50 protein-coding genes (2 of these 50 only partly in view) are annotated in these 57,671 nt (G+C 43.7%); 34 read left to right on the forward strand and 16 right to left on the reverse strand.

Going from position 1 to position 57,671, the window contains the following annotated elements; genetic code table 11:
* The 4 genes in view from ACYX4N_RS08850 to ACYX4N_RS08865 are tightly spaced (at most 6 nt apart) and all read left to right on the forward strand, a layout consistent with a single transcriptional unit that may run on beyond the window.
* Window positions 1–105, forward strand: the 3' portion of a protein-coding gene (locus ACYX4N_RS08850; RefSeq protein ID WP_474857122.1) for a YcgL domain-containing protein. The gene continues 192 nt to the left of window position 1, outside the view; only the last 105 of its 297 coding nucleotides appear in the window; its start codon lies beyond the left edge, outside the window; the stop codon is at window positions 103–105.
* A gap of 6 nt (window positions 106–111) precedes the next feature.
* A complete protein-coding gene (locus tag ACYX4N_RS08855; protein WP_476056288.1) occupies window positions 112–1,209 on the forward strand; it encodes a lytic murein transglycosylase in 1,098 nt (365 codons plus the stop codon).
* A complete protein-coding gene (locus ACYX4N_RS08860; protein ID WP_476056289.1) occupies window positions 1,209–1,877 on the forward strand; it encodes a fumarylacetoacetate hydrolase family protein in 669 nt (222 codons plus the stop codon). Before ACYX4N_RS08855 ends, ACYX4N_RS08860 begins: the two co-directional genes overlap by 1 nt.
* A complete protein-coding gene (locus tag ACYX4N_RS08865) occupies window positions 1,874–2,368 on the forward strand; it encodes a YcgN family cysteine cluster protein (protein ID WP_476056290.1) in 495 nt (164 codons plus the stop codon). The genes ACYX4N_RS08860 and ACYX4N_RS08865 overlap by 4 nt, the downstream gene beginning before the upstream one ends.
* A 73-nt stretch (window positions 2,369–2,441) precedes the next feature.
* Here ACYX4N_RS08865 and ACYX4N_RS08870 read toward each other — a convergent pair whose 3' ends face one another.
* Entirely contained in the window at window positions 2,442–4,088 is a 1,647-nt protein-coding gene (locus ACYX4N_RS08870) for a methyl-accepting chemotaxis protein (RefSeq protein WP_474805946.1), read from the reverse strand.
* Between the two features lie 267 nt (window positions 4,089–4,355).
* On the opposite strand from ACYX4N_RS08870, the gene ACYX4N_RS08875 reads away from it, so the two are divergent.
* Window positions 4,356–5,642, forward strand: coding sequence for an alginate export family protein (locus tag ACYX4N_RS08875; RefSeq protein WP_476056291.1), 1,287 nt, complete (start codon window positions 4,356–4,358; stop codon window positions 5,640–5,642).
* A gap of 56 nt (window positions 5,643–5,698) precedes the next feature.
* Here ACYX4N_RS08875 and ACYX4N_RS08880 read toward each other — a convergent pair whose 3' ends face one another.
* The 3 genes from ACYX4N_RS08880 to nhaB are packed head-to-tail and all read right to left on the reverse strand — an operon-like array spanning window position 5,699 to window position 8,349.
* Window positions 5,699–6,247, reverse strand: a complete 549-nt coding sequence (locus ACYX4N_RS08880; protein ID WP_474805949.1) for a GNAT family N-acetyltransferase — start codon at window positions 6,245–6,247, stop codon at window positions 5,699–5,701.
* Complete coding sequence (gene dsbB / locus ACYX4N_RS08885; RefSeq protein WP_476056292.1) at window positions 6,244–6,771, reverse strand: disulfide bond formation protein DsbB; 528 nt, start codon at window positions 6,769–6,771, stop codon at window positions 6,244–6,246. The genes ACYX4N_RS08880 and dsbB overlap by 4 nt, the downstream gene beginning before the upstream one ends.
* A gap of 3 nt (window positions 6,772–6,774) precedes the next feature.
* Window positions 6,775–8,349 (reverse strand): sodium/proton antiporter NhaB, encoded by a 1,575-nt coding sequence (gene nhaB, locus ACYX4N_RS08890; RefSeq protein WP_476056293.1) that lies wholly within the window; start codon window positions 8,347–8,349, stop codon window positions 6,775–6,777.
* A gap of 429 nt (window positions 8,350–8,778) precedes the next feature.
* Between nhaB and fadR the strand changes: the two genes are divergently transcribed.
* The 5 genes from fadR (at window position 8,779) to ACYX4N_RS08915 (ending at window position 14,161) form a co-directional block, all read left to right on the forward strand.
* A complete protein-coding gene (gene fadR, locus ACYX4N_RS08895) occupies window positions 8,779–9,489 on the forward strand; it encodes a fatty acid metabolism transcriptional regulator FadR (protein ID WP_474805955.1) in 711 nt (236 codons plus the stop codon).
* Window positions 9,490–9,850: 361 nt separating this feature from the next.
* Complete coding sequence (locus ACYX4N_RS08900; RefSeq protein ID WP_476056294.1) at window positions 9,851–12,028, forward strand: S9 family peptidase; 2,178 nt, start codon at window positions 9,851–9,853, stop codon at window positions 12,026–12,028.
* A 215-nt stretch (window positions 12,029–12,243) separates the two neighbouring features.
* Window positions 12,244–12,603: a phasin-related domain-containing protein gene (locus ACYX4N_RS08905; protein ID WP_025255732.1), complete on the forward strand. Its 360-nt coding sequence runs from the start codon at window positions 12,244–12,246 to the stop codon at window positions 12,601–12,603.
* 211 nt (window positions 12,604–12,814) lie between these two features.
* Entirely contained in the window at window positions 12,815–13,576 is a 762-nt protein-coding gene (locus ACYX4N_RS08910) for a hypothetical protein (RefSeq protein WP_476056295.1), read from the forward strand.
* A 309-nt stretch (window positions 13,577–13,885) separates the two neighbouring features.
* Entirely contained in the window at window positions 13,886–14,161 is a 276-nt protein-coding gene (locus tag ACYX4N_RS08915) for a hypothetical protein (RefSeq protein WP_476056296.1), read from the forward strand.
* 78 nt (window positions 14,162–14,239) lie between these two features.
* Here the strand turns inward: ACYX4N_RS08915 and ACYX4N_RS08920 are convergent, their stop codons facing one another.
* Together ACYX4N_RS08920 and ACYX4N_RS08925 are read right to left on the reverse strand one after the other, a co-directional pair.
* Window positions 14,240–15,673 (reverse strand): hypothetical protein, encoded by a 1,434-nt coding sequence (locus ACYX4N_RS08920; protein ID WP_476056297.1) that lies wholly within the window; start codon window positions 15,671–15,673, stop codon window positions 14,240–14,242.
* A 78-nt stretch (window positions 15,674–15,751) separates the two neighbouring features.
* On the reverse strand, window positions 15,752–17,212 hold the full coding sequence (locus ACYX4N_RS08925; protein ID WP_474805962.1) for a DUF3336 domain-containing protein: 1,461 nt from the start codon (window positions 17,210–17,212) through the stop codon (window positions 15,752–15,754).
* A gap of 413 nt (window positions 17,213–17,625) precedes the next feature.
* Between ACYX4N_RS08925 and ACYX4N_RS08930 the strand changes: the two genes are divergently transcribed.
* The 3 genes from ACYX4N_RS08930 to ACYX4N_RS08940 are packed head-to-tail and all read left to right on the forward strand — an operon-like array spanning window position 17,626 to window position 21,005.
* Window positions 17,626–18,834: a DUF445 domain-containing protein gene (locus ACYX4N_RS08930; RefSeq protein ID WP_476056298.1), complete on the forward strand. Its 1,209-nt coding sequence runs from the start codon at window positions 17,626–17,628 to the stop codon at window positions 18,832–18,834.
* Window positions 18,835–18,889: 55 nt separating this feature from the next.
* Window positions 18,890–19,555: a TetR/AcrR family transcriptional regulator gene (locus tag ACYX4N_RS08935; protein ID WP_476056299.1), complete on the forward strand. Its 666-nt coding sequence runs from the start codon at window positions 18,890–18,892 to the stop codon at window positions 19,553–19,555.
* Window positions 19,556–19,565: 10 nt separating this feature from the next.
* Window positions 19,566–21,005, forward strand: a complete 1,440-nt coding sequence (locus ACYX4N_RS08940; RefSeq protein ID WP_474805967.1) for a wax ester/triacylglycerol synthase domain-containing protein — start codon at window positions 19,566–19,568, stop codon at window positions 21,003–21,005.
* Between the two features lie 24 nt (window positions 21,006–21,029).
* On the opposite strand, the gene ACYX4N_RS08945 is transcribed toward ACYX4N_RS08940, so the two are convergent.
* Window positions 21,030–21,755, reverse strand: coding sequence for a DUF1439 domain-containing protein (locus tag ACYX4N_RS08945; protein ID WP_476056300.1), 726 nt, complete (start codon window positions 21,753–21,755; stop codon window positions 21,030–21,032).
* 214 nt (window positions 21,756–21,969) lie between these two features.
* On the opposite strand from ACYX4N_RS08945, the gene ACYX4N_RS08950 reads away from it, so the two are divergent.
* Window positions 21,970–23,622: a GMC family oxidoreductase gene (locus ACYX4N_RS08950; RefSeq protein WP_476056301.1), complete on the forward strand. Its 1,653-nt coding sequence runs from the start codon at window positions 21,970–21,972 to the stop codon at window positions 23,620–23,622.
* A gap of 232 nt (window positions 23,623–23,854) precedes the next feature.
* Here ACYX4N_RS08950 and ACYX4N_RS08955 read toward each other — a convergent pair whose 3' ends face one another.
* On the reverse strand, window positions 23,855–24,460 hold the full coding sequence (locus ACYX4N_RS08955) for a TetR/AcrR family transcriptional regulator (RefSeq protein ID WP_474857108.1): 606 nt from the start codon (window positions 24,458–24,460) through the stop codon (window positions 23,855–23,857).
* Window positions 24,461–24,598: 138 nt separating this feature from the next.
* On the opposite strand from ACYX4N_RS08955, the gene ACYX4N_RS08960 reads away from it, so the two are divergent.
* The 3 genes from ACYX4N_RS08960 to ACYX4N_RS08970 all read left to right on the forward strand — a co-directional run bounded on the left by ACYX4N_RS08960 (window position 24,599) and on the right by ACYX4N_RS08970 (window position 28,276).
* Window positions 24,599–25,438, forward strand: coding sequence for a crotonase/enoyl-CoA hydratase family protein (locus ACYX4N_RS08960; protein ID WP_476056302.1), 840 nt, complete (start codon window positions 24,599–24,601; stop codon window positions 25,436–25,438).
* Between the two features lie 222 nt (window positions 25,439–25,660).
* Window positions 25,661–27,703 (forward strand): oxidoreductase, encoded by a 2,043-nt coding sequence (locus tag ACYX4N_RS08965; RefSeq protein ID WP_476056303.1) that lies wholly within the window; start codon window positions 25,661–25,663, stop codon window positions 27,701–27,703.
* 210 nt (window positions 27,704–27,913) lie between these two features.
* On the forward strand, window positions 27,914–28,276 hold the full coding sequence (locus tag ACYX4N_RS08970; RefSeq protein WP_476056304.1) for a HopJ type III effector protein: 363 nt from the start codon (window positions 27,914–27,916) through the stop codon (window positions 28,274–28,276).
* 71 nt (window positions 28,277–28,347) lie between these two features.
* Here the strand turns inward: ACYX4N_RS08970 and ACYX4N_RS08975 are convergent, their stop codons facing one another.
* The 4 genes from ACYX4N_RS08975 to ACYX4N_RS08990 all read right to left on the reverse strand — a co-directional run bounded on the left by ACYX4N_RS08975 (window position 28,348) and on the right by ACYX4N_RS08990 (window position 33,160).
* Window positions 28,348–30,597, reverse strand: coding sequence for an ammonia-forming cytochrome c nitrite reductase subunit c552 (locus tag ACYX4N_RS08975; protein WP_476056305.1), 2,250 nt, complete (start codon window positions 30,595–30,597; stop codon window positions 28,348–28,350).
* A 79-nt stretch (window positions 30,598–30,676) separates the two neighbouring features.
* Window positions 30,677–31,897, reverse strand: coding sequence for a retropepsin-like aspartic protease family protein (locus ACYX4N_RS08980; protein ID WP_476056306.1), 1,221 nt, complete (start codon window positions 31,895–31,897; stop codon window positions 30,677–30,679).
* Window positions 31,894–32,343 carry an acyl-CoA thioesterase gene (locus tag ACYX4N_RS08985; protein WP_476056307.1) on the reverse strand — a complete coding sequence of 150 codons (450 nt, stop codon included), beginning with the start codon at window positions 32,341–32,343 and terminating at the stop codon, window positions 31,894–31,896. Before ACYX4N_RS08985 ends, ACYX4N_RS08980 begins: the two co-directional genes overlap by 4 nt.
* Window positions 32,344–32,449: 106 nt before the next feature.
* A complete protein-coding gene (locus tag ACYX4N_RS08990; RefSeq protein ID WP_476056308.1) occupies window positions 32,450–33,160 on the reverse strand; it encodes a DUF8198 family protein in 711 nt (236 codons plus the stop codon).
* A 155-nt stretch (window positions 33,161–33,315) separates the two neighbouring features.
* Here ACYX4N_RS08990 and ACYX4N_RS08995 point away from each other — a divergent pair, with 155 nt between their 5' ends.
* The 4 genes from ACYX4N_RS08995 (at window position 33,316) to ACYX4N_RS09010 (ending at window position 38,521) form a co-directional block, all read left to right on the forward strand.
* Window positions 33,316–33,996 (forward strand): elongation factor P hydroxylase, encoded by a 681-nt coding sequence (locus ACYX4N_RS08995; protein ID WP_476056309.1) that lies wholly within the window; start codon window positions 33,316–33,318, stop codon window positions 33,994–33,996.
* A complete protein-coding gene (locus ACYX4N_RS09000) occupies window positions 33,993–35,156 on the forward strand; it encodes an ATP-NAD kinase family protein (protein WP_476056310.1) in 1,164 nt (387 codons plus the stop codon). Before ACYX4N_RS08995 ends, ACYX4N_RS09000 begins: the two co-directional genes overlap by 4 nt.
* A gap of 113 nt (window positions 35,157–35,269) precedes the next feature.
* Window positions 35,270–35,563 carry a YfcL family protein gene (locus tag ACYX4N_RS09005; RefSeq protein WP_474805991.1) on the forward strand — a complete coding sequence of 98 codons (294 nt, stop codon included), beginning with the start codon at window positions 35,270–35,272 and terminating at the stop codon, window positions 35,561–35,563.
* Window positions 35,564–35,767: 204 nt separating this feature from the next.
* Window positions 35,768–38,521, forward strand: a complete 2,754-nt coding sequence (locus ACYX4N_RS09010; RefSeq protein WP_476056311.1) for a M16 family metallopeptidase — start codon at window positions 35,768–35,770, stop codon at window positions 38,519–38,521.
* A gap of 61 nt (window positions 38,522–38,582) precedes the next feature.
* Here the strand turns inward: ACYX4N_RS09010 and ACYX4N_RS09015 are convergent, their stop codons facing one another.
* Window positions 38,583–38,924, reverse strand: a complete 342-nt coding sequence (locus tag ACYX4N_RS09015; RefSeq protein WP_039222723.1) for a carboxymuconolactone decarboxylase family protein — start codon at window positions 38,922–38,924, stop codon at window positions 38,583–38,585.
* A 377-nt stretch (window positions 38,925–39,301) separates the two neighbouring features.
* Between ACYX4N_RS09015 and ACYX4N_RS09020 the strand changes: the two genes are divergently transcribed.
* The 4 genes from ACYX4N_RS09020 (at window position 39,302) to ACYX4N_RS09035 (ending at window position 46,892) form a co-directional block, all read left to right on the forward strand.
* Window positions 39,302–43,447 (forward strand): two-component regulator propeller domain-containing protein, encoded by a 4,146-nt coding sequence (locus ACYX4N_RS09020; protein ID WP_476056429.1) that lies wholly within the window; start codon window positions 39,302–39,304, stop codon window positions 43,445–43,447.
* Window positions 43,448–43,514: 67 nt separating this feature from the next.
* A complete protein-coding gene (locus tag ACYX4N_RS09025; RefSeq protein ID WP_476056312.1) occupies window positions 43,515–44,822 on the forward strand; it encodes a short-chain fatty acid transporter in 1,308 nt (435 codons plus the stop codon).
* 182 nt (window positions 44,823–45,004) lie between these two features.
* Window positions 45,005–46,207 carry a zinc metallochaperone GTPase ZigA gene (gene zigA / locus ACYX4N_RS09030; RefSeq protein WP_476056313.1) on the forward strand — a complete coding sequence of 401 codons (1,203 nt, stop codon included), beginning with the start codon at window positions 45,005–45,007 and terminating at the stop codon, window positions 46,205–46,207.
* A 1-nt stretch (window position 46,208) separates the two neighbouring features.
* On the forward strand, window positions 46,209–46,892 hold the full coding sequence (locus ACYX4N_RS09035; protein ID WP_476056314.1) for a DUF1826 domain-containing protein: 684 nt from the start codon (window positions 46,209–46,211) through the stop codon (window positions 46,890–46,892).
* A 136-nt stretch (window positions 46,893–47,028) separates the two neighbouring features.
* Here the strand turns inward: ACYX4N_RS09035 and ACYX4N_RS09040 are convergent, their stop codons facing one another.
* Window positions 47,029–48,516, reverse strand: coding sequence for an ATP-binding cassette domain-containing protein (locus ACYX4N_RS09040; RefSeq protein ID WP_476056315.1), 1,488 nt, complete (start codon window positions 48,514–48,516; stop codon window positions 47,029–47,031).
* Window positions 48,517–48,753: 237 nt separating this feature from the next.
* On the opposite strand from ACYX4N_RS09040, the gene ACYX4N_RS09045 reads away from it, so the two are divergent.
* The 3 genes from ACYX4N_RS09045 (at window position 48,754) to ACYX4N_RS09055 (ending at window position 50,584) form a co-directional block, all read left to right on the forward strand.
* Window positions 48,754–49,410 carry a hypothetical protein gene (locus ACYX4N_RS09045; protein ID WP_476056316.1) on the forward strand — a complete coding sequence of 219 codons (657 nt, stop codon included), beginning with the start codon at window positions 48,754–48,756 and terminating at the stop codon, window positions 49,408–49,410.
* Between the two features lie 88 nt (window positions 49,411–49,498).
* Window positions 49,499–49,987 carry a GNAT family N-acetyltransferase gene (locus ACYX4N_RS09050; RefSeq protein ID WP_476056317.1) on the forward strand — a complete coding sequence of 163 codons (489 nt, stop codon included), beginning with the start codon at window positions 49,499–49,501 and terminating at the stop codon, window positions 49,985–49,987.
* Window positions 49,988–50,071: 84 nt separating this feature from the next.
* A complete protein-coding gene (locus ACYX4N_RS09055; RefSeq protein ID WP_476056318.1) occupies window positions 50,072–50,584 on the forward strand; it encodes a M23 family metallopeptidase in 513 nt (170 codons plus the stop codon).
* A gap of 123 nt (window positions 50,585–50,707) precedes the next feature.
* Here the strand turns inward: ACYX4N_RS09055 and ACYX4N_RS09060 are convergent, their stop codons facing one another.
* Window positions 50,708–51,544, reverse strand: coding sequence for a tetratricopeptide repeat protein (locus ACYX4N_RS09060; protein WP_476056319.1), 837 nt, complete (start codon window positions 51,542–51,544; stop codon window positions 50,708–50,710).
* A 473-nt stretch (window positions 51,545–52,017) separates the two neighbouring features.
* Here ACYX4N_RS09060 and ACYX4N_RS09065 point away from each other — a divergent pair, with 473 nt between their 5' ends.
* The 3 genes from ACYX4N_RS09065 to ACYX4N_RS09075 all read left to right on the forward strand — a co-directional run bounded on the left by ACYX4N_RS09065 (window position 52,018) and on the right by ACYX4N_RS09075 (window position 55,822).
* A complete protein-coding gene (locus ACYX4N_RS09065) occupies window positions 52,018–53,406 on the forward strand; it encodes a L,D-transpeptidase family protein (RefSeq protein ID WP_476056320.1) in 1,389 nt (462 codons plus the stop codon).
* Between the two features lie 41 nt (window positions 53,407–53,447).
* On the forward strand, window positions 53,448–54,512 hold the full coding sequence (locus tag ACYX4N_RS09070; protein ID WP_476056321.1) for a YcbK family protein: 1,065 nt from the start codon (window positions 53,448–53,450) through the stop codon (window positions 54,510–54,512).
* Window positions 54,513–54,643: 131 nt separating this feature from the next.
* Entirely contained in the window at window positions 54,644–55,822 is a 1,179-nt protein-coding gene (locus ACYX4N_RS09075) for an alcohol dehydrogenase family protein (protein WP_476056322.1), read from the forward strand.
* A gap of 67 nt (window positions 55,823–55,889) precedes the next feature.
* Here ACYX4N_RS09075 and ACYX4N_RS09080 read toward each other — a convergent pair whose 3' ends face one another.
* Entirely contained in the window at window positions 55,890–56,303 is a 414-nt protein-coding gene (locus tag ACYX4N_RS09080) for a helix-turn-helix domain-containing protein (protein ID WP_476056323.1), read from the reverse strand.
* A gap of 91 nt (window positions 56,304–56,394) precedes the next feature.
* Here ACYX4N_RS09080 and ACYX4N_RS09085 point away from each other — a divergent pair, with 91 nt between their 5' ends.
* From ACYX4N_RS09085 to ACYX4N_RS09095, 3 genes are all read left to right on the forward strand, one after another.
* A complete protein-coding gene (locus ACYX4N_RS09085; protein ID WP_476056324.1) occupies window positions 56,395–56,880 on the forward strand; it encodes a DUF2938 domain-containing protein in 486 nt (161 codons plus the stop codon).
* Window positions 56,881–56,966: 86 nt separating this feature from the next.
* The gene (locus ACYX4N_RS09090) at window positions 56,967–57,404 is read left to right on the forward strand and encodes a GNAT family N-acetyltransferase (RefSeq protein ID WP_474806020.1); all 438 of its coding nucleotides are present in this window, start codon (window positions 56,967–56,969) and stop codon (window positions 57,402–57,404) included.
* A gap of 45 nt (window positions 57,405–57,449) precedes the next feature.
* A protein-coding gene (locus ACYX4N_RS09095) for a VOC family protein (RefSeq protein ID WP_476056325.1) crosses the window boundary here: on the forward strand, window positions 57,450–57,671 show its 5' portion. 153 nt of this gene lie beyond the right edge of the window; 222 of the gene's 375 nt are visible here — the first part of the coding sequence; its start codon is at window positions 57,450–57,452; the stop codon falls past the right edge of the window.

Here is a 57,671-nt window from a genome sequence, read left to right on the forward strand (position 1 = left end):
ACTGAAAAAGGTTTTTATCTACAAATGCCACCCAAGGAAGACAACCTGTTAGAGCAGCATCGCGAATCTCTTGGACTTTCAAAAACTCCGGATAAAAAGTTTTAAATATTCATGTTAGTAAAAATGATCAACCGTGTAGTCCCTCGATTGGCGGTTCACTCTAAGCGTAGTAGCTACAGTTGGCTGCCCAAGCCGCTTAACGTCTTCGTGCTTTTAACTAGTATCACCTTAAGCATTTCGGTTTCGGCTTACTCAGAAAACAAGCCGAGTATTGACGAAGGGGTTAGTGACGAGAGGCTTAACGAAGAAGGCTTTAAACGCTATGTCGCCCAGCTTAAAAACGAAGCGGCTGCAAAAGGTATAGATAAAGCTAAGCTAGAGCAGGCGTTCGCTGACATCACCTTTAGACCTACCGTCGTCAAATCTGATAAAAGTCAGCCAGAGAAAAAAATAACGTTAGATGACTATCTAGCAACGCGAGTACCTGATTGGAAAGTAAAGCAAGCGGTTGAGCAGTACAACGAACATAAAGTATTACTTGAAGAGATTGCGAAGAAATACGGCGTACAGGCACGCTTTATTGTTGCGCTGTGGGGTAATGAGTCTAATTTTGGTAAAATTCAGGGCAATTTTAGCGTGCTGTCAGCGCTGGCATCGTTGGCATATGAAGGACGACGAGAGAAATTGTTTAAAGACAATTTTTTTGCCGCACTGCGCATACTTGATGAAGGCCACATCGACGTAGATGCGTTAAAAGGCTCCTGGGCTGGTGCGATGGGTCAAACGCAGTTTATGCCTATATCCTTTTTAAACTATGCGGTAGATTACGACGGCGACGGCAGAAAAGATATTTGGGGCACCAAGGCTGATGTATTTGCATCAATCGCCAACTACTTATCCTCTGAAGGATGGGATAGTGAGGGAACGTGGGGGCGCCAAGTCACTCTCACACAACCTGTACCCTTTTCAGGCCTCGCGAAATCTAATATGAAGCCGCTATCTTTTTGGAGCTCAAATGGCGTTAGGCGCTATAACGGCAGCGAGCTTCCCAAAGCTAATGTCGATGCGTCACTTATTATGCCGGATGGTGAAAAAGGGCGAATTTACTTGGTGTATAACAATTTCCATACGCTAATGAAGTGGAACCGTTCGTCTTATTTCGGCGTTTCGGTTGGGTATTTATCTGAACGAATAAAGCGAGGTTACTAATGGCATATCGTCACATTGATACCCAAGGTAATGAAATACCATTACCTGTTAGTAAAGTGCTATGCATTGGTCGAAATTACCTCGACCACATTCAAGAAATGAACTCTACGGTGTCTGAAGCACCGCTGCTGTTTATGAAACCTAAGGCTGCGTTGTGCCATATGCATGAGCCCATTGCTATTCCCACTGACAAAGGCGAATGCCATAACGAGCTTGAAGTGTCGGTACTGCTTAAGTCACCACTTAAAAATGCAAGTGAAGATGAGGTCAAAGGTGCTATTTGGGGGATTGGCCTAGGGCTTGATTTAACTCTCCGCGAAGTCCAAGCAGCGCTTAAAAAGCAAGGACAACCCTGGGAACGAGCCAAATCTTTTGATAACAGCGCGCCACTTTCTGGCTTTGTGCCGTACAGCGAAGTTGGGAATCTTGATGATTTGCGCTTTACCTTAACCATAAACGGAGAGGTCAGGCAGCAAGGGCATACCGAACTTATGTTGCACAAAATCATATCGCTCATCGCCCACATGTCGTCTATATTTACGTTAGACAGTGGTGACGTGATCCTTACCGGTACGCCCAAAGGGGTAGGTAAGCTTAGCCCGGCTGATAAAGTTGAGGCATCGTTAGACGGCCTCATAACGGTAGGTTCAAAGGTAGTAGCTGAATGACAGTAGCATTTTGGGAAACCAAATCTTTAGAAGACATGTCCCAGCAGGAATGGGAATCGTTATGCGATGGGTGTGGTAAATGTTGTCTACAAAAATTTATCGATGATGACGCGGTAGAAGAATACGAAGTTACCGACCATATTAACGATAATGAAAAGATTCACTATACCAATATCGTGTGCACGTATTTGAATACGAAAAAGTGTGAATGTACGCAATATGAAAGACGCACTGAGCTCGTGCCCGATTGCGTGAAGCTTACCAAAGAAAATCTAAAGGATATTTTCTTTATGCCCAATAGCTGCACCTATCGTCGGCTTTACGAGGGAAGGGGAATACCATCGTGGCACCCTTTGCTGAACAAAGGGAAGAAACACGTAATGCACGCTAAGGGAATGTCGGTTCGCAATAAAACGGTGTTTGAAAGTGATGTGGATCTCAACCATTTTGAAGACTATATCGCGCTTTGGCCTCTTGAAGATATTGACTAAGAGGCCAAAATTTATAGTATTTGGCTAAAGTGACAACACGCAAATAGGTAAAGGTAACCCCATTTTGACAGTGTTAAACTTTAAATCGATTAACATTACCTTCTATATTACGGGTAACGGAACTGACGCGCTCACTGGCTGTTCTCGCTTCCACTACCGTATTCATCACTTGCTGACTTAATTCATTTAGGGCCGTAATAGTGTGATTCAAATTGTCTACTACTTGACTCTGTTCCTCAGTGGCAGAGGCAATCTGGTAGATGCGATCATTAGCACTCACGACAGAGGATGAAACCTTGTCGAGCTTTTCCCTCAACGTGTCCGATATGGTAACGACTTCAGACATTTGCGAAGAACCGTTATCAATGGCGCTGACCGCTTCTTCCACACCGCGATTTAAGTTAACAAGCATTTCATTAATATCAGTTGTCGCCTGTTGCGAACGGTTTGCCAAAGAACGTACTTCATCCGCAACTACTGCGAAACCTCTACCTTGTTCGCCTGCTCTAGCGGCTTCGATTGCCGCATTAAGTGCAAGCAAGTTAGTTTGCTCTGAAATATCGCTAATCACACTCAGTAGCGAGGAGATTTGTTTAGTTTCTTGAGCTAGCTTTTGGATAACTGAACTTGCTCGTCCAATGGCCTCTGCGGTACTTGCAACACTGTTGGTGGAATTCACAACTGCTTGATGGCTGTTTCCTGCATCTTCGTTAGCCATTTGGGTGTCATTTAGCGCAACTTGGGTGTTGTCTGCGACTTCTCTTAACGCGTGACTAAGTTGATTAACAGCAGTGGCTATCTGATCGAGATTATCCCGTTGTTCAGATGAGATAGTGGTCACGGCCCCTGATGAGTCACTCATTGCTCGTTCGGCTTCAGCTAAGGAAGACGCATCGTCTTTAATCAATGAAATTAGCCTTTGTAAATTATCCATCAAAGCGTTGAAAGCATAAGCGACATCGGTAATTTCATCTTTTCCAGTGGTGTTGATACGTTTTGTAAGATCGCCTTCGCCTTTACTGATTGAATCTAACATGTCACGTAACACCGCTATGCGTTTGGTAATCAAACGAGGGCCAATCACGATAGTGACGGCACACGCCACTATGGCAAGAATGATCGCCACGATCAAGTACAGGGTTTGCTGGTTACTCGATGATAAATTTTGCTGGGTGATTTCATCTGACAGTAACTTGATTTCTTCCCCAACACGGTCAAAATTACCGCGAAGCGTGTCAAACAAAGGCATACCCTGTTCACGGTATTCGCGCGCGGCCTGACGTACCTGTCCCACTTGTACTTGCTCAATGACGCGTTGGTTTACAGTTGTCCATTTATCGAAATCTAGCTGGTAAGACTTGGCTTTTCCCGCCACTGAACCGTAGTCACCGGTTAGGTTCAACACCTTTGCTAATCGATCTTTAGCTTGCTGAACGTTTTCTTCGTAGTCGGCAATTATTGCACTGCTAAGCTCATCTTGATTGAGCTGGGATGCGAGCATTAAATCCAGAAGTGCAGAATGCGCTTGATACAAATCGCGATCTGCGTTTAGCGCAGCACTTAATGCCTGCGTGAAAACAGATGACAGCGTCGTTGTATTTTGTGATAGAAACCTTCCGTTTGAAATACTTATAAAACTCACTACCAAAAGTAGGATAGCGACAAAGCTAGTCGGTACAGAAAGTTTTTTACGTATCGTCAGATTATCGAAATTGAGCATAGTTGTCACTTATAAATAGCGTCAGCACTGTTCGGATTTTGGTACATATTTGAACAAATCACAAACAGCGATGGATATAGCAAGATAATCAAATTTAAATGAACAATCGATTAGACTTTGTGAGAAATTCGTGCTTCGTTTTAACTCCGTGTTATGTTTTTTTATACCTTATCTATACAAAAGGAGGAGGGCGTTTTGTTTAGCGCCAATTTATACTCTCACTTATATTCAGTTCTTGGAACGCCACTCTACACACAAGGGTTTTTAATGGGGAAATTAACAGGTAAGGTTTCACTGCTGGTAGTGGGAGTAACACTCTCTATAAGCACATTTGTACAAGCTGATGAGTTGACATTTGATTATAGTGGATCGCTGAGAGTGCGCTATGAAACGCTAAATAACCCCATATTTCCGACTACAAAAGAAGCTCGACCGAAAACTAACGACCGTGTATCCACTCGAGTTAGGCTCAAAGGTGAAGCGCATTACGGTGATTGGGATGCAGTAGCTGAGATAGAAGATTCTAGAGCCTATTTAGATGACAATGACGTCACACTAAAATCATCTCAGGTCAACACGTTGGAGCCCGTGCAGTTTTATCTGAGTTATAAAGATTTTTCTAAACATGTTAAGCGGGTTACTGTCGGACGGGTTACCTTAGACCATGGCAGCCGCCGATTAATTGCTCGTACACGTTATCGCAATGCGACAAGCAGTTTTGAGGGGGTAGTGGTCGACACGGTTTTCAACAACTGGGATGTACGTGGATTTTATCTGCAACCTGTGTCGCGGTTTCCTTCAGATTCAGCTTCGGTAGAAGATAACAAGCGAGCATTCGACAAGAGTTTCAGTAATAGAAAACTTTTTGGTATCTATGCACAATCTGACGACAATGCCTGGAAGGTTCACAGTTATTGGCTAAAAGAAAGCGATTCGCCGGAACTCTCTACTAAAAATCGGGATTTGTATACCCTTTCAGTAGATTATTCAAAAAGCTTTGCCGAGAGTTGGAAAAGCAATGTTGAGGTCATTGGTCAAACCGGTACCTCACGGCAGTCGACATCGGCTTCGGATACTACAGACCGCGACGTAAGAGCGTGGATGGTGCACGCTCATCTAGGAAAGCAACTTACCAACAACACTTTTCTAAGAGCAGAGATCGACGCAGCCAGTGGCGATGACAACTCAACTGACGATACTATCCATGCATTTGATTCGTTATACGGTTTACGTAGATTTGATTTTGGTCCTACAGATGTATACCAAACTTTTCCTCGTAGCAATATACTAGCCCCAGGCTTACGCATTGTGACCAAACTCGATGGCGTACACAATGTTATGGTGGGCTATAAGGGATTGTGGCTCCAAAATGTGGCAAAGGGTGAAGAAGATTTCTTGGGTCACCAGGTAGAGGTGCGGTGGCGCTATCAGGTGTTAGAACCTCTTCGCCTAGAGTTCGGAGGAGCTTATCTGGCAAAAGGTGAAGCTCTTGAATCCGGTGCTTACCCAGATAACAGTATGTATGCTTATACTGCCATTATGTATACCTTTTAATGCACAAGGGGTCAGGTGCGCATCAAAATGTGACAGCTGTCCCCCTTTAACACATATTATGTTGTTATAGCGTAAAGAAGGGCATCCCTTCCAAATACCCGTTTTTTGCACAAGCCTTCTTTCACTCCGCCTATCCTTTCAGCAACTCTGATACTCGCCTTATTGTTTGGCTCTACATAACACTCAAGACGATGCAGGTTCATCTGAGAAAAGGCTAGCTTTTTAAGTGCTTCACAGATTGCCGTCGCTAATCCCTTGCCACATGCTTGGGGCGTGAGCCAGTAACCGAGATTGGCAGAGAGGTGGACAGGGTGGATATAGTTGATAATGCCCATGCCCAAACACTTTTCGTCATGCATTAACAAATACGTAAGACCGTAGCCTGTCTGACGGGCTTTTTCCATATTAGTTATGCACTGCTTTGACAACGCTGGCGTAACAGGGCAGACCGCAGAGCCGAACCAAGGCTTTACGTGGTGAATAGATTGTTGGCCCGCATCACACAGCGCATTGCAGTGTTTCTCTGCGATACGCTGAATGCTAATTGGGCCTTGCTCCGACTGTATAGGAGGTAGGCGAGAGGGTAAAATGGATAAGTCGATCAAAAGGGTTTCTTATCCAGTAAGCGGCAGGCAAATACAACGGCAAATACAGCGAAGTAAGCAGCAAAAATTATTTGCATCCACTCTGCCATTCCCATAGACAAAAACTGCCACGTGTCTTCTAAACAGTCCCCCTCAGCAGCAAACACCGCGGGCAGCCATTCGTGAAGCTGTAACCATGAAGGAAAGTTAGGCACTATTTCACAGCTGGCAAAAAACGGGTTGGCAGCGTTGAGAATACCTACGTGTTCTTTGGCTATTAAAAATCCCCAGCCTGAAGATACCGCCCAGCCAGCAAAGCCAAGCATACGGGTAAACCCGTTGTTTTTTATTACAACAATAAGTGCCGACAATACAATGCCGTACATAGCGGTTCGTTGATAAATGCACATAATGCACGGCTTTAAACCCATGCCATACTGAAAGTAAAGCGCAGCAATTTCTAATGCCAATGACGTAGCGAAAAGCACAAGCCATGAAGACTTGTGCTCTGCCCACTGGCTTATGCCGTGAATGATACCGCGCATAGATTAATGACCTACCGCTTGTGCGCCTGCTTCAGCTGCAGTGTGGTGTTCAATAAGGTGCATGTCATATAGCCACTGAGTAGCATCAGCAAGTCCGATATAGGTTGCTACCAAACCTACAATAGTAAGCACGATAGTGTACGGAAGCGCCATCATAACCATGCGGCCATACGATAAACGAAGTAGCGGTGCGATGGCTGAGGTTAGTAAGAATAGGAATGCCGCTTGACCGTTAGGCGTTGCAACACTTGGTAAGTTGGTACCTGTATTGATTGCTACAGCAAGCATATCGTACTGGTCACGAGTAATTTGGCCTGCTTGCAGCGCAGCCGTTACCTCAGTGATATACACCGAGCCTACGAATACGTTGTCACTCACCATCGAAAGCACACCGTTAGCAAGATAGAACATGACCATTTGCGTTTCGCCTTCAAACGACAGTACCCAATGGATAACTGGCTGGAATAGGCCTTGGTCAATAATAACGGCTACTACGCCAAAGAATACGCAAAGTAGTGCGGTAAATGGCAGTGCTTCCTCGAACGCTTTACCAAGTGCGTGCTCTTCGATAACACCGCTCATTGAAGTAGCAAGTACAATAACTGACAGACCGATAAGACCCACTGACGCCATATGCGTAGCAAGGCCAATGATTAACCAAACACCAATTAGCGCTTGTACTATCAGTTTAGCGGTTTCACGCTTACTGCGGCCCTTGTCCATATGGTCGTTGTAGTCGACCAAAATTTGTCTTACCGCCGCAGGTAATTTTGCACCGTAAGAAAACATTCCGGTTTTTTCTAACACTACGGTAGTTAACAAACCAAATACAAACACAGGCAAAGTAACTGGTGCCATACGGATAAAGAACTCGACGAAATCCCAGCCTGCTTTGTCAGCAATAATCAGGTTCTGTGGTTCACCTACCATGGTCATCACCCCACCTAACGCTGTACCTACTGCTGAGTGCATCATAAGGTTACGTAAAAACGCTCTGAAGTCTTCTAGGTCGTGACTTCCTAATTCGTCATCACTGGTGTGGTCGTGATCTGAGTGAAACTCTTTGCCCGACGCCACTTTGTGATAAATAGAGTAAAAGCCCAAGCCGACACTGATGATTACCGCCACTACCGTTAGCGCATCTAGGAAAGCCGATAGAAATGCAGAGGCAAAAATAAATGAAAGCGACAGAATTAGCTTATTACGTACCTTGATAACCAATTTGGTGAATAGGTACATAAGTAAATCTTTCATGAAGTAGATGCCAGCCACCATAAATACAAGCAGTAGCAGAACCTCTAAGTTCACTTCAATCTCATGCATCATATGACCGGGTGTCGTCATGCCAATAAACATGGCTTCGATAAGTAGGAGTCCGCCTGGTTGGAGCGGGTAGCATTTAAGCGCCATTGCTAGCGTAAAAATAAACTGAATGACAAGCGTCCAGCCAGCTATATATGGGTCCACCATAAAGATGAAGGGATTAACAATGAGAAAGGCAATAATGGTTTTTTTATACCAGTCGGGCGCATGTCCCAGGAAATTCTTATAGATCGCCGCGATCATTGAGGTTTGCATGAGTTCCTGTTCCTTTTACAACAAAGCACGCATTTTGCGCATCTTTATACTGTGTAGTTCCGGTTATTGCATACTTAAACTGCTGGTGCTGTACGATTTAGTTCGTCTAACCGCCGTTTCGTTGCTGTCATTATAGTCGGAAATTAAGCGTACATGATATTACCGCCTTGAGAAAGCAATTCACAGACCCCACCATATGAAAGTCACTGAATATTTATCACTTTTTTGATGATAATTATCATTAAGATAGAAAATGCTGACTATTTTGAACATAAAGTAAACAAGCGTTGCTTTATGGTTTTTGAAATAACACTTAAATTTTAACAAGTTGTTAAAACCTTTAGTGGACGAAGCATAATTCATTGTGATAATAAAACAGCATCTGGTACAATCAGTTGCAAAATAACAAGAACGTGCAGGCGATTAGTTATGATTTATAAGGCACAGAGTCCAGCCGGATTCGCCGAAGAATATATTGTTGAATCTATTTGGAGTGGAAGATTTCCACCTGGCACCATTTTGCCTGCAGAGAGAGAGCTTTCTGAGTTAATTGGTGTAACGCGAACCACTTTGCGAGAAGTATTACAGCGTTTGGCGCGCGATGGCTGGTTGACCATTCAACACGGCAAGCCAACCAAGGTAAACAACTTCTGGGAAACGTGCGGTCTGAACATTCTTGAAACCCTTGCTCGCTTAGACCAAGAGGGCATTCCTGAGCTTGTCGATAATTTGCTTGCTGCGCGCACTAATTTAAGTGCGGTTTTCATTCGAGGTGCTATTCGAAACAACCCTCAAGCGTCTGCAGATATTATCGCGAGATACAAAGATGTCGAGCAAGAAGGGTTAGCGTTTGCGCAATTTGATTATCAGATGACTCATGATCTAGCGCTTGCCTCTAACAACAACGTATTTGTTTTGATGATGAATGGTTTCCGCGGGCTGTACTCGCGAATAGGTGGGTACTTCTTTTCGCATCAACCGGCACGAGACATCGCCATGAAATATTACGCAGACCTGCTTGATGCGGCAGAGAAGGGCGAATACGACAGGGTTCCTGTCGTGGTAAGAAATTACGGTATTGAGAGTGGTAAGGTGTGGCAAGCCATTCGTGACGAAATGCCAAAGGATTTAGTCGATTAAGGTTAGTGACGTTTAGGTTCAAAGAAGCATAAACGTTGTTCAAAATTCGATAACACGTTTTTATTTTAAACACCGCATTTCTCTATGAGTTATGCGGTGTTTTTGTTTGTGCAATCTGCACAATGTTTGTTTGCCTGTAAGGCGTGTATATTTTGTAACACTTAATCCCCGCCTTACCCGCATCCAATCGCCATTAACGCTAGAACCTCACTTTCATTTATATATACTCGTTATATAAAACAGCGAAGTGCTTTTTTGCGCACAAATTCAAAATTACGACAGTGTTGAAGAAACACTTTTTAACAGCGATAAAGCACAAAGCGTGGATAAACGTAATCAAACGCGAGATAAAGGAAAAATAATGAAATTCATATGGATAGCACTAGCTGCAGGCGGGCTGATGTCAGGCTGTAGCCTTGAGAACAAAACGGAAAACGTTAAACAAGAGTTAGACAAGGCAGCTCCATCAGTTATGTTAAATACAAAAGTAAATGCTCCAATAGCGAAAAAAGAGCCTTATGAGATGTCGGCGCATGGAGTGACTAGAAACGACAATTATTACTGGATGCGCGATGATTCACGCACAGATGAAGAGATATTGGCGCATCTAGAGCAGGAAAATAGCTATGTTGAAGCAGTACTTGCGCCGCTCAAAGAAAACCGTGAAGCACTTTATGAAGAGCTGGTTTCTCGTATAGAGAAAGACGATTCCACTGTACCTGTGTTCGATAACGGCTACTGGTACTACACCCGTTATTCAGGAGAGAACGAGTACCCTGTATATCTAAGAAAGCCTTCGCTAGATGCTGAGCCGCAAGTGTTGCTTGATGCAAATGTCATGTCTGAAGGACATGACTATTTCAGTATTGGTAGTTACGCGGTAAGCAGTAACAACATGCTTATGGCGTACTCTGAAGACACGCTTAGTCGTCGAATTTATACCGTATACGTTAAAAACCTGGATAACGGCGAAAAGCTAGACGATGTGCTTGAGGGCACGTCAGGCAACGCAGTGTGGGCTAACGACAATGAACATTTATTTTATGTGAAAAAAGACCCACAAACCCTTTTAGGCTATCAAGTGTATCGCCATAAGCTGGGTACTTCTCAAGAAGACGATGTCTTAGTGTACGAAGAAAGCGACCCTACGTTTTATACCTACATCAGTAAAAGCAAAGACGACAGTGTCATTTATATTTATCATTCTCACACTGACAAAACTGGCGTGACTTTGATCGATGCTGATAACCCTACATCTCAATCAGAAATATTCTTACCCATTGAAGATGGCCAGGAGTATAGCGTAGCAAAAGCAAGTGACGGTTATTACGTATTAACTAACATTGATGCAAAAAACTTCAAAGTAATGAAGGCGCCATTAGATGCCACAAGTGACGTGTCAAAATGGCAAGAAGTAGTCCCACATCGTCCAGAGGTCTTTCTTCAAAGTATTGAAGTGATGAAAAATCATCTGGTTGTGAAAGAAAAAGAAAATGGCATGCTGCGCTTAGTTGTACACAACCTAACTTCAAACGAGCAAAAGGTTATACCAACTCAAGATCCTATTTACGGTGCATACTTTAATGCCAACCCTGAAATGGATACTAATAAGCTTAGAATCTATTACAGCTCATTGACTACGCCAGGCTCTATCATTGATATAAACCTTGATACGCTTGAGAGTGAAGTCATGAAGCAAACCCATGTATCTGACACCTTTGATTCTTCAGCTTACGCCTCAGAGCGAGTAATGATTGAGGCGCGAGATGGCGCTATGGTTCCAGTGTCCTTGGTTTATCGTAAAGATAAGTTTAAAAAAGACGGCTCTAATCCGCTATATCAATATGCCTATGGCTCGTATGGTGCAACTATCGACCCTACATTTAGAAGCAGCTGGCTCTCTTTGATAGACAGAGGTTTTGTTGTTGCTATTGCACATATTCGCGGTGGGCAAATGCTAGGGCGTGAATGGTATGAGAGCGGTAAAATGCATCAAAAAATGAATACATTTACTGATTTTATTGATGTATCAAAAGGCTTAGTTGCTAAGCAGTACGCTGATAAAGGCCGCGTATTTGCAATGGGCGGCAGTGCAGGTGGATTACTAATGGGTGCCGTTGTCAATATGGCTCCTGAGCTTTACCAAGGCGTAAGTGCTCACGTGCCGTTTGTTGATGTGGTGACCACTATGAGCGATGAGACTATTCCATTGACCACAGGTGAATATACCGAATGGGGTAACCCAGCAAATAAAGATGAGTTTGACTATATGCTGTCTTACTCGCCTTACGATCAAATAGAAGCTAAAGATTATCCACACATGCTGGTGACTACAGGGCTACACGATTCTCAAGTGCAATACTTTGAGCCTATGAAGTGGGTTGCGAAACTTAGAGAGTATAAAACAGATGATAACTTGCTTCTGTTTAAGACCGACATGGAAGCAGGGCACGGCGGCGCGTCGGGACGCTTTAAGCGTTTTGAATCAACTGCTTTAGAATATGCCTTTGTGTTGCATCTTGCAGGTGTACCGCTGTAAGCAGCCGCGTTCTTAGGGAAAGTTGACGTCAGTCATTACTTAAGTTGGTTCGCTTTTCAAAGAACAAGCGCTTCAGTATTTAAGCCCGAATAAGCACACGCTTTTCGGGCTTTTTTATTTTTTAGTGTTTTTAGTATGCGGATTCTAATTGTTAAGCGTACAGTTTAGCCATGGTGTTGAAACACACTCAAATTTAGCATTCATAGGAGCTGAACATGACTACTACTGACACAATTAAAGGCAAAATTAACGAAGCCGAAGAGATGGCGCGTAAAATTTGGTTAGCAGGCCTAGGCGCTTATGGTAAAAGCGTTGAAGAAGCGCAAGGGCGTTACGAGAAACTAAGCGAAGAAGCGAACAAAATGTTCGATGAGCTAGTGACTAAAGGTGAAACTTTAGAAGACGACGCTAAGAGCAAGTTTAAATCGACTACTAACGATGTGGAAAATCGTGTGGCTGATGTTCGCAAAAAACTTGGTCTTGATTCTGAGCCAGCAGATCAGCGTATTGAAGAGCTGTCGGCTAAAATCGATGCCTTGACTGAAGCTGTTGCTAAACTGGCGGCAAGCAAGTAAAGCGATAGTCTTTTTTGGGCTCCGCTTGCGGTGCTCAATATGCAGTTTTTGATTACTACTTCGCTAAAGTAGGGTACTAATAAAATTGCAACTGAGTGGCAGTGAAAGCCGTGCGTTCAAGCTTAAAGTAAGCTATTAAGCAAAGCTTTGAGACTAGGCTGTGAATAGCCCTTACACTGCCATGCTTACAAATCTCCGCATTGGAGGCGTTATGAGCAACAAAAATATCCCCAATCCAGAACTTGTGCCTGTTGCCGAAAGAAAAACGACAACACTAAATGGCCGCAACGCTTCATCTCTGAAATCATCCCCCTTGTTTGGATGGCTCTTCGCTGGTTCTGACCTATTATCTGAAAAGCTAGACCAAGCTGCAGGTGTGGTCAGCCAGAGAATTGACGATACACACGAAACCATCAATGCCATGCAGGTTAAAGGCCTAGAGGTGGAAAGTGAACTTAGACGTACACTAAATCCATTCGCTTTAGTCGACACTGCACAAAAACTGGTGGCATCAACGCCGTTATTTTCAGTATTATCAGGTGGTCAAAAACGTCAACAGAAAGAGCAGCAACTTGAAATGTTGAGTGCAAAAGTGGATTTGCTCGTTGAGCAAGTAGCCCTTTTAGCTGCAAAAGAAGCGGCTAAAAAAGCAGAAGCAACAAGTACTGCAAGTAAGGCTGCTACCACTAAAAGAGCAGCATCTAAAAGTGCTTCAGTTAAGTCGACCACGACTTCATCAACGACTACGGGCACCCGCAAGTCGAGTACAGCAAAAACTGCCACTACAACGGCCGCTTCATCGTCTAGTTCGACTAAAAAGGCCGCTACCGGAACAGCTAAGCGCACTGCGGCAAAGTCAACGGCAGCTAAGAGTACAGCACGTAAAACAACAGCTAGTACTAAAGCAACACCGGCCAAGAGCACGACTAACAGTGCAACGAGTTCGCCTGAAAGCACTAAGAACGACGAGTAAAAAGACTCGTTAAAAGTATGTCTTTTTTGTTTCCCAGGACTAAGCGCGTTTGGATAAAACTACAGATCCTGAGCGAGGTGTCGGCGCTGCACTGTTTGCAGCCCCCTACCGAATATACGAAGCTTCTGGCGGTTGGCTTGTACAAACAAAGTAATCGATAATGACAATTTATACTTGCAGTGGTGGTTATCAAAATTACTAGTGGATCTCATTTCTGGGTAGTGCTGTTTGATTATTGTTCAATAAACACTTGCAGATGTTGTTTGTATAACCTATTGTTTAACTGAACATTAAATGAAGGAATATGGCATGAGAATACTTTTAGTAGCGTCTGTAATTTTTTTAACGGCATGCGATTCAACAGAAATGGCACAGCAACAGCCAGAAGCAAATAGCGGCGCGGTTGCGCTTTATGACGCACAGGGCTTTTTCGTTAGGCAATACCAAGATGCACAGGATTGTCATGCTGCTGCGATACGTCATAATATGAGAGCCGTTAACAATAATACGGAAAATAATAACACCTACCGACGAGCTGGCATTATGAATGAACCTCGACTAACTTCATCATGTCGCGATGTATAACGGCACTTTGGTCATAAATAAGTTTCAACAAAAACGCCCTTAAATGGGCGTTTTTTTATGCTTCAAACTTATCGCTTATTAACTATTTTTCGCCCACAAATTCTGATGCTTTTTAAAACCGAAGAAATCGTAGGGTTCCCAAAAGCTTGGTACTAAATCATCAATAGCATCTGGCGTAAAATTGCTCGACAGCTGGCTCATAATTTCGCCTAACCTTTCTTGGCCCACGCGCATTAGCTTTTTTCTGTTTGCCGGAAAATACAGGTTTCTGCCTTTTGGAATGACTTCTTGCGCACCGCTGGTGATGTATTTTTGGTTTCTTGTCACGACTTTGCATAAAGGCTCTGCAGGGTTCGCGGGGTTCAGCCCAATCACTATGGCGCACTCATATTGATCTTTTTCTTGGCCTTTTTCATTCGCAGGAATATAAGTAACACCAAAACCTTGCGGGAAGTAGCCCACCAGTTCAACAAAGTCCTGTGCTAATTGTTTGTTTAGGCCGCCTTTTTTCGCAAGTTGCTCAATTAGCATATACCCCTTGGGTAGGCTCATTCGTGAGTAGTCTGACTTAGTAGAAAGCACGATGGAAACGTAAATTTGAGGGATTTTTACAATCTCGCCCAAACCGGTTTTTGACACAAAGGCGTCTTTAACCAAACTCAGCAAAAATTCGTTAGCGTCTTTGTGAGTTTGATTAAAACGGTCTCTTTCTTCTTTATTGTTACCTACGTAGTTAGGCTGCCCTAAACCATCGGATAAGTAACGTAACGTGAAGTGATAGTTTAGCTTCAGCAGGTCTTTTCGCTGCGATTCTTCTAACAAACGAAACTCATCTAGGTCGCCATTTTCACCTTTTAATATGGTTTGCGCAGCAGGACTTTGTAAACCAATATCTTGCAGAAGGGCGGCGGTGATAAGAGGGCGACCTAACTCAGTTTTCCATTTGTCTCGCCAATAGCGGTTTCCGCGAAAGCGAGAGGCGGCTTCACGATACTTTGATAAGTATCTGTGGGCGATAGTGTCGTGTTCTAAAAGTCTATCTACCAAACGTAAAGTTAAAACAGCCTTGTAAAGCGGTTTGAAGCGCATATGCACACGAGCGAAATTGCCCTCAGGTCCTCGTGTTAGCAACATTATTGTTCCAAGCAACTTGGCGCTAAGCTGTTGTGTTTCTTGCCAGTTGTCGCCTTCGCAAAGCTCGATTATTTTAGTGCTTACGGCGTCCAAACGCTCTAATCTCGCTAAACGCTCTTCTTCAAGTTTTTCTGAGCTATTTTTTATTTGTTGGGCAAGCTGTTCAGCTAATAATTCTTTCTTCTTATTACCTTCAATTCGTTTAAGCTGTGCTTTTAATTCTTCAATATGCTGCTCGAGAGAAGGGGTGAGGGAAAAGTAATGACTGGCATCCTCAAAAACCGAACCGAAGCCCGAGTCTTTAGGATAAATCATGTTGATAAGTTGTTTTACCTGCTGCGTAAAAATGCTATCGGGGTTTTGGCTTTGTGCGCTCACCGTCTTCCTTTCAAATGATGCTACGAATTGCTATTACTTTGCTATAAGCAATTCAGGACAGGCCAAGCGACACAAAGGTTACCTAACCTCGTGCCCAAGCTCTACTGCCTCACGTTTTTTCAATTGCCCTAAATGATACCGCAAATTTTCACTAATTTTGGTATTTCTTTTAATAACATGTAGTTGCGGCCATGATGCCCGCTCACCACTTACAATTAACTGGCTAATGCTTTCGCGGGTTGGGTTAGACAATACCTGAGATAAATTCCTTATTTGGCGCTTGGGTAAAATATTGATATTGCCTACATACTGCTGATCAATAATAGAACGTACTTTGTGAATTGCTAGCTTGGCGCTCTTATTCCCAGTTAAACGTTCAATGATATCGATAGCGAAAATACTATTGGTTTTTGCAAGTTGTCCAATGTGACGTGCCGACATATCCCATAGCGAGTTGGGATCAATGCGATTTGATGAAATGAACGGCACCGCTAGTGGATTTGTTTGGCTTACAATACTGTGATTGACACCGTATAACCTAGCTAACCGTTCGTAGGGGAGGTCAGCCATTAACGAACCGTCGGCAAAACGTCGGTTAGGGATATAAGGAACTATCTCGCCAGACGGAGTTTTCGCTCTTAGCTGCACAGGGCTAAAGATAACGGGTACCGCACAAGATGCACGTACCGCTTGGGTAATAATAGCATTGGGCGAGGTTTTGGCATTTAACAGTCGTGAATGCTGATGCAAGTCGGCAGGAGATACCGTCACAGTTATGTGCCGTCCTGTCTTCTTAAAGGCTTCTTCAAAGGTTGTAAGGTCGAACAGTTCAATCAGTGCATTTTCAAGTACTGAGCTATCAAATAGCCCTTTTTTCCCAAGACCTGCAAAGCTTCGCCAATGTTTGAAGGTTTCGTATATAAAATCTGCGCTTAGCGCTTCTAGCAACTGATCGTGCGTTCGCGTGCCTAACATCGCAGCAATGATCGACCCTGCACTTGAGCCAGACACTACGGTAGGTAATAAATTCTTTTCGTTTAACGACTTAACCACACCTGCATGAAAAAAACCTAAGCCTGCGCCACCTGACAGCATAAGGCAACTTCGCCCGAAGGCATGGGCGGTTTCATCAAAAAACGATAGCTTTTCATAGAAGTCTACGTCTTGTTCATCTGCGTTATAGATCTGTTCTAGCGCCAATATCACTTCATCAATAAATTGTTCAATAAGGTATTTAGTGCCAATTTTGCACTGGCTAAGCAGTATAGGGTTGGCGATATTACCCAAATTACCGTGTAGCCCTTCGTGCAGGATGGACATCAGAGCATGTAAATCGCCTCTGCTTCTAGCAAGCTGTAGGCGTTGAACACGCTTTCGAATAAGCTTGTAGTCATAGTCATCGCTGGCATCTTCTGCTTTCCACTCGTCAGCGCCAGACAGCGCATCGTGCGCTAGGCACGCGGCTTCATATTCATCGTAACTGCTTGCATGTTCAATATCATGTTCAAGTTTTTTTAACCGAAAATCGAATACTGCCATAACGATTACCTATTTTAATTGATGAGCACTGTTGCCTTTTCTTATATGACGAGCGAACAGGTGCGTTTAACACCAGTAAAGGATAGATACGTATTTCGAACCCTGTTTACTAAGTGGCGCAGTTATCGGCATTTGCCAAAAAGCATGTGGTAAGCCTGCGCCCATCAACAGCGGTCTCTACGCTATATTGAGTGTATGGCGTAAATTTAGAATCCACTACCTAAACCCTTTTTCTTAATTAACCGCTTTGTGCTTTTAGCGCGTGACTCAAGGCGGTATCTTTTAATAGTTAGACTTTCAGAGGGTTGTTTTCAATCAACAATTAGCAGTAATTTTGTTTTTTACATTGACCATTTCATAAGCACTCAGTAGCCTGAGAGTGAAAATAATAATGTGGACCTCTTTTTTGTAGTATGGAATGGAATTTTCAAACGCTAAGCCTGCTATCAATTCCTTTAATTAGTGCCATCGTCGGGTGGCTGACTAACTATTTGGCGGTAAAAATGATGTTTTACCCCATAGAGTTCGTAGGTATTAAGCCCTTCTTTGGATGGCAGGGGCTCATTCCCGCGAAGCGCCGCCAAATGGCAGAGATTGAGGTTGAGCTAGTTTTAGGCAAATTGTTAAGTGTTGAAGAATTAGCGCAGCGCTTAGATGCAGATGAACTAACGAAGGCTATTGAGCGCCGCTTAGGGCAGGTTATACGCAAAGTCGTCAATGACGTAATGGCCGAATCAGCGCCTCAACTTTGGGCTGCTTTGCCTGTGCAAGGCAAAAATTTAGTTTACCAGCGTATCGAAAACGACATCCCCAATGTGGTTCACAAAATGGTGGACGACTTTCAGCATAACGTTTCAGAAATTTTGGATATTAAAGAGTTGGTGGTTGAGCAACTGGTTAATACTCCAGAACTCGTTAATGAGATTTTCTTAACCGCAGGCAGCAAAGAGTTCCCATTTATAGTGCGTTCTGGCTTTTATTTCGGTTTCCTGTTCGGCTTACCAACCATGCTGCTTTGGTATTTCTATCAAGCATGGTGGATATTACCCCTAGGCGGCTTGCTTGTGGGTTATGCTACCAACTGGATTGCCATCAAGATAATTTTCGAACCCAAACGCCCGAGAAAACTGGGGCCTATTACTATCCAGGGCATGTTTTTAAAGCGGCAAAAAGAAGTATCAGAAGTTTACTCAAGCATTATTGAAAAAAAGCTGATAACGCCGAAAAACATTACCCACGTTATATTGCACGGTTCTGGTTCTGCGCAGCTTTTAGAACTAATCGAGCTTCATGTTAACGACGCTATTGAACGGTATGTGGCTATCGCGCAACCTTATTTTGCGCTAGGTGTTGGGTCAGAAAATTACCATCAAATGAAGGCGCTAGCCGTACGTCAAATATTTAAAAATTCTGACAAATATCTTCTTTATGCCTTTGATTATGCCAACAACGCGATGCAAATAGGACACGATTTGAGTGAACGCATGCAGGCGCTAAGTGTTGAAGAATTTGAGGGAGTGTTGCGCCCAGCTTATCAGCAAGATGAGTGGAAACTCATCGTAACGGGCGCTATTTTGGGTATGGTAGCTGGTGTTGCCCAACTTTATCTGGTGTTCATGTAAGTTATCTTATTAGCAAAAACTAACGCACAAGGATGGCAAAGGGTCGGACTGAACTATGAAAACCGCGCAGAAAATACTACTCACCGCGCTAACGTTATTTAACGAGCACGGCGAAAACACGGTAACCAGTGTCGATATCGCCGTTGAGATGGATATTAGTCCGGGAAACCTTTATTACCATTTTAAAGGTAAAGACAGCCTTGTTAGTGCCTTGATGAAAATGCATGAACAACAAATGCAGAAGATACTGAATCGAGAAAAGCTCGATACACTTCATCCCGAAGAAATTATGTATTATCTGTATTTGCTCATAGACAGTATTCATGTATTTCGCTTTTTCTATCGCAGTCCAGCTGACTTGGCGGAAAAATACCCGAGCATTGTTCGGCCTAGACAGCACATACTATCGAGCTTAAATAAACAATTAGCCTTTCTTTTTGAGTCACTATCAATGCGAGATATTCTTATTGCCTCAGATGCAGATAGGGCGCTATTAGTAGATTTGATATCTTTAATTATTACCCAGTCTTGTCAGTTTGATGAGTTAAACAGTCATATGGATAGCACAATGCAGCGTTATCATGCTCTGTCACTCATGATGGTGAGTGTATTGCCAAGGCTGACGCTGCCTGATGAACAAAAGCTTCAGCTAGAACAGATGCTGCACTCACATGACTTTGTGAGAAATGCCTCAACCCCGTCACCCCTCGACTTCGCGTAAAGGAATAGTAATGGCAAAAACGCTCAGTTTCTTAGATAAGTCATTTTGGATAACAGAGTCAGACGAGAACCCAAAACATGTTGCTTGCTTGCAGCTACTCGCAATTCCAAAAGGGGCAAAAAGTACTGAATATGTGCCTCAGTTATTCCAAGAAATAAGAAGCTTTGCTCGGGCTACTTCTCCGTTCAACTGTTCGGTGAAAACGGTGCTAGGTTACCCTGTCGGGTTTGCGCCTGTGAAAAAGCTAAACATGGACTATCATGTGCAAATTCACCGAGTGGCAGATATTACAAACCGAGAGGCACTAGACGCCTTCGTTGCGAGGTTACATGCGTCGCGGTTAGACCCTGACAAACCTTTGTGGCAATACCATTTTATTTTTGACGATAATAGCGAAACATTTGCCATTTATGCTCGCGTTCATCATATGTATGGTGATGGTGCGACTTTGGTACGCTGGTTTCAGGCCGGTTATGTGTCTAACTCTCACGAAACAAAGTTTACGCCTGTTTGGGCAGTAAAGCGGCTTCGCCATAAGCGTAGAGACTCGGTGAGTTTTTACAAGCGTTTAGTGGGCGTGGGGTACGCGCTCAAAACCGCACTTGATTTGCTTGTCATCTTTATCCGCATATTTATGAAAGCGCTGCGAGTAAATCCACATTATATGCCAATTCCTTTCACTGGTACGAAAACAGTGCTTACCGGGCAAGTGAAAGCGGGTAGGGCCGTGGCAACTATGGATTTAGATTTCAAGCGGGTGAAAGCGCTAGCAAGGCGCACGCGCTCTACCGCAAACGAGGTATTGCTATGCGCCTTTGATATCGGCGTACATAAGTTACTACAAGATCATGGTCAGGTATTTAAAAAAGCCTTATTCACCAATATGCCGATTAACTTGCGCAAACCCGGTGAAAAAACCACAGGTAATAAAATAGCTATTGTGCCGGTGGAGTTAGCACATGGTGAAAACGACCCCTATCTTAGGTTGCGTCAAATTGTAGTGAACCATCGTATCGTTAAAAATGCGGCGCAGCATGCGCGTCCTGCAGCATTTAGTGGCTATACCATTGCCATTCAATCTCTTGCGCTGGTCTTCGAATGGTTAAAGCTATCTAGCGTGGTTAAACCTATTGCAAATATTCTTATTTCAAACGTACCCGGCCCCAAAGATACAAGGTATTTAAAAGATGCGGAGTTGTTGGCCTGCTATCCCATTTCTACCATGACGCCAGGCGGAGGGGTAAATATTACGCTTATGACCTACGCGGGCACTGCAAATGTTGGGTTGGTGTGCTGCAATAAAAATATCGAGTCGTTACAACCATTAGCGCGTTACGTTAAAGAGGCATTCGACATGCTAGAAGCGAGCGTGGACGATCCAAGGCTAAACATCGACGATATTGGTGAGCAGGTGGATACCGTGCCTGTCTCTATTGTGTCAGATCACTAGTATGCGTAACTTTTAGACTGAGCGCTATTCAATGAGATAGAAGCGCAGTACGTTGTCTTCTACACGTACGTTTTGACCTAGTTTCGAGAAGAGCACTTCGCGCCAGTGGTCACCACGCATAGTATGGCTTAGGTCTTCTTGGTTAATTTGTTTTTTAATAGCGTCGTTAATATGGGGAATGTGGTATTCCAATACTGCTTGTTTCGAGCCCGTTAAATAGACCTGTAAATAGTCTGCTGCAATATCTGATGTCCCGGCGCTAAAAATCGATAGTGCCGACTTCAATGAGCCGCCAAGCAGAGTGTTTACACTTTTAGGAAAGAACCGCGAAACCAAAAACTGTGTGTCTTTAATCAACGCGTAATCATCGTTAACTAAACTGACACTATCAGTGGAAAGGCCGGTTAGATATAGCGTGCTCATATTTTTGTCGTAATGAGGCGATGCTGACACAGTAAACACCACGTGAGCACGGTAAATGGTGGTAGAAGCTACCACAATATTAAGTGCCGCAAGGCACTGAAGACCAATACGGTTGTTTGCATTATCTAATGTAATGTTGCCTTCAAGCACGGTCACAGTGCCACTTCCCATAGGGATGTTGAAGGTGAAGGTGTAAGGAAAGCTATGGTTTATAAGGTCTTGGAGCTCAGCTTTGGTAAAGTCGTCGTGCGTCAGCTTACCCCATTTCACAAGCCATTGTGCCAGGTACACTTTGCATTTGTCTTTGAAGGATAAGTTATTGGTCAAGGTGTATTCTTAGCCTAATTTTTCTAGGCAGTGGCTTGTAGCTTGATAGTTTAATGTAATGCATATACCAGTACAGCACTTAAGTTATCAGGATTATTAGATTTTTTAAATCTTACAATTTAATTCTTTTATTGATGAAGTATTGTTTGCTAATCTGGTCGTACCACAACGTTTTATTAACATTTAAAAGTCTTGCCCTCAAGGAGTTGGCGAAATGAGCGAAGTACTCAGCAAATACGATTACATCATTGTAGGCGGGGGCTCTGCGGGTGCAGTGCTTGCCACTCGATTATCGGAAAATCCTGCGTTAGATATTTTGCTATTGGAAGCTGGCTCAAAGGATACTAACCCACTTATTCATATTCCTTTTGGTTTGTCTCTGCTCAGTAGGTTCGAAGGTATTGGTTGGGGTTATCATACGGCTCCTCAAAAAGAAATGTATGACAGAGAGCTGTTCTGGCCTCGCGGTAAAACCCTAGGCGGCAGTAGTTCAGTCAACGCCATGTGCTATATTCGAGGGCAAAAAGAAGACTACGACCGCTGGGCTAATGAAGAAGGGGCCGAGGGCTGGTCATTTGAAGATGTACTGCCTTATTTCAAACGCTCTGAGAACTTTGAAGAAGGGGCTGATGAGTACCACGGCACAGGTGGCCCACTAAATGTTAGCAAGCTTCGGCATACCAGCGTACTGTCCGATGCTTTTGTGAACTCTGCGTCGATTGCTGGCTATCAACAGCTTAATGACTTTAACCGAGACGATAGGGAAGGGCTTGGTTACTACCATGTTACACAAGTCAACGGCCAGCGCTGCTCAACAGCAAAAGGGTACTTAACGCAGGCAAAGCACCGCAACAATTTAACCGTGCTTACAAGAGTCGCTGCTGAAAAGGTGTTATTAAAAGAAGGGCGTGCTATTGGGGTTCAAGTACGGGAAAAAGGCGCGGTGAACCGCTATTTCGCTAAAAGCGAAGTTATTCTTTGCGGCGGCGCAATTAATTCACCTCAACTTCTAATGCTTTCGGGGATTGGACCCAGAGCAGAACTAGAAGAAAAGGGGATTTTTGTACAGCAAGACTTGCCAGGTGTGGGCCAAAACCTACAAGATCACCTAGATGCCATCGTGCAATATACCTGTAAAGCCAGAGAAGGTTATGCCGTGGCATTCGGAGCGCTGCCTTCTTACGTTAAAGCCACCGCAGACTACGCGTTTAAGCGCAAAGGTATTCTTTCTTCAAATATCGCTGAAGCCGGTGGTTTTGTTAGTTCAAGCTTAGCGACACAGGGCCCTGATATTCAATTCCACTTTTTACCTGCAATTTTAAACGACCACGGAAGACAGCTGGCTTTTGGTTACGGTTATGGCCTGCACGTATGTTGTCTATATCCTAAAAGCCGCGGCACTATTTCGCTTCAAAGTAACCATCCTGCCGATCAAGCGCTTATTGACCCGAATTACTTATCCGCAGAGGAAGACCAGCAAGTCATGATTGAAGGCGTGCGTATTGCCAGAAAGCTGCTATCTGCGCCAGACTTCGACAAGTTCCAAGGTAGTGAGTTATACCCAGGGGAAGATGCGCAAACTGATGAAGATATATTAGAATTTTTACGTGAGCGCGCTGAAACCATCTATCACCCAATTGGTACGTGTAAAATGGGCAGTGATGACGATGAGATGGCAGTGGTTGATACTCAGTTGCGGGTAAGAGGCATAGCAGGTCTTAGAGTGGTAGATGCTTCGGTGATGCCAAGCTTAATCGGTGGCAATACCAACGCACCCACCGTTATGATTGCCGAACGTGCTGCTGAGTTTATTAAAGCGACGCACGAAGGTCAGCCAGTATCTTTGGCTAAAGCAGAATCGGCGTAATTAAAAAGGTGCTAAGAGCGAGCCCTCATCTCGCTCTGGCAATTCATCCGCTCTAAGTATTCATTTGCTTGAAGCAGTTTTACCACACGGTGCTGATTATATCTTGAAAGTGAATTGGTCGCTTTAAGCTATTTTTTTCGCTCTAGGCTAATTTTTTCCGCTCTAGGCAGTTAAACACTTTTCGCGGCGTACAAGCGCAACGCTATATTCAAGTGGTTGCGTTGATAAGACGTTATACCTGCTTTTGCATAAATAAGTCTGCTGCACAATCACACATTTCGTCGATATGACTGCTGTCAGCGTATATACCGTCAATAAGTAAACGCGCAATACCGTGTAACGTGCCCCATGTCACCTGTGCTAGTCTCAGCGCATCCTGATTGTTCGGAAGTAGCCCTTTATCCTGCCAATAACGCGTCATCGTCACTTGAAACTGAAAGCAGGGGAATGCAACATCCTTCAGATCGTTGGTTGCCGCTTGGTTTTGCCAAATAGTGCGACCAAACATCAATTCGTACATCTCTGGGTTGTCGGCAGCATAGCCAATGTATTCGTGCACAAATTCGCGAAAACGCACCTGTGGTGTCTTATCTTCTTGCTCGAATATACGTTTAGCTGCGGTATGCCAATCGCTAAAGCCTTTGGCTGCAATGGCGCTTAACAGCGCACTCTTGTCTTTAAAATGGTGATAGGGCGCAGTACGTGACACACCGGCATCCTCTGCTAGTTTTCTAAGAGATAAACTATCAACGCCGTGCTCAGAGAGACGCGCGGTAGCCGCCTCTATCAGTGCGCTGCGCAGGTCGCCGTGATGGTAGCTTTGTACTGCATTAGCCATAAATCCAGTGTTTCCATTTTCAAAATTGAGACGAATAGATAACGTTTTATCTTGACAGTGTCAACATAGCCTTTTATCTTGACGCTGTCTAGTTTGCAAATTTGTTAACAGGAACAGCCCAAGGAGACAGCGCAAACCATGAAGTACTCTACATTAGAAGTAAAACAAGAGGGCCATATTGCCCACGTAGTACTTAACCGCCCCGATGCAATGAACAGTATCATCCCTGAGTTCTGGACCGAATTGCCAGCGGCTATTCGTGAAATCGATGACGAGGGTCAAGCCCGCGTCATCGTTATTTCATCTACGGGTAAGCATTTCTCTGCCGGTATGGACTTATCGGTGTTCCTGAATATGAAAGAAGACTTTAAGGGCGACCCGTCGCGCAGAGCAGAGCGCATGCGCCGTATGGTGATGTTGCTTCAAGATAGCTTTACCGCCATAGAACAGGCACGTATGCCGGTTATTGGTGCTGTTCAGGGCGGGGCAATTGGTGGTGCAGTAGATTTACTAAGTGCATGTGATATGCGTTATTGCACCCAAGACGCTTTTTTCACTATTAAAGAAACCCAATTAGGTATGACAGCAGATGTCGGTACGCTCCAGCGATTACCAAAGCTTATACCTATTGGCATAGTAAAAGAACTGGCTTATACCGGGCGCAATTTTGGTGCTGCAGAAGCGCAGCAACTTGGTTTTGTAAATCAGGTATTTGACGACCAAGAATCAATGCTAGAAGCGGTAATGAAAATAGCGCAGCAGATTTCAATGAATTCGCCGCTCGCGGTTTCAGGCACTAAGACTATGATTAACTACGCGGTAGAACACACGGTGGCAGAAAGCTTGACCTATATGGCCACATGGCAAGCGGGCATGTTTCAAATGGAAGATGTGTTTAAAGCCATGGATGCACAGAAAACTAAAACGCTGCCGGAATATCCGCCATTACACCCGGCCATTAAGAAAATGAATTCGTAAGTTTATGTATGAACGCGCGCTGTCCTAGCTGCTAATTGCTCATTGTTGGCCCAATGATAATTACCATTCGTTAAGGCTGGTGCGCGACATGATTTCTATTACATAAATTAAGTAAACACTTAGATAAATAGCGCTTCTACAAAAGAAGCGCATTAGATAAGAATATTTAAACAGGCTTTTTAACGGCTTTTACCAAGCCAAAACGACTTTCAGGAATGTATCATGAATCAGACCGTAACCGATCATCCCGTTTACCCTCATTTATTTCGTCCTTTAGACTTAGGCTTCACTACCCTTAAAAACCGCGTGCTCATGGGTTCTATGCACACGGGCTTAGAGGAATTACCCGACGGCCATAAACGTATGGCGGCATTTTATGGTGAACGTGCCAGAGGTGGCGTAGGGCTTATCGTTACAGGTGGTATAGGACCAAACGAAGAGGGCGCTACCCATCCGTCAACGTTTCGTTTAGATACAGACGAAGCGGTGAAAAACCACAAAGAAGTGACTGACGCGGTGCACATTGCTGGCGGTAAAATCTGTATGCAAATTCTGCACACGGGCCGCTATGCGTATAGCCCAAAGCTAGTGGCACCTTCTGCGGTACAAGCACCAATTAACCCGTTTAAGCCAAAAGCACTAGAAGCTGACGAGATTGAAAAGCAAATTAAAGATTTCATTACTGCCGCAACTCAGGCTCAGCGCGCGGGTTATGATGGTGTTGAGATCATGGGGTCTGAAGGCTATTTCCTTAATCAGTTTATTGCAAAGCGCACAAACCACCGTGACGATCAGTGGGGGGGCGAATACGAGAACCGTATCCGTCTGCCTATTGAAGTGGTACGCCGCGTGCGCGAGGCGGTAGGTAAGAACTTCATCATTATTTATCGCTTATCGATGCTAGATCTGGTGGAAGGTGGCTCTACTTATGATGAAGTCGTGCAGCTTGGCAAAGAAATTGAAAAAGCCGGTGCGACTATCATTAACACCGGCATTGGTTGGCACGAAGCGCGTATCCCAACCATTGCCACTAAAGTACCGCGAGCGGCATTTACGTGGGTTACCGCAAAATTCAGAGAGGCGCTTTCAATTCCAGTGATCACATCGAACCGTCTCAACACGCCTGAAGTTGCTGAAGAAGTGTTGTCTCGCGGCGATGCAGATATGGTGTCTATGGCACGTCCATTCTTGGCAGACCCTGATTTTGTGCGCAAAGCCCAGCAAAATAAGGCCGACGAAATTAATACCTGTATTGGCTGCAACCAAGCATGCCTTGACCATGTTTTTAACGGCAAAATGACTAGCTGTTTGGTAAACCCTCGTGCCTGTCACGAGCTTGAAATTAACGTAAAACCAGCAGAAACCAAAAAGCGTGTTGCAGTGGTAGGTGCTGGCCCAGCTGGATTAGCAGCGGCAGTGACTTCTGCCAAGCGCGGTCACGACGTGGTGATTTATGATGCATCTAGTGAAATTGGTGGTCAATTTAATATCGCCAAACAAATTCCGGGCAAAGAAGAGTTTTACGAAACGCTACGTTATTTCAAACGCCAAATCGAGCTTCATAAAAACATTACCCTTAAATTGAATACTTATGTTGATGCGGCTGCGCTAAACGACGAAGGTTTCGATGAAGTGATGATTGCGACGGGCATTAAGCCGCGCACGCCAGCGATTGAAGGCATTGAGCACGAGAAAGTGCTGACCTATATCGAAGTATTGAAAGAAAAGAAACCCGTTGGCAATAAAGTGGCCATTATCGGAGCTGGTGGAATTGGTTTTGATACCGCTGAGTACTTGTCTCATGGCAAAGAAACGCCAAGCCAAGACATTCCTGCATTTATGAAAGAGTGGGGCATTGATATGACCTTTTCGGCTCGCGCGGGTATTGAAGGCGTTAAGCCACAGCCAGATCCATCTCCAAGAGAGATTTTCCTATTACAGCGCAAGACCACAAAAGTTGGCGCGGGTTTAGGCAAAACAACGGGATGGGCGCACAGAGTAGGCTTGCTGGCCAAAGGCGTGACCATGATCCCTGGCGTAAGCTACGATAAAATTGATGATGAAGGGCTACACATTACGGTAGAAGGCAATAGCCAAGTATTGCCGGTAGACAACATCATCATCTGCGCAGGACAAGAGCCGATGCGTGATATCGTTGAAGGCTTAAACATGCCTTACCACTTAATTGGTGGTGCAGACGAAGCATTAGAGCTAGATGCAAAACGCGCCATCGACCAAGGTACACGGGTGTGCGCTGCGGTTTAATGACCTAGTGCAAAAACACAGTTAGAAATATAAGTGCCTCATTAAGAGATGCTGAAGATTGATAATAAACCCCTCTTTTTTCGGAGGGGTTTATTTTTTCTAGCCGCCGAAAGCTGTGATTTTTATGAAAATACCCAAACCACACCTGTTTTAGCCTGTTGAAGTTACCTAGACCTGCTATTATCGTTTCCTTTTTTCAATGAGATAAACATGACGTTCAGCAACACCCAAGACTTAGTTCAAGCCGTTAGTAATTCACCAGAGACTATTGAGTTTAACGATGTTATCGCGCTCGTTGATAGCGCGTTTGCCTTTACGCCAACCGCGTTCACTAATGGAGATGTAACAAACGAAGCTAACCAGAATAATGGTTCATGCAAGCTGCTTGCACTGGGTCAGCATTTAAAGCTAAATCAAGCACAAACACTTGCTTTGTTTGGACGATTCTATCGTGAAGACGTACTCAATAACCCCGATGGTAACGACCACGCCAATATCCGCAACTTTATGAAAACAGGGCATGAAGGCGTGGCGTTTAACACATTTCCTTTAGTTGTAGTAAATGCTGATTAGTGGCTTTTTACAGCTAGAACGCTTGCCCATTAGGGCATGCAAAGCATGACCTCAGTAGTGCGGTAATTTGTTTATCGCCTAACTTTAGACTGGAATAAGCGGTACGACGCTTGATCGCCTATTTTTTGTGAAAGTGACAGCCCCAAGCTGATAAGCGAATTATCAGACTGTCTCTTTATGGCTTTTTTTAGTACGTTGAGTGCGCTTTTCGTTTGACCTACACTATCTAAAGCGAGGGCGTAAATATACCAATTTTGTGGGTTCTCAGGGGCAAGTTCTGTTGCTTTTTTGAAAAATGTAACTGCAGTTGCTTTATCCTGTTTACGAACATGCAGCATGCCTAACGAATAATGGATGAGCGCGCTATCAGGTAAATTGCTCATTCCATCAAGGAGGGTTTGTTCTTCTAACAGAAGTTTATTTTGAGCGCGATACAATTCGGCCAAGTTGATATAGTTTGCCTCAAAGTAAGGGTCTACAGTTAGACCTCGTTTTAGCAGCTTTTCTGTTTGATGAATATTGCCGAGCTGATATTCAACCAGACTTTGATTGAGGTTACCTTCCCCCCGCCATTGATTTACGGTATTCGACAACCTAAGCTCTCCAAGCGCTTTCTTAAAGATCTCTGTGTTTAAGCCCTGACCAAGCAAGTTATTAGCTGCGGTCACTCGAATGGCTTTATACTTATCATCAAGTAGATTAGCGTACGTTTTCGTTCGTTCATTAGGAAGAAGTGCACGACCGGCTTGCGCCGCCCCCAGTCTTAGCAAAGGCTCTTCATGCAGAATAAATTTCCGTAAATCTTTATCAGTAAGTGCCTGGTTCGACGATGCCAACAAGCTCAGCGCAGTAGCCCGTTTTATAACTGGAAGAGACGACGAATGGGCAATACGCAGCACAGCTTGTTTACTATGAATATTACCCTGCATAAGAGAGATATAGTTTTCTTCTTGTTTGTTTAGTGTAGAGTCTTTGCCATACCAGTTGATTAGCTTTTCTGATACCCAATCATTATCTTGGTCGTGACAGTTTAAACATGCGTTGGGTGCGCCAGTAGTCGAAGAAACGTTGGGAGTTGGAATACTAAAGCTATGATCCCGCCGTGCATCTACACCCATATAGGTGCGCGTAGGCATGTGGCAGTTTACGCACTGATTTGCATCTTCACTCCCCACATGCTTTGTATGCTTTTCACCTTCATAAGCCGATGCCGAGTGACACTGAAGGCACAAACCATTTCCCTCTATTTTGAGCTTCATAGAGTGTGGGTTGTGGCAGTCTATACAGTTAACACCAGCTTCATACATGCGGCTTTGTAAAAAAGAGCCGTATACATAAACCTCTTCACGTATTTGCCCATCAGCAAAATACAATGGTGAGATAAGAAGCGAAGGTGAGAACTGGTCTAAGAAAGGTTTTTTAGGGTCTATTCCATCAGAAAGTGAGGTGCGCAGAGAGTGACACGCAAAGCACGTTTCCATAAACCGATTGTCTCGTTTTGCAGGAATAAATTCGCCATCTTTTTGTTCGTGCCAAGTAGCGATGTTGCTTCCATCTTTTAACAGCCACCTTCCAATTGCTTGTTGTTCATTTAGAGACAGATCGTGAGAAGTGAGCAATGACCTATGGTGATTGGCTTCTTCAACTTGCGTAACCTTAGACTTTTTATCTGATTCGCTGTCATTAACGCTTGTTGTATTTGCAGTATAATGCGATGCCATATCACCGTGGCAGGATGCGCACGACACATTGATTTCATCAAACTGGCTGTCGAATGTAAGCGTCTTAGTATCAAAATTGCGCTTTAATCCGCTTGAGTGGCAGTCTGCACACATACCATTCCAGTTTTGCATCGGTTGTTTCCAATGCAACCTGTCTTTAGGAGTAATATCCTCAGATGGATAATTGGGGTACCAACGTTGGCCGCCTTTTGATTCGTCTCGAGCATCCCAAGCAAAAGGAAAAACTTGAAGTTTACCTGCTTGTGTTTCGATGAGGTATTGCTGCAACGGAAAATGACCAAAAACATAAGTGATTGGATAGATATTCGTACTTCCAGCTTCTGTGAGCGCGGCAAAAAATTTATTTTCGTGTTTGAAAAAACGTGCCTTCTGCGTGAAGTGAGTTATTGAAACATTATCGAAATTGGCAAGCACGGTTTTATCATTAGCATGGGCCATTGCTTTCGCGTGGTCTGATTTTTGCCACAAAGTAACTTGTTCCTGATGGCAGCTAACACAATTAGCATACTCTTGTGCGTGTAAACTTTTAACTAAACTTGATAGATAAATAATGCTGAAAAGAATAACCAACCGTGGCATTACAACTGCTGTCTGAATATTTGTGAACTCTCTGGACTTTATCACAGGGGTACGAGCAGCGTTAAACAAATTTTTCGGGCTAATTATCACGCTCCGTTAAAATCAACTCGCTAGACTGCGGCATTATCGCAAAGTTAAATTGACCTAAAATATTCATGCCTAATAATCCATCAGCATCGGGTAGGGCGTCTTCGGGGAGAACGATGGCTGATACATCATTGAACTCGTATCCAGCGAAATAAAAGCGCGGTATTTGTACCAGTGGGGCTTCGATAGTTCCGGATGCAGTCCTAACGTTGAAGTTGCCAATAAACGTGAGGTTTCGCATACGGCCCAAGCGAGCAAATAATCGCGACGATATTGCGGTAGTACTGGCTCCCGTATCTAAAATCATATTGGCTTTTTGGTTAAGCGCCTTTGCTTCAAGGCGATATTGATCACCAATACGCTGCAAAGCTACGCGTGTTTGATATCGCGAGGCCTCAGCGTCTGATGGCGCTAGCTCGCTTTCGCTTGGCGTGTTATCTATGTTGGCCATATCGCGCATGTCATAGGCTTTATCGCGAATGATATTGGCGTCTCTATCGTTTAACGGCAGGGCGGCGAGTACATCTTCCATTAGCGTAAGCTTTTGCTGGTAAGCGTAGGCTTCAGCTAAATTAAGGGTATAGTGCTTAGCGTCGGGTATTCGCTGATACAAGGGTTCATTTAATCTAGCCACCAGTTCCCATTGTTCGTCCTGACTTAACTGCGTTTGCGCTTGTTCATACAAAGTAGCAATTTTTGTGTCGATAAACGAGAGCGTTTCAAGTGAAAGAGGCAGTTCAGCTAAGTCGTAGTAGTGTACTATCGCTGTGGGCAGGGGCTTGGTTAACTCAATTAGTTCAGCTTCTAGCAACAGCAGCGATTCGTTGAGCGGGTCATTTTTTAAAAGGTTTGTAAGCTCTGTGGCGAGCAACGCATACTGTCCGTTATTGAGTAGGGTAGTTAGCGTAGCGATATCACTTTGGGTAATTTGTTGCGAAGATAAGCGCAGATCTTCACGCTCATTTGACGGTATGTTAGTTCTGTCAGCGTTCGAAAAAGAGGTGGATTCACGTTCTTTGTTGAAGGGCTCTATATTGCCCTTTGCCTGAGTCTCACTTTCTAGCGCTGCTTCATGTTGTAAATGATGCTCATAGTCTGCTTCTAACTTATAAGCACCATTATTATGCTGCTTTAAGCTAATCCATAGGTAAACATTGATGCCCAACGACACACATAAAAACAGTGTAAGCAGAACTGCAAGCCATGTTTTCATTGGTCTAAACACGCCTTTCCATAGACGTCCACAAATTGCTTAGGCATCCGCTTTGGCGCGCCAGTATCAAGGCTGACGCAAACGAAAGTTGTTAGTGCATCAAATACGGTTTTGTTTCGCTTTGGGCAGATAAATTGAAACTGGCGTTTCAAGGTCAATTTTTTATCGCAGTGTACTATCCAAGTGGCGCATTCTAACGTATCACCAAGATGAGTTGGCAGATGATAGTTAAGTTCGTGACGTTTTATTACCATCCCACGGTTTAGCGCCTGATAATCGGCAAACTGTAGGCCGAGGGCGTTTGAATGAGCCCAAGCTAAGCTTTCGAGCTGAGAGAGGTACGCCACATTATTCACGTGCTGATAGTGATCGATGTGTGTTTCATTAATATGCCATTGCTGCACGTAGGGGTTATCTAACATCCAATTAGGCGTTGGGTTTCTCAAACCTTTTCCTTATTCATATATCTTGTTTATACCCTAGCTGCTTCATTACCATTGGCTTAGCGCCGGTGCTCTCGAAGACCTATTATTGCATTTCTGTTTCGGCAACTTATACCTTTGGCAACGGATTATCTTCAGGCAAGATTAAATCGTCACTTAACAATGACTGCATAATTGCTTTTTCTCTTACCAAAACAGGTTGTATAAAGCTTTGTACATCGCCTAGCGCTTTAAATGCATTAAAACCACGCTCTAAAAACTCATGCAGAGCCAGTAAGCCAGCTAATTTGGCTGGGCGACGGGATAAGGAAATCAACATACCTATACCACGAATCTTTATGACATCAGAGAGTTGATCGCCCAAGTGCGAAATTATGTCGATTTGATGCTCTCTATCTTCCATCCTGCCCACATTTTGATAAGCCAAGGCGTAGTTGTCTCGGTTAATGGGCTCCCCAGGAAAATGACTTTGTAAGTACTGGGCCACTGCCATATCCAAATCGAATGATAGTGCATTTAGCGATAGAGCATCGTCCATAGCGTTCATGGCTTTGTCTGGCAATACTTTTGCAAGCTTCGGAATAACGCGAACTAAATCAGCGTCGCGCTGGCTAAAATCTTTCGGGCCGTACAATTCATCTACAAAAAACGCCATGGCTTTTTGATAACGTTTTTGCTGCGCCAAATCGTCGTGCGTGACCAGTAAGCGTTCGCACTGCCAATGCTGCAGCTGATGAATGATAGGCATTACTCCCAACTGATTGGCCAAATCACGAAGGGCATTTACCCGGTGAATATGTTTAATTATCTCTTGCGCCAAATGAGAAACTCCCTGTTGAGCTAGTGTGGCTTATCTGCTGTTGTAAACCTAGATTGACCTAAGCAAGCGTGCCTTTCAAGTGAGAAGACAAAGTTTTACTGGTATACTCTGCCGCCATTAGTTTAGCTTGCTTATTTAGATTTTTAATTTACTTAATGAACAGTCAAAGTAGTCAGTCATCATTGAACAATGCCTGTAAAAATGAGACCACTGGCGCACACGCCCCGGGCTTAGAAAAAGACAGCGATGTTCCAACGTTAATATCACTGTTTAATAGCACGTTTGAAGATTTCAATACGCGCTTGGTTTTGGGCGATGATGAACCTATTTACATCCCCGCGGATAACGAAAAGCCTTACCATCAAATCGTCTTTGCTCATGGGTTCTTTTCAAGTGCCTTACATGAAATTGCGCATTGGTGCATTGCAGGCGAAAAGCGCAGACTTTTAGAAGATTACGGTTACTGGTATTGCCCTGATGGCCGCGATGCAGTGCAGCAAGCAGACTTTGAAAAAGTAGAAATTAAGCCACAGGCTATTGAATGGGCGTTTACCGAAGCCGCCGGCAGAAAATTTCAGGTAAGTACGGATAACTTGAATGGTGCTGAGCCCGACAGAGAAGGTTTTACCCGAAACGTGGCTGCTCAGCTAGAAGCTTTTAAAACTAATGGTTTTCCACCACGCGCTGAACGTTTTATACAAGCGCTGTCATCTGTGTTTGGCGAAAGTAAATTAACTGATCCGCCTAGCAGTGTCATGAATAGCACGGAAGCAGTCTCGCGCCAAAACACCGCAAGTAGTGACGTAGTCGATGGGATAGGAGTAAATGCTGAATGAGTCAAATTGACCTTAGCCAATCAACGTCTAATAACAAGCCCAAATTCAAACTGGGTGTTGTGGTAAACCCATTTGCAGGTATTGGCGGAGCGCTTGCGCTTAAAGGTAGCGATGGGGCTGAAATTCGTGAAAAAGCCCTCGCTATGGGAGCAGAGAAAAAAGCTAACGAAAAGATGGCCAAAGCGCTCAGTATCTTAGAAGCGTTGTCGGGGAAATTTACTGTTGTGACTGCGTCGGGCGATATGGGCGAAACAGTTTGTGAATCTCTAGGTATTCCTTATGAGGTAATCTATACGCCTAGTGCTGCACAAACCGAAGGCGAAGACTCAGAACGCGCAGCTAAAGCCTTGGTGGATGCCAACGTTGACTTGCTGCTTTTTGCAGGCGGCGACGGCACAGCCCGTAATATCTGTAGTGTAGTCGGCACACAAGTTCCCGTGTTAGGTGTGCCTGCCGGTTGTAAAATTCATTCTGGCGTTTACTGCGTGTCGCCGTCAGCAGCAGGGCAGGTAGTAAGTCAAATGATTGCAGGCGAGCTTGTAAGTGAAATGGACGCCGAAGTGCGTGATATTGACGAAAACGCGTTTCGCGAAGGGAAAGTTATTGCTAAGCATTATGGCGAAATGCGCGTACCGGCAGAACTCACTTACGTTCAAGCCGTAAAAATGGGCGGCAAAGAAGACGAGGCTTTGGTGCTTGATGATATTGCGGCATATGTGAGCGAAATCATGGACGATGAGCCTGATACGTACTTTGTTATGGGCTCTGGCTCTACGGTAGGCGCTGTCATGGAGTTTCTCGGCTTAGACAACACCTTATTGGGTGTGGACGTGGTTAAGCAAGGCGAGTTAATCGCAAGTGATGTGACTGCCAGCGAGCTAATTGCGCTGACTCATGACAAACCCACTAAAATCATTTTGACGGTTATCGGTGGTCAGGGCCACATTTTGGGGCGTGGAAATCAACAGTTAAGCCCAGCGTTTATTCGTCAAATTGGCAAACAAAATATGCTTGTCGTTGCCACTAAACAAAAACTACAGACATTAAATGGTAAACCGCTTCGTTTAGATTCAAGCGATGCCGCGCTAGACGCTGAATTAGCAGGCGCTTTTACGGTTATTACCGGCTACAAAGACAAAGTACTTTGCCAAGCTGTTTAAAGGCATTACGCCATACACTAAAGCGAATTTATTGCCTTTAGAACAACGAGGTTTATCTCGACCTGAAAACATAGAGATAAACAACTGAAATTAACAACAGGAAGGAGTAAGACGTGTTACCACCTGCTGCAGCACCAGAAAGTGTCGTTAAAGCTATTGCAGATATTGAGGCATCGCTTGATGACGTGGTAAATCACGGTAGTGATGACGAATTGTTTATTGCCAGCTACTTACAAGGCCATTTCGCGGTAGAGGCACGCCAACTAGAGATGCAAGAAGGCGCTACCATTGCGATGCTTAATGACAAAATGCTCGAAAGCCTTAATAATGCTTTCGCTAACAACGAATTAGACAGTGAAGATGCTCAGCAAGTCAAAGCACTTTGGGCACGGTTAGTCGCAATGTAATTGCGGCTTTCCTTATTTACTTTCTCACAAGAACTATCTCCCCCGCACATCGTTTTTCCTTTTTTACAATCCGTTACAGTTTTCTGCATTACAGCCCTTTATTAACCGCCAGATTGGTTTATGTTTAGTACAGGTGAATAGCCGCTTTGTGGTGCCTGGCACATTCTGGTGTTCAGCGCAGATAATAAGATTAAGGATGACGACATGACTGTACTTAAGCATCTCACCCAGCGCTTGAAAGTGAGCGTAGGTGTGCTGGCAGTAAGCAGTACGCTGATAGGCTCAGCGTTTGCCAAGAACGATATCAATATCGATTACGAAAAATTTACTACCGATAACGGGCTAACCGTAATTGTTCATGAAGACCGCAAAGCGCCAGTAGTTGCTGTAGCTGTGTGGTATAAAGTGGGGTCAAAAGATGAACCCAACGGCAAATCTGGGTTTGCCCATTTATTTGAACACCTCATGTTCAATGGTACAGAGAACTATGACGATGAGTGGTTCGGGCCATTACAAGAAGCCGGGGCCACAGGCCTAAACGGTACCACAAATTTTGACCGTACTAACTATTTTCAAACCGTTCCAACGCCGGCTCTAGACCGTATATTGTGGATGGAATCTGACCGTATGGGGCACCTGTTAGGTGCGGTAACACAAGAGAAATTAGACGAGCAGCGTGGCGTTGTACAAAATGAAAAGCGTCAAGGAGAAGACCAGCCTTATGGAAGCGTATTTACCCATATTTTTGAGGGCTTATTTCCCGTAGGGCATCCCTATCATCATACGGTGATTGGCTCGATGGAAGATCTTAACTCCGCATCGCTTGACGACGTTAAGGGCTGGTTTAACCAATATTATGGCCCCAATAACGCAATACTGGTGCTAAGCGGCGACATTAACGCCGAAGAAGCCAAACCTCTGGTTAACAAGTACTTCGCTGACATTGAGCCGGGCCCCGCATTGTCTAAGTGGGAAGCATGGGTACCCAAACGTAGCGTAAACACCCGAGAAGTGATCCAAGACAAAGTGCCACAGTCGCGCATTTATCGCCTCTGGGTCTCACCTGAAAACACGTCTTCAACTGCAACTGATCTGTTTATCGCTGCAAGTGTCATGGGGGATGGCAAAAACTCACGTCTTTATAAAGAACTTGTTTACGATCAGCAAATCGCTACCAATGCGTCGGTATTTAATTACGAACTACAAATGGCGTCTATCTTTGGAGTTACGGTTGACGTAAAAGACGGCGTTGACGTAGCAAAGGTAGAAAAAGAGATTGATAAGGTCATTAGCGAATTCTTGCGTAAAGGCCCTAGCAAAGACGAAGTTAAGCTTGTATCGACGAAACAACGAGCTTCAATTATTCGAGGGCTAGAAGAAGTTGGGGGCTTTGGCGGGAAAGCCGACACCCTTGCTAGCGGGGAGTTTATTGCTGGTGACCCTAACTATTTTAAAACTGAATTAGACGAGCTAGGAGAGGCGACGCCCAAAGACGTTAAAGCGGCTGCGAATAAATGGTTAAAAGAAGGGTGGCACCAAATCACGGTTGTGCCGTTTATTGAACATACAGCATCAACTGAAAGCGTTGATCGCAGTTCAGGTTTGCCGCCAATTAATGCAGAGACACAGCTAAGCTTCCCAGAGGTTACGAAGACCACTTTATCTAACGGTGTGAATGTGGTTTTTGCGAAGCGTTCTACGGTGCCTTTAGTTAACGTGGCGGTGCAGTTTGATGCAGGTTATGCTGCTGATGCAGGTGGAAAGTTAGGACTTGCGAGTTTCACCACACAGATGCTTGATGAAGGGGCGGGTAAATACGATGCCTTGGAATTGGCTGCAGAGCTTGAGCAGTTGGGAACAAATTTAAATGCTGGCTCAAATCTAGACACCACTACAGTTAGCATGTCGATGCTTACCGAAAACATGAAGCCTTCTTTGGCACTTTTGGGGGATATATTAAAATCGCCCACGTTTAAAGAAGAAGAGATTGAACGTCAACGTGCCCTTATTTTAAGCAATATTGCCCAGCAAAAAACACGCCCTGTAAGTATTGCGCTAACCTTACTTCCACCGCTTATCTATGGTGAAGACCATGCTTATGGCATTCCGTTTACCGGTACCGGAACTGAGCAAGACGTGAAAGCAGTGACGCGAAGCGATCTAGTTAGCTTTAAAGATACGTGGCTACGCCCTGATAATGCGACAATTTTTGTCGTTGGTGACACTACGTTAGACGTCATAAAACCTATGCTTGAAAAGGAGTTTGGTAAATGGAAGGTGAAAGGCAGCAAAGGAACGAAGCAAATAGCTGAAGCGTCCATGCCTGAGCAAGGCCAAGCGATTATTATTGATCGCCCAGGTGCGCAACAGTCGCTAATTCTGGCCGCGCATTTAGCGCCACCAACAGGTGCAGACAACAATATAGCCATCAATGCTATGAACCAAACACTAGGTGGCGCTTTCACTGCTCGCGTGAATATGAATTTACGCGAAGATAAAAGCTGGTCTTATGGCGCGTATACCTTTCTTCAAGACGCAAGAGGTCAACGCCCATTTATGGTGTATGCACCAGTGCAAACCGATAAAACAGGGCCGTCTCTACTTGAACTCAAAAAAGAGCTCAATGCATATATAGGGGATAAGCCGCCGATGGCGAATGAATTGGAAAGAGCGCGATTGGATGAAGTACGCTCGTTGCCTGGTCAATTCGAAACGGCCAATGCGGTAATGTATAGCCTCTTATCAAGTAAGAGGTTCAATAGAGAATATAATTATCCAGAGTCTTTGGTCGAAAAGTACAATGGCTTATCTTTAGACGATTTAAGTAGCGCGGCGAAAGAGGTGCTGCATCCGGAAAAATTGACTTGGATAATCATTGGTGATGCCGAAAAAATCAAAGCGGATGTTGAAGCAGCTGAGCTTGGACCTGTCAGTGTGCAGAGTATGAATTCACTGTAATAAGCGACACTGCAAAGCAAGCGAAAGGGCCGAAAATTTTCTCGGCCTTTTTTATTAGGAATTATTCACTAAACTCATCAAATGCACGCAAAGCATCTGCAGCGTACATAAACGATGGGCCTCCGCCCATGTAAACCGACATACCGCACACTTCTTCGATTTCTTCACGGGTAGCACCTAAATGCACCAACGCTTTAGCATGAAAGCCTATGCAGCCATCGCATCGCGTTGCAATACCAATCGCAAGAGCAATAAGTTCTTTCGTTTTTTTATCCAACGCACCGTCTGCGGTCGCAGCCTTAGCCATATCTGAAAACCCTTTCATGACTTCTGGCACGCCTTTTTTAACCTCGGCTAGATACGGATTTAAGCTATCGGTAATTTCTTTATATGACTTTGTCATTGTGTTCTCCTAACGCAAATAAAATCGGGCTTTAATGTCTCTTTTTCTTTCAGCACAAAAGCTTTTAAAAAGAGACTATCTACTGGCCTTGTTGGTTAATGTCATCGTTAATCATATACCTATAGCTTTTGTACGTCATGATTCAGGTCAAGAAGCGTTTATTTGTTGGTGACAAATGCGCCTTTTGTAGAATGGTGAGCGGCGACAACATGCACTAAAGTTAAACAAGTTTAATTAGCTGCTTAATTCTTGATTTGAAGACAACCCCTCTGGTGAACACGAAAAAATTTATACTCTCACCCTTCCGCGTGTTTGCAATCGCTTTTCTAAATGTAGTGTGTATTACTGTTGCGCTCGCATCTGGTTCGAACAAGTTAATGAACGAATATGCGGTCGAACTTTTAACCGCTGAAGATGGCTTTGTTTCATCAGAAATCTATTCCATAGTCCAAGACCGCCAAGGCTTCCTTTGGTTTGGCACAGCAGAAAATGGCGTCATGCGTTATGACGGTCGCAACGTTAAGCTCTTTGAATCGAATAGCGAAGACGGCCAAAGCCTTTCTCATAACGATGCCGGCAACTTAATGTTGGATGCCGAGGGCAATATTTGGGTGGGTACGTGGGGCGGTGGTGTTAACAAATACGACCCTACAACCGGTCAGTATGAGCGCTATTTAAATGTGCCTGATGATACAAATTCTTTGTCATCAAACCGAATTCAGTCACTTTTTCAAGATAACGCAGGTGATATCTGGCTAGGCTCTTACGACAAAGGGCTTAATCGTTTTTTAGGCAATGGAGAATTTCAGCGAGTACAAAAAATACCAGGGGATAAAAATAGTCTTTCCCACAATCGCATTTGGGACATTATTGATAACGATGCCGATAGTCTGTGGGTAGCGACCAGCTATGGGATAAATTTACTCGATAAAAAATCGTTAGACGCCAAGCATTTCTTGCCGGATCCAAAAAACAAAACGGCTACGGGCGCGAATGAAATACGTAGTTTACTTCGTACATCTTCTCATCAGCTATTCGTCGCTACGCAAAATGGCCCCTTCTTATTCTTTCCAAGTTCCGGTGTTTTTCTGCCTCAAACGACACGAGAAGGTAAACCACTAAGCCAAGTAAACTCGATGATTGAGGACCATGATGGTCAAATATGGTTCGTCACTACCGAGGGATTGTATCGTCATACCGGAGAGGGGAACTATGTTGAAAAGGTCGACTTTGGTTATGAAAACGGCCTTCGCATAATTTTTGAAGATCATACTAAAACCAAGTGGATTACCAGTGAGGTTCACGGGATTTTTAAATTTTCTCCTCGCGGCAAAATTAAACAAATTAATAGTGAATTACTAACCGCACCAAGTGGTATCGCACTTGATCATGTAGATGAAAATGGAAATAAAAATGGCGATGAAAAGGGCGATGTACTCATTGTTACGGCAAACGCCGACGTGTTCAAATGGAAAGTGAGAGAAGAGCTTTTGCAAAAAGAATACGACTCGGTATTTAAAGAGCTTGAAGGTTATAAAGAGCGTGGGGTTATAGAAAGACCTATTATCGTGCCGGATCAAGAAGGGTTTCTGTGGGTAGCACAAGATGACTTTGTGGTCAGAGTTGATCGACGTACTAAAGCAATAAACCGCATTGAATACCCTAAGACTGACAGCAATTATCGTCAGTTTCGTGAGTTCAGAGCACTTGAACTAGACAATAGCGGCAACGTTTGGATTGGTACTTATAAGCACGGTATCTACATTTACAATAAGCATTCCGAAAAATTCAAGCATCTCACAACCGAAGACGGCTTAACGCACCCAGAAATTCACAGCTTATACAAAGACGCCAGCGGCAATATTTGGGTGGGTACGGGCGGAGGTGTGAATTTGTGGTCAGCTGATAGTGAAAGTTTCACGTTTTTTAGTGGCGCAAAGGATCAGCAGGGAAGTTTGCTCGATAGCATTGTGGAAGATATCCACCAAACGAATGATGGAGACATATGGGTAGCGACACAAAGGGGGTTGTATCAGTATTTCGCAGAATCTAAATCCTTCAAGCATTTTAGTGAGAAAAATGGGCTGCCCACCACCTTAATAAGAGCTATCGCTGATGGCGAGGACGGCAGGCTGTGGCTTACCACCAATAAAGGTGTTTTTCTTTATAATCCCGACACACAAAATGTTATTAGCTACAACAGTAATACAGATTTGGCAGGCAAAAACTTTTACTCTGATAGCTTAATTAAAGCGGGTGAAAATACCTATTTTACGAGTAGTCAGCGGGGGGTAGAGTACTTCAAATATAACCAAGAGCAAACCGATGCTGTTAGCGCAAATATAGTTCTTACCGGTTTTAACAAAATGGGGGAGTCAGTAGAGCTTAATAAGCCACTGTCCTATGTTACTGATATCAACCTTTCTTATGAAGATTACTTTTTTTCATTAGATTTTGCGATTTTAGATTTTTCAGACCCTAAGCGTGCCCGCTTTGCTTACAAGTTAGAAGGGTACGATGAGCAGTGGATTGATATTGGAAATCATACTTCGGTGTCGTTTACCAACTTAAATGGTGGCGACTACAGGTTGCTCGTAAAAGCCATGAAACCCAATGGTGAGTGGGGTGATGATACTCTATCATTGAATTTACATGTGGCAGTAGCACCATGGAAAAGCTGGTGGGCATACACTATCTACGGCTTATTTTTGATAGGTATGGTTGTATTAGTGATTTACCTGCGCACCCGCCTACAGCAAACCGAAATCACTAAACAGAAACGCTTTGTTCAAACACTAGAACAGCAGGTATCTGAAAAAACTGCGTCGCTAAAAGCGCAGGCGAACGATTTAAAACAAGCGCTTGAACGTGCCGAAGAAGCCACGAAGTTGAAGTCTGAATTTCTTGCCAATATGAGCCACGAAATTAGGACGCCGATGAATGGTGTTATAGGTATGCTTGGCCTGTTGAAAAAAAGTGACCTGACAGCAGAACAAAGCCAGCGCGTGAGTATTGCTAAAACCAGTGCTAACTCGTTGCTTGTGCTTATCAATGACATCCTGGATTTTTCAAAGATAGAAGCGGGCAAGCTTGAGCTAGAGTCAGTGGATTTTGACTTAAGGGAGTTAGTGGAAAGTGTTGCACTATCAGTAGCGCACTCAGCACAAGAAAAAGACCTAGAACTAATCGTTGATCTCTCTGAAATCAGCGAAACAAAGATATATTCAGATCCAAACCGAATTCAACAAATTCTGACTAACCTCTTAAGCAATGCCGTTAAATTCACTGAACAGGGTGAAATTTACATTGCAGCAAGGTTACTTCCAAGTGATGTTGAAAATGAAGCTATGCTGCGCTTAACTGTAAAAGATACGGGAATAGGCATCCCGGAATCCAAACTTCCTCATTTGTTCGACGCCTTCACCCAAGTAGATGCGTCTACAACGAGGCGCTTCGGCGGCACAGGACTTGGTTTAAGTATTACAAAGAATTTGTGTCATTTATTGGGTGGTGACATAAGCGTTGTGTCAGAGCTTGGCAAAGGTAGCTGCTTCAACGTTATATGCAAAGTTACGGGCTCGAAGGAAAGCACGACACTGCAACCTGAACTTGTTAAAGAAAACACGCGTTGCTTAATAGTGGATAACAATGCCTCAACAAGACAATCTATGCAAAACCAGCTTGGGCTTTGGGGTGTGAATGCGTTAACTGCATCGTCATTAGAAGAGGCTGCAACGCTTTACTTAGCTGATGAGATTAGTGAACAAGACCCTTTAAGTATTGATATTTTGTTTATGGAAAAAGTCGTTGATGACCACGAGCAAGACAATCGCTTACTGAACTTCAAGGGTATCGAAAACTTAAGGTTCAGTCGTACTATTCTTATGACCAAACTAAGCGATGTCGATAGCTACAGCGAGTTTAGAGGGATGCTCATTGATGAGTGTCTGCCTAAGCCGATAACGACCTCAGATTTACTAAGAATACTTGAAACCACGGTAGGTAAACCCGGTACACAAAACGATGTGCATTCACAGCAGTTGGGTATGGATACTGCAGATTTTGTAGAGCAACATCCAGATGAAGACCTAGCAGAGCAGGAACCTAAGAGACGCTTACTTAATATCGAAGCAACACGGATTTTGTTAGTTGAAGACAATGCGATAAATCAACTGGTTGCTACTAATGCACTCGAAAGCGAAGGGTATCAGGTGGATGTAGCTAATAATGGACTAGAAGCGTTAGATATGTTGAAGAACAGCAAGCCTGAAGCACAATACAGCGTAATAATTATGGATTGCCAAATGCCCGAAATGGATGGGTTCGAAGCGACTAAATGTATTCGTGAAGGCGCGGCGGGAGATATCTATAAAAGTACGCCTATTATAGCGATGACGGCCAATGCTATGCAGAGCGATAAAGATATGTGCATGGCAGCAGGTATGGACGACTTTCTAACAAAGCCTATCGATCACCAAAAAGTAACTTCAACCTTACAGAAGTGGCTTAGCAAAATTCACTAGCCTATCGCCAACGAGCAAGTAAACGCGTTAACATGCAACAAGTTTTTAACAAGTTGTGAGAGCGTTAATGCTAAATCGTGTATCAAAACCCTTCGTAAAACTCGTCGAGAGATATCTTCCCGACCCTTATATTTTCGTTTTATTGTTAACGCTCATAACGCTTTTCTTTGCGGTGGTCATTCAAGACCAATCACCACTTACCACAGTTCAACAGTGGGGCGACGGCCTCTGGGGGTTGCTAACTTTCTCAATGCAAATGCTCTTGGTATTGGTAACCGGGTTTATGCTGGCATGCACGCCGCTAGTCAAGACACTGCTGGAAAGTCTCGCCCGTCTAGCTAAAAGCCCAGGAAGCGCTATTGTACTGGTTACTTTAGTGTCGCTTACAGCCAGTTGGGTAAACTGGGGCTTCGGGCTAGTAGTAGGTGCGTTGTTCGCCAAAGCACTTGCAAGAAAAGTGTCGGTAGATTATCGGCTATTGGTGGCCAGCGCATACTCAGGTTTTGTCGTATGGCATGGCGGCTTGGCGGGCTCTGTACCGTTAACTATTGCAACACCGGGCCATTTTTCAGAGGCACAAATAGGCGTAATTGGTACCAGCGAGACTATTTTTAGCGGCTTCAATTTACTGTTGTTGGCGATTATGTTTGTGGTTATCCCTCTTGTGAATCGCCTTATGCTACCCCCTCAATCTGAAAGCGTGATTGTGGATCGCACAAAGCTACAAGACGACGCTCTGCCTTCGGCAACAAACGAACGGCCCGCCGACAAACTTGAAAACAGCAAAGCGCTTGGTTTACTTGTCGGTTTCGCTGGGCTTGCTTATCTTACAAATTATTTCATTTCTGGCGGCGGGCTAAACCTAAACATCGTTAATACGTTATTTCTTTTCCTTGCTATTGTCCTTCACGGCACGCCACGCAATGTATTGCATAGCTTGCAGCAAGCGGTTCAGGGCGGCAGCGGAATTGTAATACAGTTTCCGTTTTATGCTGGCATCATGGCGGTTATGGTGCAATCTGGGTTAGCGCAGACTATGTCAGAATGGCTCATTAGTTTTGCATCTGCAGAGTCGTTGCCCGTATGGAGTTTTATTAGTGCAGGTATTGTTAATATCTTTGTGCCTTCGGGTGGTGGTCAGTGGGCGGTGCAAGCCCCTGTAATCCTCCCCGCTGCCGCTGAGCTGGGTGCGGAAGTTAATAGGGTGGCAATGGCAGTGGCGTGGGGCGACGCTTGGACGAACTTAATTCAGCCGTTTTGGGCACTACCCGTACTTGCCATAGCTGGCCTAAAAGCCAAAGATATTATGGGGTTTTGCTTAGTTCAGCTTATCGCAACAGGCGTTATTATTTCCTTGGTTTTGCGATTTGTATAAGTGCAGTGCACTTCAGACCTGAAAGGAAATGGCTCTTTCTTCGATAACATTATTGTCAACTCGTTCTCGCTGAGTATTACTAGCGTTTTGCAATAAATTAATCATATCGTTATTTTCATTTTAATTGTTATGTTATAACATTTATTAAATTCGAGATTTAAAATGAAACTTAGCGAGTCGTTATGTCAATTCAAACTCAGCTTCCCGTTACCGTACTTTCGGGCTTTCTAGGCGCCGGTAAGACCACGGTTCTAAATCATATTCTGAATAATCGTGATGGATTAAGAGTAGCCGTTATTGTTAACGATATGAGTGAAGTCAATATCGATGCTGCTACGGTGAAAAATGAAATTAGCTTTAATCGAGCCGAAGAAAAGCTAGTTGAAATGAGCAATGGCTGTATTTGCTGCACGTTGCGAGAAGATTTGCTTGAAGAGATAGAGCGTTTAGCGCATGAAGGTAAATACGATTATCTGGTAATAGAGTCTACAGGTATTTCGGAGCCTTTGCCTGTAGCTGAGACCTTCACGTTTGCCGATGAAGACGGTAAAAGCTTGTCGGAAATATCACGCCTCGATTCGATGGTTACCGTTGTCGACGCATTGAATTTTCTTAAAGACTATGACGAAGCTAAGTTTCTCAACGAAGTGGGTGAGAGCTTGGGGGAGGAAGACGAGCGGAGCGTTGCTGATCTATTGGTCGAGCAGGTGGAATTTGCTGACATTTTGCTAATAAGCAAAACTGACTTGGTTTCTGAAAAAGATTTGGCCCGCCTTAAAAGTATCCTTCAAACTTTAAATACCGAGGCTATTCAAGTTCCTATTGAGCATGGGAAAGTACCTTTAGATAAGGTATTAAACACAGGTCGTTTTAGCTTTGAGCGCGCTCAGCAATCGCCGGGTTGGTTGAAAGAAATGCGTGGCGAACACGTGCCAGAAACCGAAGAGTTTGGTATCAGCAGCTTTTCGTACGAAGCAAGACGTCCGTTTGACCCGCAGAAGTTTTATGATTTTATTCATAGTAAAGACATTGCAGGTAAGTTAATTCGTTCAAAAGGCTTCTTCTGGCTGGCAACACGCCCTCAATTAGCTGGCAGCTGGAGCCAAGCTGGCGGTATGGCGAGATACGGGGCTGCTGGGCTGTTTTGGAAAGCCGTACCCAAAGAGCAATGGCCTGAAGACCCTGAATACCTTAAAGCGATAGAAGAACAATGGATGGAGCCCTTCGGTGACATGCGTCAAGAGCTAGTATTTATTGGGCAAGGGCTTAATAAAGAGGACATAATCAGGCGCTTAGACAGTTGCTTGTTAACAGACGAACAGCTTATTCAAGGTCATCATGTTTGGGCTGAAATGCCAGATCCTTTTCCAGTGTGGGAGCACTAGTATGCAGGCGTTACAAGACCACAATACTGTCTTCGAACATAGAAACTCTTGGCGTTCAAGCGCCGACGCTATGGTTCTGGGCGATATTTTTGAAGAAGGGGTTAGCGTTACGGTATGGAATAGACCCGAGGCGCCGCTCATCTCCCAATATTATGACGAGGTTTTTAAATCATTAGGAATGGGTATTCGTGGTGTGTTTTCTGTTGCTTCTCTAAGGAAGGAAATTGCCACGCTTCTACCAGGCGAAGAAGCCAGCATTGGAAAACAAGCCGCCATTGATGATATTTATCTGCTGTCTGACATGCTTACCACACTATTTGATTGTGACAGCGTAGGGGTAAGGCTAGTGCCCTTATCTTCGGCAATGTGCCCCAGCTTTCACGTAGACAATATTCCTGTTCGATTAATAAATACTTATTTAGGCGAAGGTACTGAGTGGTTACCTAAAGAAAGTGTGGTAACTAGCCCGATGATTGGCCTTAACGACACGAATACGCAAGGTCTTACGAAGAATAGGCTAGGGCAGCGCTACCAAGAAAGCAGCATTAAACAAATGAGTGCTTTTGATGTGGGGTTACTCAAAGGAAAGTCTTGGCAAGGTCATGAAGAGTTTGCCGCCGTACATCGGTCTTGCAAAGTGCAGCCAAATACTCAACGTGTGCTGCTTACTCTAGACCCAATGTAGTTTTAAAAAGTGCACTGCATTGAATATAGCCAGATGCAGATTTTAAGCGCTTATAATGCATTTCTACCATTTCTTTGGCGCTATCACTCTTTTTCATGAGTTTTCCCTTGTGATAGCGCCTTTTTCTTCTCAGATTTTAGTTTGCTACATTGTAGTCTTTCATATTCAAGGTGTTGCGAATGCTGGGAATGCACTCCTCTGGGTTGTGATTAACATACAAAAGAGTGCTGGTGCCAGCCTTTGCCAATATATCAATAAGCTTAAGTGCTTTTTGGCGGTTGAAGTCGTCTAAACCGTTACAGGGTTCATCTAATATAAGCAGTGCAGGGTGTTTTACCATAGACCTCGCTATAAGCACTAATCGCTGATCGCCAAACGATAGTGACTGAAACGGTGTATTCTTCTTCTGTTGTAAGCCCAGTACAGCAAGCCATTGTTCTGCTACGTTTCGCTCAGCCAACGTTGGGCGGCTGTATAGACCAATGCTGTCGTGAAAGCCAGAAATGATTACATGTTCAACACTTGCGTTTACTTTGTATTGCATGTGCAGCGCATTCGACATAATTCCAATGTGCTTCTTAATATCCCATATGCTCTCGCCAGTCCCTCGTTTTATTCCAAACATTGTTAAGTCGTTGGTATAACAATGGTAATTATCACCAGTAAACATTTGAAGCAAGCAAGTTTTACCTGACCCGTTCGGGCCCGTTATCTGCCAATGATCATTTTTATTAAGCGTGAAGTTAAGCTTTTCAAATACAGTACGTTCATCGAAACGCACAAAACCGTCATTTAGCTGGATCAAGGTATGGGGTAGTGAATCAAGTTCACTGGTTGACTCCTTGCGATTTGGGTCGCTGCGGTTTGGATCATTAGCGCTAAGCGCTGCGGGTACATCGATATCATCAGACTCCAGCGCAAACCAAGTACTCAACTCTGAGCGCAAGTCATCATAGTTAAGTGTGCCGTCAGATTTCCACGTAATAGCTAGATCATCCATAACAATGAGTTGTGCATGAAGGCCCTCAGGAATGTCTGCAAGCTTGTTGGCGGTCAACGCCAGTGCTGCTTGTTGTTGAGAAACAAGAAAGCGACTAAATGCATTAATCGCTTCAACATCTAAGCCTTCGAAAGGTTCATCAAGCAAAATAATTGCAGCGTCGCTCAACCACGCCAGCATGATAATTACCTTGCGGGTTTCTCCCGTAGACAGCGAAAGAAACGCACTATCCAGCAAATGCTCAACTCTAAGCGCAGAAGTAAGTTCGCTGTAATAAGGGTGATTTTGATAGTCCTCATTGGTGCGTAAAAATAACTCGCGTACCTGTGTTGGCTCAGCGATTACATCTAAAATATCCGCACTGTCTTTTTGCTTTTCTTCTTCAATTAACGCCTGTTGTTTAAATACTGATACTTCCGCTACAAGAGAACTACTCTCGCGAACACCGCTTTCTACTTTACCATTACCCGCTAGTGATGAAATTAAGAGCGACTTCCCGCTACTATTCCTACCTGCAATAAGGTAATGCGAGGGTGGTTTTTCATCGTTTAGCGTTAACGAAAACGCAGGGGTAATATATTGATTAGAAAGCTTTGTTTGAAATTCTGAAAGATACAACATCATGATTGCGAGTGGATAAGAAGTAGAACTATTGTGAAGTTTTCTGTTTACCTGTCAATGGTGTTATTCCTCAGTAGAGCTAATTAGCCTGCTGTACCTTTCGAAAGTGGTGCTCTATGTTTAATCACGATTATCGAGGGAACCTTGATGTAATTTACACCTCTTAGTATTTGTATTAAAAACCAACAGCTTCAACTTTTAATACTTATTGCCCAAATAGATTAGCTAAGAGAACAAGGAATGATTACGTTTAAGAAAGGATTTACACTAATCTGTGTAGCACTCATTTATTTTATTATTTCGGTTTTAATACACGAGGTAGGGCACGGAATAGCAGGGAAAATATTAGGGATGGGGCAGTTAGTCATTGCTGTTTGGCCTGGCTTCGAAATTTTTCCGGAAATGGGGGCGCTGAATCATATAAAGCATTGGCCCGGCAGTGCGGTAGCAGTTGTTAGTTTCATTCCAGAGGTAAAATCTTTAAGTGTTGATATTCACCGCGAATTTAACTCTTATATTATAGAACCTATCCTAAACATACAGCATAGCAGCGTTTTATACGACCAAAAACGTGTAGCTGTCGTTCTTTTGATGGGAAGTGGCACAACTTACTTAATCTCTTTGCTATGTACCATTTTCCTTTGGCTATGCAGCCCTGTGGGTATCTTGAAAAAAGTGTGTGTATTCGGCTCTTTTATGTTTTATGACCTGCTATGCTACTCAATTTTCCCAGTCTTTTTTGACCTTCGCCACTTAATATTTATCGGTGGGAAGCTACCTGAGCCTGTTATCGCTCTTGAACAATTGGGAATGCCCTTAGAAATTTCAGTAACGTTAATTGTGATTGTGTGTTGTACTCAAGCTTATTTTATAAAGCGATTGCTGAGTAAAGAGTAAACAAGTTTTTTTGAAAGGGATATCGAGTGGAAGAAGTAGTCCTTGTTACTGGGTCGTTTATTGATTTAACGGGTGGGAAGTAAAGCGCATGGTAACACTCAGAGATTTTGAAATGAGCGATGTGGGTAGACTGGTAGATATTTTGAATCAACCGTCGGTCACGCAGTTTCTGTCGACAAAAATTCCCAGCCCTTATACAAAAGAAGATGCTATGTGGTGGGTTCAAGAGGGAAGCAAAGACGGTTTTATAAAAGCTGTTGAGTACGACGGCGAGTTAGTAGGGTGTATTGGCATTAACGCCGGACATTTTGAATACGAAAAATCTGGAGAAGTTGGGTACTGGCTTTGCTCATCACATTGGCGAAAAGGCATTATGCGCGAGGCGCTGCGCCAGATTATTGCGCTTACTCTCTCAAACACAAATATAGAGCGCATTTTTGCCTGCGTATTTTCATCCAACTTTGCTTCGCAAAAGCTGCTGCTAAATGCAGGGTTCAAGCAGGAAGCGATATTGCAACGCGCCATTTTCAAAGATGGACAGTTTTACGATAGCCATATTTTTACCACCTTGAGATAGCTAGAAGGTAATTCCCCAATAAAGTGTTTATCTGAGTCCGAGAAAACAACCTTCGAAAGGTGCGACCTATAAAAAGGAACTTTTGTGAAAAAAACGATCATATCAATTTTACTAATTTTTCTGGTATTCATTTGCGCGGGGCTAGTAATTCCAGAAAAGCTTGTAATTCCAGTAGAGGGGGCATCCCCTAACGACTGGAATCACAACACGTTTTGGTATGAGCCATGGGGCAGCTCTGGTGTGCACAAAGGAGTAGATATCTTCGGGGCAAAAGGTACACCCGTTCAATCCGCCACAACAGGTTATGTTATCTACACAGGCGAATTGGGAAAAGGAGGGAACGTTGTAGCGGTTCTTGGCCCCAAGTGGCGTGTGCATTATTACGCCCACATGCAAGAAGTTACAGTTGAGAAAGGGGCTTGGTTATCGCAAAAAGACAAAGTGGGGACCCTTGGCGATACTGGCAATGCCAAAGGCAAGCAGCCCCACCTTCACTACTCGATAGTTTCTCTTATTCCTTTGCCATGGAAAGCAACGTCTGAAACTCAAGGTTGGAAAAAGATGTTTTTTCTCAACCCTCACGAGAAGTTGATTTAGGCGCAAATGCAAGAATAAGATCTTTTTTAGGTAAATACATACAGCTAAATCTAGCCGTTTTTTACAAAACGCCCGATGAAGTGATAAACCGGGCGTCTTATAAAATATAGACGTTAACTTCTTTTAGAAATCACTCATAAGAAATTGCCAGTAATAGCGTATGAATTGGTCAGTGGGTATGTCAGAGCATGCATTTGCTTTATCTTGACAACTACGGCCCTTAATTCTTGTACCTGTGGTGTTTTTTGTGATGGAGATTGGTGCGCTCTGATAGTATTCAATACCAGTATCAATGAGCTCGCCAAGTTTTGGTGTTTTAACGGTAACGACTTCAATCTCGTCCCCGTTTGGCGCTAATGCTCCTGCTTTGTGGGCAAGTGGGGCTTGTTCATCAGAATTCTTCGCGGATAGTTCTTCTAGTGTTGATAGCGTTTGTGGGAAGTTTTGTTCATTAAGCTTTTGCTCCGACTTCAATCTAGCTACTGTGTTAGGCACCAGCTCATGGCGCTGCTCAGCCGCTTTAGCCAACCAAAAGTCAGCTTGCTCTAAATTTTGTACGCTATAGCTTGGGTTCGACAAAATCTCAGCCATAAAATAAACCGCGTTTTTGTGACCACTCTTGGCTGAATCTCTAAGAAAGCGTAAGCCTGTCTCTTTATCAGCAAGATTATCGTCAGAGATAATTAATAGTCCTGCTTTATAATTTCCCTCAGTAGAACCCCAGCTCCCCGCTTTTTTAAAAGCTTTTAATGCTTTGCTTTTATTTTTATCGGTTCCATAACCATTAAGGTACATATCCCCCAATATAATATTTGCGTTTATGTGCTTGCGAGCGCTTACTTTAATATCTTTGAAGCGTTGAACACATTCCCGTTCTGCACAAGGGAAATAAGAAATTGATGCAGCGTTAGCCTGTGAAATTGCAATAACCGAAAGTAAGAAAAGACAGTATTTGAGCATTGTTGATATCCTTATTCTGCTTGATTTGTAAACACCGTCACCATCCTAGACGTATTGTTATATTTGTTCAACAATACTTTTACTGTTGTAAAAACGATGCTAGTTCAACTAGTTAAATAGTTTAGTTAAGTGTTTAGCCTTTTAGTTGCTTACCTAACTAAATCTTCTTGGCTACTACCAGATATGTCTTCGCCAAACATCGAGTGTTCCACTGAAGCGTTTAGCGCTATTGCGGCTCTATTTATATTTCTAAACCTATCTAGTTTGTAAAATTTACGGCGATTTTCTAACCTTTTCCCGTAAAAATCTTACTGAAAAGCTGAATTACCTACACATAATAATTCTGTTATCTAAAGCCTTTTAATTCCTGTTTATACAAATAAATTATATTTTTCAGTAGGTTGTGTTTTTTGTTATTCCCTGGCACTTGTTTTGCCACCTTGTCTATGTGTGTATTTTCAAGGAAAGGAAAAATGGAAACCGAACATCGAGCCGTGAAGCATACTGTTCAATTGCGCCATAGTGATCAATTGGAAGTGAACTCTTCTGGTCGCTTTTTAGCGCCTAAAAAGCGAACTTCTAGCATAGCGAAAAAACTCATTATTGCTGCTGCATCTTTCTGGTTACCTTTAGTAGGTGTTGCCTCGACCGTTTCTACTTCCTCGCCGAAAGCATTAGAACAGACTAATAATGACTCTGTTTTGCAGACACAGTTAAAGCAAATGAAAAGTGCCTATGCTTTTTATTCTTCTATAGCTCAGCAAGGTGGCTGGGAATCTTTAAACAAAGACTTGCTTCTTAAACATGGAGCATTAAGAAAGGCTACAGCCGATGAAACACCCACCTACAGTGAAGAGGAAGTTCAAGCTATAACTGCATTAGTCTCTCGTTTAGGTAGAGAATACACCTCGATTAATACAAATTGCACTCACGCATTTACAGCGGCTCACTCCGAGCCATGCGTTTTCGATACAGATGTCGAAAATGCGGTAAAAGATTTTCAACGCCGTCATGGCCTTCTAGTTGATGGTGTAGTGGGCAGAAAAACGCTTGCTGCACTAAATGTGTCGGCAGATGAGAAAGCCAAGCAATTAGCACTGAATATAACACGCTTGGAGATGTTCGAAGAAAAAGACAGCGATGCTTATGTGTTAGTCAACATTCCAGAGTTCCGCCTTCGCTATATTAGTAAAGGTAAAGTAAAAGCCACTAAAGATGTGGTAGTAGGCAAGCCAAGTTGGGCTACGCCTTCTTTTAGCGATCATATCGAAAAATTTGTAGTTAACCCAGAATGGCGTATACCACTTTCGATTACGACTAAAGAGATCGCCCCAAAAGTAGCAGATAACCCTAACTACTTAGAAGAAAACAACATTGTTATTCGTAAAAATAGCTTTGTTGATGAAGAGTTGGTTGACCCCGATACAATCGATTGGGGAAACATAAAGCCTTATCAGTTTGATCATTTTCTAGTAAAGCTTCCCAACGAAAAAAATCCGTTAGGCAAGGTTAAATACCTATTCCCGAATCGACACGCTGTGTACGTGCACGATACGCCTTATCAACAATGGTTTAGTGAAACAAACCGCGCAGCGTCTCACGGCTGTATTAGATTGGAAGACCCTTTTTCACTAGCAAAGTTAATTGCAGAAGAGCAGGGCGTAGAGAGTCTAATGGACAATGTCATAACAGCTCGTGAATTAAGCCAGTCAAAAACCTTCCACCTTGAAGAACCTTTGCCTATTCATTTGGTGTATTGGACTGCGTGGGCTGAACAAGACGGTACGGTGAACTTCAGAAATGATATCTATCAGCGCGATAGACGCGATGCTAAGGCGCTTACTCAGGTAGCGTCTCTGTAAAAGAATATAAACGAATAATAGTGGTAACAAGGCAAATGAAGATGATAGTGAACAACCTAATTGTTTCAGTAGTGGCATTCGCATTACTTTTGAACGCACATTTTGCGAATGCTCTTGCACAGGGCGCAGATGCAAAAAGTGCCGAGAAGGTTCAGAAGATAGTTTCTCAAAGAAGCACTCAGGGAGCACCACATGAGCCAGTTGTCGTTGAGAATCAAGCTCACTTGGAGGACGCTGAGTTCAGTTTAAAGATCAATAATATCGTGGTGCCTTACAACGTCTTTTCTTTATTCGTGTTGCCTGAAGAGATTACAGAGCTAGAAATTATTTATCCGCAGCCGGACAAAACCTACCAATTGTTTGAAAACGGCGTGATGGTTGAAAAATCCAAGTCTATGACATGGCACTGGAAGGCGAAAGATACTCCTGGTGAGCAGCGTCTAGAAATAAGAAGTGAAGACGGACAGGTCAATATGTCGTTAAATGTATTTGTTATGGTTCCTGCCGAGGAAGTCCAAGGCGGACGCCTAAAATATTATCATATAGGGCCTTATCCAGATGAAAGCGAAGTTAAAAATAAAGATGTTTACGTTGAACCTGAAGGCTTTATTGAAGTTACTAAAAATAACCAAGACTTATTGTTGTCTCCCCATTTCAAGTTAAAAGAGTTCACCAGTAAACAGCGCTCTGGCTACCCGAAGTTTGTATACCTTCGTCCGTCTCTACTTTTAAAGCTCGAAATGCTTAGAAGAGAAATGAATATGAACAATATTCATGTTTCAAACATGGTGATCATGAGCGGCTATAGAACACCTCAGTACAACAAGTCAATCGGTAACGTGAAATTTAGCCGACATGTATATGGCGATGCTGCCGACATTTTTGTAGATAATGACGGTAACTATCGAATGGACGATTTGAATAGCGACGGTGTAGTAAATATTAAAGATGCTGACGTTATGGCCAACATGATTGCAGAGCTGAATAAACGCAGTGAATATAAAGGTTTAATTGGTGGTTTGGGAGTTTACGGACCTAAACCTCACCGAGGTCCATTTATTCATATTGACACCCGTGGAATTAAAGCGCGTTGGCGAAAGCCCTAACTTCGGTAAACTTTAAGCACTACACAGCCGTTTAAATGTTAACCGTAAAAACGTAGCTGCTTTGCATGAGCATCAGGCATACGTTATTTTGGGCGTATTAATTGTTATTAATCCTAAACGTAAGAGAGATTATGAGTATTACTAGTTTGCTTGGCGACAAGCAGAGATTCGATGTAAAACCTGACGATACGGCTATGAAGGCTGTGGTGACCATGGCGAACGGTGGTTATGAGCAGTTAAATTACACCGATGTTCCCATGCCAAAACCGCTTGCTGGCGAGGTGCTAGTTCAGGTTTTAGCAGCGGGAGTTAATAATACGGAAATTAATACTCGATTAGGTTGGTATTCTTCTAAAGTCACGCAAGGCACTGACGCGTTGGACGAGAACGATGAAGAGAAATCAAGCGCAGCAGAAGAGTTAGACGGTGGATGGAATGAACAAACCCCTTTTCCGTTTATTCAAGGGACTGACTGTTGTGGTCGAATCGTAGCCGTTGGAGAAGGCGTAGACCCTACACGTATCGGAGAGCGAATTTTGATACGTTCTTGCATCCGAAAAGACTCTTGGGACTCATTAGAGAATATTTGGATGGCGTCAGACTTCGATGGCGCTTTCGCCCAGTACGTAAAAATAACCGCGAGTGAAGCCTTCGCTGTCGAGTGCGATTGGTCGGATGCCGAACTCGGAACTATACCTTGTGCTTATGGTACTGCTGAAAATATGGTCCATCGAGCCGGCGTTTCTAAAGGCGAGCATGTTTTGGTGACTGGGGCTTCCGGAGGCGTAGGTTCTGCTGTTGTGCAGTTAGCTAAACGCCGTGGTGCGACTGTTACCGCCGTTGTTGGTAAGAATAAAATGGACGTGCTCAAGGAGATAGGTGCAGACCGCGTTATCGAACGCAACAGCGACCTAGTTGAAGTGTTAGGAGAAAAGTCGGTAGATGTAGTTATCGATAACGTTGCAGGTGAAGGATTCACTCAAATGTCCGTGGTTATGAAACGCGGTGGTCGCTACGCTTCATCCGGCGCCATTGCGGGGCCAATAGTCACCCTTGATATGCGCAACTTTTACCTAAAAGATCTTACCTTTATTGGTTGTACTGCGTGGGACGAGCCGGTTTTTCCAAATCTTGTTTCATATATTGAGCGAGGTGAAATAAAACCTATGCTAGCTAAAACCTACCCGCTAGAAGATATCGTAACAGCGCAAAAAGATTTCTCTGAGAAAAAGCACGTGGGTAAAATTGTGTTGCTGCCTCCTAAGCAGACGTCACTGCAACAGGATTATATCGATAGTTTGAAACAATGAGTGCTATGTTTCGACTACGGTTAAATTGATTTAGATGACAATGAAATGCCCGCTCAATGCGGGCATTTTACTTTTTACTCGATGCTAAGCCTTTTATTGCCCCCGCACCGGCAAGGTTCATCAAACGACGAAATCTCGGGCATTCTAAGTGGCTTGGTGCTGTGCAGGCTGCCGCATGTTTCAGACCATCACGCATGGCTGTGAGCTTCATTATTGTTCCGTCTAATTCATTAGCTTTTCTCAGTAGTAGCTCACGATCAATTTCAGGCTTTGCCTCGTTCCCCAAAATGCCCGCAATCTCTTCTAAAGAAAAACCTGCAGCGCGACCTAATGCTATTAACTCAAGACGCTCTAGTACATTCGGGCTAAACACACGACGTATACCTTGCCTACCAATAGAACTGATAAGACCTTTCTCTTCATAAAACCGAAGTGTAGATGCTGACACTCCTGACTTTTTGGCTACCTGAGATATTTCCATACATTTTTCCAAAGGATTGCTTGACTTAAAGTTAACTTGAAGTTGTAGGCTATCATCTCTAATTAAATGTAACTAGCTGTTGAGTGTGAATATGCAGAATATTGTTTTAATCGTGCTAATTGGTATTGGGGCTACCCTAGTGATGGATTTATGGGCGCTGCTAAGGCAACAACTGTTTGGTATTGCTCCAACTAATTGGGGCATGGTAGGGCGTTGGATAGGGCATATGAGAAAAGGGCGGTTCTCGCATAATTCTATTGCAAACGCCGATGTTGTGAGTGGTGAAAAATCCATTGGGTGGACAGTGCATTATGTGATTGGTATTGGCTATGCGGTGTTACTTTTTCTTATATTTGGAGAGGCTTGGTTGCTAGAACCATCGGCAGGGCCAGCTTTAGCACTAGGTATAGCCACAGTCGTTGCACCATTTTTCGTATTGCAGCCTGGAATGGGCGCAGGAATTGCTGCGTCGAAAACGCCTAATCCTAACGCTGTTCGCCTACACAGCGTTTTAAACCATGCAGTATTTGGCTTAGGGTTGTACCTTTCGGCATTGGTTCTTAGGCCCGTCCTTTAGACGTGGCTATAATCGCTTGTTGATTAATTGAATAAAGTTCGGCTTATAATGCGTATTGAAATAAAACGAGCGTAAAAGAAAACAGGATGAAAATTTCACTGGAAGAAATAAACAAATCTAACTATGAACAGGTTTGTGACTTGGACGTGGCGGAAGATCAACAAGCGTTTGTTGCGTGCAATATGTGGTCGCTGGTTGAGTCTTTTTATAATGATAACCATACCTGTAAAGCCATTTATTGCAACGACCAGCCCGTAGGATTCTTGATGTGGGTTCAGGAAACGCCAACTAAGGTGTCCATTTGGCGCTTTATGATTGATGAGAGCCATCAAAATAAAGGAATTGGCAGAGTTGCTTTGTCTCAAGCTATCGCGCTTATAAAGCAAACTTCTGAGCTTAAATTTATTGAGATATGCTATAACCCCAAGAATCCTGTCGCTAAAACCTTCTATTCAAGTTTTGGTTTCGAAGAGGTGGGATTAGATGAAGATGGCGAAGACATGCTTGCTGTTATTGCCATTTAGCCACGATTTAAATTTAAAGCAGCGAAATGCGAGAATTCTCAAGATATGGACGTCATAGATATTAAGACTTTTATTCCAAGCAAAAACTACGACATTTCTAAAGCATTTTATTCTGAGATTGGATTTTATGCAGAATATGTAAATGAAGACCTAACACTGTTTGAAAATGGTGATTGTCTCTTCTTTCTTCAGCGCTTCTATAATCCTGAATTGGCGAATAACTTTATGCTACAAATATGTGTAGCAGACATTCAGGACGCTTTTGAT

It is taken from the genome of Alteromonas sp. ABH4_452 (assembly GCF_056311825.1).

Bases quoted from the DNA above. Each gene is read 5' to 3' on its own strand.
- ACYX4N_RS08860 (WP_476056289.1), top strand. From the start codon at position 1,209: ATGGCATATCGTCACATTGATACCCAAGGTAATGAAATACCATTACCT.
- ACYX4N_RS09050 (WP_476056317.1), top strand. From the start codon at position 49,499: ATGGTAACACTCAGAGATTTTGAAATGAGCGATGTGGGTAGACTGGTA.
- ACYX4N_RS09040 (WP_476056315.1), bottom strand. From the start codon at position 48,516: ATGATGTTGTATCTTTCAGAATTTCAAACAAAGCTTTCTAATCAATAT.
- ACYX4N_RS08875 (WP_476056291.1), top strand. From the start codon at position 4,356: ATGGGGAAATTAACAGGTAAGGTTTCACTGCTGGTAGTGGGAGTAACA.
- ACYX4N_RS08855 (WP_476056288.1), top strand. From the start codon at position 112: ATGTTAGTAAAAATGATCAACCGTGTAGTCCCTCGATTGGCGGTTCAC.
- ACYX4N_RS08930 (WP_476056298.1), top strand. From the start codon at position 17,626: ATGGAATGGAATTTTCAAACGCTAAGCCTGCTATCAATTCCTTTAATT.
- dsbB (WP_476056292.1), bottom strand. From the start codon at position 6,771: ATGCGCGGTATCATTCACGGCATAAGCCAGTGGGCAGAGCACAAGTCT.
- ACYX4N_RS08925 (WP_474805962.1), bottom strand. From the start codon at position 17,212: ATGGCAGTATTCGATTTTCGGTTAAAAAAACTTGAACATGATATTGAA.
- ACYX4N_RS09015 (WP_039222723.1), bottom strand. From the start codon at position 38,924: ATGACAAAGTCATATAAAGAAATTACCGATAGCTTAAATCCGTATCTA.
- ACYX4N_RS08950 (WP_476056301.1), top strand. From the start codon at position 21,970: ATGAGCGAAGTACTCAGCAAATACGATTACATCATTGTAGGCGGGGGC.
- ACYX4N_RS08910 (WP_476056295.1), top strand. From the start codon at position 12,815: ATGAGCAACAAAAATATCCCCAATCCAGAACTTGTGCCTGTTGCCGAA.
- ACYX4N_RS08900 (WP_476056294.1), top strand. From the start codon at position 9,851: ATGAAATTCATATGGATAGCACTAGCTGCAGGCGGGCTGATGTCAGGC.
- ACYX4N_RS09060 (WP_476056319.1), bottom strand. From the start codon at position 51,544: ATGCTCAAATACTGTCTTTTCTTACTTTCGGTTATTGCAATTTCACAG.
- ACYX4N_RS08935 (WP_476056299.1), top strand. From the start codon at position 18,890: ATGAAAACCGCGCAGAAAATACTACTCACCGCGCTAACGTTATTTAAC.
- fadR (WP_474805955.1), top strand. From the start codon at position 8,779: ATGATTTATAAGGCACAGAGTCCAGCCGGATTCGCCGAAGAATATATT.
- ACYX4N_RS09075 (WP_476056322.1), top strand. From the start codon at position 54,644: ATGAGTATTACTAGTTTGCTTGGCGACAAGCAGAGATTCGATGTAAAA.
- ACYX4N_RS09010 (WP_476056311.1), top strand. From the start codon at position 35,768: ATGACTGTACTTAAGCATCTCACCCAGCGCTTGAAAGTGAGCGTAGGT.
- ACYX4N_RS09065 (WP_476056320.1), top strand. From the start codon at position 52,018: ATGGAAACCGAACATCGAGCCGTGAAGCATACTGTTCAATTGCGCCAT.
- ACYX4N_RS08865 (WP_476056290.1), top strand. From the start codon at position 1,874: ATGACAGTAGCATTTTGGGAAACCAAATCTTTAGAAGACATGTCCCAG.
- ACYX4N_RS08955 (WP_474857108.1), bottom strand. From the start codon at position 24,460: ATGGCTAATGCAGTACAAAGCTACCATCACGGCGACCTGCGCAGCGCA.
- ACYX4N_RS08975 (WP_476056305.1), bottom strand. From the start codon at position 30,597: ATGCCACGGTTGGTTATTCTTTTCAGCATTATTTATCTATCAAGTTTA.
- ACYX4N_RS09070 (WP_476056321.1), top strand. From the start codon at position 53,448: ATGATAGTGAACAACCTAATTGTTTCAGTAGTGGCATTCGCATTACTT.
- ACYX4N_RS08905 (WP_025255732.1), top strand. From the start codon at position 12,244: ATGACTACTACTGACACAATTAAAGGCAAAATTAACGAAGCCGAAGAG.
- nhaB (WP_476056293.1), bottom strand. From the start codon at position 8,349: ATGCAAACCTCAATGATCGCGGCGATCTATAAGAATTTCCTGGGACAT.
- ACYX4N_RS09020 (WP_476056429.1), top strand. From the start codon at position 39,302: ATGAACGAATATGCGGTCGAACTTTTAACCGCTGAAGATGGCTTTGTT.
- ACYX4N_RS08970 (WP_476056304.1), top strand. From the start codon at position 27,914: ATGACGTTCAGCAACACCCAAGACTTAGTTCAAGCCGTTAGTAATTCA.
- ACYX4N_RS09025 (WP_476056312.1), top strand. From the start codon at position 43,515: ATGCTAAATCGTGTATCAAAACCCTTCGTAAAACTCGTCGAGAGATAT.
- ACYX4N_RS09090 (WP_474806020.1), top strand. From the start codon at position 56,967: ATGAAAATTTCACTGGAAGAAATAAACAAATCTAACTATGAACAGGTT.
- ACYX4N_RS09085 (WP_476056324.1), top strand. From the start codon at position 56,395: ATGCAGAATATTGTTTTAATCGTGCTAATTGGTATTGGGGCTACCCTA.
- ACYX4N_RS08960 (WP_476056302.1), top strand. From the start codon at position 24,599: ATGAAGTACTCTACATTAGAAGTAAAACAAGAGGGCCATATTGCCCAC.
- ACYX4N_RS08915 (WP_476056296.1), top strand. From the start codon at position 13,886: ATGAGAATACTTTTAGTAGCGTCTGTAATTTTTTTAACGGCATGCGAT.
- ACYX4N_RS08995 (WP_476056309.1), top strand. From the start codon at position 33,316: ATGAACAGTCAAAGTAGTCAGTCATCATTGAACAATGCCTGTAAAAAT.
- ACYX4N_RS09080 (WP_476056323.1), bottom strand. From the start codon at position 56,303: ATGGAAATATCTCAGGTAGCCAAAAAGTCAGGAGTGTCAGCATCTACA.
- zigA (WP_476056313.1), top strand. From the start codon at position 45,005: ATGTCAATTCAAACTCAGCTTCCCGTTACCGTACTTTCGGGCTTTCTA.
- ACYX4N_RS08965 (WP_476056303.1), top strand. From the start codon at position 25,661: ATGAATCAGACCGTAACCGATCATCCCGTTTACCCTCATTTATTTCGT.
- ACYX4N_RS09000 (WP_476056310.1), top strand. From the start codon at position 33,993: ATGAGTCAAATTGACCTTAGCCAATCAACGTCTAATAACAAGCCCAAA.
- ACYX4N_RS08980 (WP_476056306.1), bottom strand. From the start codon at position 31,897: ATGAAAACATGGCTTGCAGTTCTGCTTACACTGTTTTTATGTGTGTCG.
- ACYX4N_RS08940 (WP_474805967.1), top strand. From the start codon at position 19,566: ATGGCAAAAACGCTCAGTTTCTTAGATAAGTCATTTTGGATAACAGAG.
- ACYX4N_RS08870 (WP_474805946.1), bottom strand. From the start codon at position 4,088: ATGCTCAATTTCGATAATCTGACGATACGTAAAAAACTTTCTGTACCG.
- ACYX4N_RS09045 (WP_476056316.1), top strand. From the start codon at position 48,754: ATGATTACGTTTAAGAAAGGATTTACACTAATCTGTGTAGCACTCATT.
- ACYX4N_RS09035 (WP_476056314.1), top strand. From the start codon at position 46,209: ATGCAGGCGTTACAAGACCACAATACTGTCTTCGAACATAGAAACTCT.